The 57,671-nt window shown below is 49.5% G+C and carries 50 protein-coding genes, 1 pseudogene and 1 CRISPR repeat array (2 of these 52 cut by a window edge); of the genes and pseudogenes, 9 read left to right on the top strand and 42 right to left on the bottom strand.

The features are described from left to right. The 3 genes from ABID13_RS17560 to ABID13_RS17570 form a co-directional block, all read right to left on the bottom strand. On the bottom strand, window positions 1–331 hold the start of the coding sequence (locus ABID13_RS17560; RefSeq protein ID WP_048930973.1) for a suppressor of fused domain protein. It extends 443 nt beyond the left edge of the window; 331 of the gene's 774 nt are visible here — the first part of the coding sequence; its start codon is at window positions 329–331; the stop codon falls past the left edge of the window. Window positions 332–372: 41 nt separating this feature from the next. Then, window positions 373–1,518: a GGDEF domain-containing protein gene (locus tag ABID13_RS17565; RefSeq protein WP_007869020.1), complete on the bottom strand. Its 1,146-nt coding sequence runs from the start codon at window positions 1,516–1,518 to the stop codon at window positions 373–375. A gap of 121 nt (window positions 1,519–1,639) precedes the next feature. Then, window positions 1,640–2,467 (bottom strand): MerR family transcriptional regulator, encoded by an 828-nt coding sequence (locus tag ABID13_RS17570; protein WP_007869024.1) that lies wholly within the window; start codon window positions 2,465–2,467, stop codon window positions 1,640–1,642. A 118-nt stretch (window positions 2,468–2,585) separates the two neighbouring features. Between ABID13_RS17570 and ABID13_RS17575 the strand changes: the two genes are divergently transcribed. Then, on the top strand, window positions 2,586–3,914 hold the full coding sequence (locus ABID13_RS17575) for an MATE family efflux transporter (protein ID WP_048930974.1): 1,329 nt from the start codon (window positions 2,586–2,588) through the stop codon (window positions 3,912–3,914). 57 nt (window positions 3,915–3,971) lie between these two features. Here ABID13_RS17575 and ABID13_RS17580 read toward each other — a convergent pair whose 3' ends face one another. From ABID13_RS17580 to ABID13_RS17610, 7 genes are all read right to left on the bottom strand, one after another. After that, a complete protein-coding gene (locus ABID13_RS17580; RefSeq protein WP_007869029.1) occupies window positions 3,972–4,748 on the bottom strand; it encodes a response regulator transcription factor in 777 nt (258 codons plus the stop codon). Between the two features lie 62 nt (window positions 4,749–4,810). Beyond that, a complete protein-coding gene (locus ABID13_RS17585; RefSeq protein ID WP_007869031.1) occupies window positions 4,811–6,505 on the bottom strand; it encodes a sensor histidine kinase in 1,695 nt (564 codons plus the stop codon). Beyond that, window positions 6,502–7,548, bottom strand: coding sequence for an extracellular solute-binding protein (locus ABID13_RS17590; protein WP_048930975.1), 1,047 nt, complete (start codon window positions 7,546–7,548; stop codon window positions 6,502–6,504). The genes ABID13_RS17585 and ABID13_RS17590 overlap by 4 nt, the downstream gene beginning before the upstream one ends. Window positions 7,549–7,673: 125 nt before the next feature. After that, window positions 7,674–8,750: an ABC transporter ATP-binding protein gene (locus tag ABID13_RS17595; protein WP_007869034.1), complete on the bottom strand. Its 1,077-nt coding sequence runs from the start codon at window positions 8,748–8,750 to the stop codon at window positions 7,674–7,676. Window positions 8,751–8,765: 15 nt separating this feature from the next. Further along, window positions 8,766–10,478 carry an ABC transporter permease gene (locus tag ABID13_RS17600; protein ID WP_007869037.1) on the bottom strand — a complete coding sequence of 571 codons (1,713 nt, stop codon included), beginning with the start codon at window positions 10,476–10,478 and terminating at the stop codon, window positions 8,766–8,768. A 140-nt stretch (window positions 10,479–10,618) separates the two neighbouring features. Beyond that, the gene (locus ABID13_RS17605; RefSeq protein ID WP_048930976.1) at window positions 10,619–11,815 is read right to left on the bottom strand and encodes an ABC transporter substrate-binding protein; all 1,197 of its coding nucleotides are present in this window, start codon (window positions 11,813–11,815) and stop codon (window positions 10,619–10,621) included. Window positions 11,816–11,945: 130 nt separating this feature from the next. Continuing rightward, the gene (locus ABID13_RS17610; RefSeq protein ID WP_045091460.1) at window positions 11,946–13,253 is read right to left on the bottom strand and encodes an MATE family efflux transporter; all 1,308 of its coding nucleotides are present in this window, start codon (window positions 13,251–13,253) and stop codon (window positions 11,946–11,948) included. Between the two features lie 140 nt (window positions 13,254–13,393). Here ABID13_RS17610 and ABID13_RS17615 point away from each other — a divergent pair, with 140 nt between their 5' ends. The 3 genes from ABID13_RS17615 (at window position 13,394) to ABID13_RS17625 (ending at window position 17,855) form a co-directional block, all read left to right on the top strand. Next, window positions 13,394–14,185, top strand: a complete 792-nt coding sequence (locus ABID13_RS17615) for a MerR family transcriptional regulator (protein ID WP_082173993.1) — start codon at window positions 13,394–13,396, stop codon at window positions 14,183–14,185. A gap of 185 nt (window positions 14,186–14,370) precedes the next feature. Continuing rightward, on the top strand, window positions 14,371–16,101 hold the full coding sequence (locus tag ABID13_RS17620; RefSeq protein WP_007869046.1) for an ABC transporter ATP-binding protein: 1,731 nt from the start codon (window positions 14,371–14,373) through the stop codon (window positions 16,099–16,101). Then, window positions 16,098–17,855: an ABC transporter ATP-binding protein gene (locus tag ABID13_RS17625; protein ID WP_007869052.1), complete on the top strand. Its 1,758-nt coding sequence runs from the start codon at window positions 16,098–16,100 to the stop codon at window positions 17,853–17,855. The genes ABID13_RS17620 and ABID13_RS17625 overlap by 4 nt, the downstream gene beginning before the upstream one ends. An 11-nt stretch (window positions 17,856–17,866) precedes the next feature. On the opposite strand, the gene ABID13_RS17630 is transcribed toward ABID13_RS17625, so the two are convergent. The 12 genes and pseudogenes from ABID13_RS17630 to ABID13_RS17685 form a co-directional block, all read right to left on the bottom strand. Beyond that, entirely contained in the window at window positions 17,867–19,015 is a 1,149-nt protein-coding gene (locus ABID13_RS17630; protein WP_048930977.1) for a type I phosphomannose isomerase catalytic subunit, read from the bottom strand. A gap of 10 nt (window positions 19,016–19,025) precedes the next feature. Beyond that, window positions 19,026–20,408, bottom strand: a complete 1,383-nt coding sequence (locus ABID13_RS17635; RefSeq protein WP_007869057.1) for a glycoside hydrolase family 1 protein — start codon at window positions 20,406–20,408, stop codon at window positions 19,026–19,028. 18 nt (window positions 20,409–20,426) lie between these two features. Then, complete coding sequence (locus tag ABID13_RS17640) at window positions 20,427–21,332, bottom strand: ROK family protein (protein ID WP_048930978.1); 906 nt, start codon at window positions 21,330–21,332, stop codon at window positions 20,427–20,429. Then, complete coding sequence (locus ABID13_RS17645) at window positions 21,329–23,422, bottom strand: beta-galactosidase (protein ID WP_048930979.1); 2,094 nt, start codon at window positions 23,420–23,422, stop codon at window positions 21,329–21,331. Before ABID13_RS17645 ends, ABID13_RS17640 begins: the two co-directional genes overlap by 4 nt. A 93-nt stretch (window positions 23,423–23,515) precedes the next feature. Then, complete coding sequence (locus tag ABID13_RS17650; RefSeq protein WP_007869061.1) at window positions 23,516–25,117, bottom strand: response regulator; 1,602 nt, start codon at window positions 25,115–25,117, stop codon at window positions 23,516–23,518. 29 nt (window positions 25,118–25,146) lie between these two features. After that, complete coding sequence (locus tag ABID13_RS17655; protein WP_242849302.1) at window positions 25,147–26,907, bottom strand: cache domain-containing sensor histidine kinase; 1,761 nt, start codon at window positions 26,905–26,907, stop codon at window positions 25,147–25,149. 128 nt (window positions 26,908–27,035) lie between these two features. Continuing rightward, complete coding sequence (locus ABID13_RS17660; RefSeq protein ID WP_007869063.1) at window positions 27,036–27,869, bottom strand: carbohydrate ABC transporter permease; 834 nt, start codon at window positions 27,867–27,869, stop codon at window positions 27,036–27,038. Continuing rightward, on the bottom strand, window positions 27,866–28,753 hold the full coding sequence (locus tag ABID13_RS17665) for a carbohydrate ABC transporter permease (protein WP_007869064.1): 888 nt from the start codon (window positions 28,751–28,753) through the stop codon (window positions 27,866–27,868). Before ABID13_RS17665 ends, ABID13_RS17660 begins: the two co-directional genes overlap by 4 nt. Before the next feature lie 15 nt (window positions 28,754–28,768). Beyond that, on the bottom strand, window positions 28,769–30,073 hold the full coding sequence (locus ABID13_RS17670; RefSeq protein WP_048930980.1) for an extracellular solute-binding protein: 1,305 nt from the start codon (window positions 30,071–30,073) through the stop codon (window positions 28,769–28,771). Between the two features lie 324 nt (window positions 30,074–30,397). Beyond that, window positions 30,398–31,757: pseudogene (locus ABID13_RS17675) on the bottom strand (uracil-xanthine permease family protein). Between the two features lie 82 nt (window positions 31,758–31,839). After that, entirely contained in the window at window positions 31,840–33,198 is a 1,359-nt protein-coding gene (locus tag ABID13_RS17680; RefSeq protein WP_048930981.1) for an 8-oxoguanine deaminase, read from the bottom strand. 331 nt (window positions 33,199–33,529) lie between these two features. Then, window positions 33,530–34,102: a helix-turn-helix domain-containing protein gene (locus ABID13_RS17685; RefSeq protein WP_045091450.1), complete on the bottom strand. Its 573-nt coding sequence runs from the start codon at window positions 34,100–34,102 to the stop codon at window positions 33,530–33,532. Between the two features lie 226 nt (window positions 34,103–34,328). On the opposite strand from ABID13_RS17685, the gene ABID13_RS17690 reads away from it, so the two are divergent. The 3 genes from ABID13_RS17690 to ABID13_RS17700 are packed head-to-tail and all read left to right on the top strand — an operon-like array spanning window position 34,329 to window position 38,758. Then, window positions 34,329–35,399, top strand: a complete 1,071-nt coding sequence (locus ABID13_RS17690; RefSeq protein WP_007869079.1) for a mandelate racemase/muconate lactonizing enzyme family protein — start codon at window positions 34,329–34,331, stop codon at window positions 35,397–35,399. Between the two features lie 48 nt (window positions 35,400–35,447). Further along, complete coding sequence (locus ABID13_RS17695) at window positions 35,448–36,614, top strand: DUF819 family protein (protein ID WP_007869081.1); 1,167 nt, start codon at window positions 35,448–35,450, stop codon at window positions 36,612–36,614. 11 nt (window positions 36,615–36,625) lie between these two features. Next, window positions 36,626–38,758 (top strand): CocE/NonD family hydrolase, encoded by a 2,133-nt coding sequence (locus ABID13_RS17700; RefSeq protein WP_048930982.1) that lies wholly within the window; start codon window positions 36,626–36,628, stop codon window positions 38,756–38,758. Window positions 38,759–38,974: 216 nt separating this feature from the next. Beyond that, a CRISPR array of direct repeats spans window positions 38,975–40,288; the repeat unit is 33 nt; unit sequence ATTTCAATCCACACAGTCCTCGCAGACTGTGAC. Between the two features lie 279 nt (window positions 40,289–40,567). On the opposite strand, the gene ABID13_RS17705 is transcribed toward ABID13_RS17700, so the two are convergent. The 16 genes from ABID13_RS17705 to ABID13_RS17780 form a co-directional block, all read right to left on the bottom strand. Further along, complete coding sequence (locus ABID13_RS17705) at window positions 40,568–40,882, bottom strand: hypothetical protein (protein WP_007869085.1); 315 nt, start codon at window positions 40,880–40,882, stop codon at window positions 40,568–40,570. Window positions 40,883–40,987: 105 nt separating this feature from the next. Further along, window positions 40,988–41,608 carry an NUDIX hydrolase N-terminal domain-containing protein gene (locus ABID13_RS17710; protein ID WP_045091447.1) on the bottom strand — a complete coding sequence of 207 codons (621 nt, stop codon included), beginning with the start codon at window positions 41,606–41,608 and terminating at the stop codon, window positions 40,988–40,990. A 490-nt stretch (window positions 41,609–42,098) separates the two neighbouring features. Further along, window positions 42,099–43,091 (bottom strand): PspC-like choline-binding domain-containing protein, encoded by a 993-nt coding sequence (locus tag ABID13_RS17715; RefSeq protein WP_007869089.1) that lies wholly within the window; start codon window positions 43,089–43,091, stop codon window positions 42,099–42,101. A 247-nt stretch (window positions 43,092–43,338) separates the two neighbouring features. After that, on the bottom strand, window positions 43,339–43,644 hold the full coding sequence (locus ABID13_RS17720) for a phosphatidylglycerol lysyltransferase domain-containing protein (protein WP_007869090.1): 306 nt from the start codon (window positions 43,642–43,644) through the stop codon (window positions 43,339–43,341). Further along, window positions 43,644–43,931 (bottom strand): hypothetical protein, encoded by a 288-nt coding sequence (locus ABID13_RS17725; RefSeq protein WP_007869092.1) that lies wholly within the window; start codon window positions 43,929–43,931, stop codon window positions 43,644–43,646. The genes ABID13_RS17720 and ABID13_RS17725 overlap by 1 nt, the downstream gene beginning before the upstream one ends. Before the next feature lie 201 nt (window positions 43,932–44,132). After that, the gene (locus ABID13_RS17730) at window positions 44,133–44,471 is read right to left on the bottom strand and encodes a hypothetical protein (RefSeq protein ID WP_007869094.1); all 339 of its coding nucleotides are present in this window, start codon (window positions 44,469–44,471) and stop codon (window positions 44,133–44,135) included. 55 nt (window positions 44,472–44,526) lie between these two features. Continuing rightward, window positions 44,527–45,156, bottom strand: a complete 630-nt coding sequence (locus ABID13_RS17735; RefSeq protein ID WP_048930984.1) for a hypothetical protein — start codon at window positions 45,154–45,156, stop codon at window positions 44,527–44,529. A 27-nt stretch (window positions 45,157–45,183) separates the two neighbouring features. After that, a complete protein-coding gene (locus tag ABID13_RS17740) occupies window positions 45,184–45,816 on the bottom strand; it encodes an RNA polymerase sigma factor (RefSeq protein WP_242849303.1) in 633 nt (210 codons plus the stop codon). 20 nt (window positions 45,817–45,836) lie between these two features. Next, a complete protein-coding gene (locus ABID13_RS17745; protein ID WP_048930985.1) occupies window positions 45,837–46,181 on the bottom strand; it encodes a hypothetical protein in 345 nt (114 codons plus the stop codon). 157 nt (window positions 46,182–46,338) lie between these two features. Next, entirely contained in the window at window positions 46,339–47,295 is a 957-nt protein-coding gene (locus ABID13_RS17750; protein ID WP_045091444.1) for an NAD-dependent epimerase/dehydratase family protein, read from the bottom strand. Window positions 47,296–47,334: 39 nt separating this feature from the next. Next, the gene (locus ABID13_RS17755; protein WP_048930986.1) at window positions 47,335–47,661 is read right to left on the bottom strand and encodes a hypothetical protein; all 327 of its coding nucleotides are present in this window, start codon (window positions 47,659–47,661) and stop codon (window positions 47,335–47,337) included. Window positions 47,662–48,100: 439 nt separating this feature from the next. Further along, window positions 48,101–48,697: an HDIG domain-containing metalloprotein gene (locus ABID13_RS17760; RefSeq protein WP_007869101.1), complete on the bottom strand. Its 597-nt coding sequence runs from the start codon at window positions 48,695–48,697 to the stop codon at window positions 48,101–48,103. 39 nt (window positions 48,698–48,736) lie between these two features. After that, on the bottom strand, window positions 48,737–50,002 hold the full coding sequence (locus tag ABID13_RS17765; RefSeq protein WP_045091442.1) for a TRAP transporter large permease: 1,266 nt from the start codon (window positions 50,000–50,002) through the stop codon (window positions 48,737–48,739). 6 nt (window positions 50,003–50,008) lie between these two features. Beyond that, a complete protein-coding gene (locus ABID13_RS17770; RefSeq protein ID WP_007869107.1) occupies window positions 50,009–50,500 on the bottom strand; it encodes a TRAP transporter small permease in 492 nt (163 codons plus the stop codon). Between the two features lie 59 nt (window positions 50,501–50,559). Beyond that, entirely contained in the window at window positions 50,560–51,639 is a 1,080-nt protein-coding gene (locus tag ABID13_RS17775) for a sialic acid TRAP transporter substrate-binding protein SiaP (protein ID WP_045091441.1), read from the bottom strand. Window positions 51,640–51,736: 97 nt separating this feature from the next. Then, on the bottom strand, window positions 51,737–52,087 hold the full coding sequence (locus tag ABID13_RS17780; RefSeq protein ID WP_045091440.1) for a cupin domain-containing protein: 351 nt from the start codon (window positions 52,085–52,087) through the stop codon (window positions 51,737–51,739). Between the two features lie 289 nt (window positions 52,088–52,376). Here ABID13_RS17780 and ABID13_RS17785 point away from each other — a divergent pair, with 289 nt between their 5' ends. Continuing rightward, window positions 52,377–53,069: a GntR family transcriptional regulator gene (locus tag ABID13_RS17785; RefSeq protein WP_045091439.1), complete on the top strand. Its 693-nt coding sequence runs from the start codon at window positions 52,377–52,379 to the stop codon at window positions 53,067–53,069. Between the two features lie 9 nt (window positions 53,070–53,078). Next, window positions 53,079–54,305 (top strand): hypothetical protein, encoded by a 1,227-nt coding sequence (locus ABID13_RS17790; RefSeq protein WP_053095376.1) that lies wholly within the window; start codon window positions 53,079–53,081, stop codon window positions 54,303–54,305. Here the strand turns inward: ABID13_RS17790 and ABID13_RS17795 are convergent. The 4 genes in view from ABID13_RS17795 to ABID13_RS17810 are tightly spaced (at most 30 nt apart) and all read right to left on the bottom strand, a layout consistent with a single transcriptional unit that may run on beyond the window. Next, window positions 54,298–55,119 carry an SDR family NAD(P)-dependent oxidoreductase gene (locus ABID13_RS17795; RefSeq protein WP_007869128.1) on the bottom strand — a complete coding sequence of 274 codons (822 nt, stop codon included), beginning with the start codon at window positions 55,117–55,119 and terminating at the stop codon, window positions 54,298–54,300. The genes ABID13_RS17790 and ABID13_RS17795 overlap by 8 nt on opposite strands. Before the next feature lie 30 nt (window positions 55,120–55,149). Continuing rightward, window positions 55,150–56,082 carry a transketolase family protein gene (locus ABID13_RS17800; RefSeq protein ID WP_007866905.1) on the bottom strand — a complete coding sequence of 311 codons (933 nt, stop codon included), beginning with the start codon at window positions 56,080–56,082 and terminating at the stop codon, window positions 55,150–55,152. Then, window positions 56,075–56,911, bottom strand: coding sequence for a transketolase (locus tag ABID13_RS17805; RefSeq protein WP_007866906.1), 837 nt, complete (start codon window positions 56,909–56,911; stop codon window positions 56,075–56,077). Before ABID13_RS17805 ends, ABID13_RS17800 begins: the two co-directional genes overlap by 8 nt. After that, a protein-coding gene (locus ABID13_RS17810) for a transketolase family protein (RefSeq protein ID WP_048930987.1) crosses the window boundary here: on the bottom strand, window positions 56,896–57,671 show its 3' portion. The gene runs 187 nt beyond the window's last position; only the last 776 of its 963 coding nucleotides appear in the window; its start codon lies off the right edge, out of view; it ends in the stop codon at window positions 56,896–56,898. The genes ABID13_RS17805 and ABID13_RS17810 overlap by 16 nt, the downstream gene beginning before the upstream one ends.

The raw sequence follows: 57,671 nt of genomic DNA on the forward strand, positions 1-57,671 counted from the left end.
CTTCCCTGTGGGCGATCTCCTCAGGCAGGGTCATGGGCAGGTCGCTCATACCGGTGGTGTACATCACATAGTAGGGTTTGTCCTCTCTGGGACGCATGATATTCACGTCAATGTGGACCAGATCCGACAATATCTCATGAAACACAAATTCCTCCCGGCCCGGAAACAGGGCGCCAAAATGTCGGGTGATCTCCTCCCCGTACTCCCCGTAAGCCTGGGGGGGACGCCACTCCTTGTCTTTCTTTTCATCATAATGATAGATCGGGCTTCCTCCCTTTGATACCGAATCAGCCTTTGGTCCCTTTTTCAGAAGCTTGTCCAGCAGTCCCATTATTATCCTCCTATTCTTTTTCGTGTACTCCCGGGGTACACTTACGTCTTTTTGTCTTCATAATATTTCTGCTTTTTCATATACATGTTCTTATCCGCCCTGCGGCATGTACTGAACAGGTTGTCATCCGCCTCCTCATCAAAGATGGCCGAACCCCAGGAGAATGTAAACTCCGGCCGAAAGGCCAGCTTGTCAAACTCCTTTTTAAGACGCGCCACAAAATCCTCGATCCCGGCCTGGGTGGCTTTTGGCATCATCACCACAAACTCATCACCGCCTATACGGTACATGACCCCTTCCCCGGTATGCATGTTCAGATAGGCCTTGGATATACATGTGATGTACCGGTCTCCCACATCATGGCCCAGGGTGTCATTAATATGCTTTAAGCTGTTCAGATCGATCAGGATAAAACCGATCCCGGATTCCATCTTTTTGGCTTCCAGGTTATTCATATCCAGCTGATAAGCATTCCTGTTCTTAAGCTGGGTCAGATAGTCCATGTTGGACATGTCCCTGTAAAATGGGTTGGAAATACGCCGGAACAGGAACCTGGATACCAGGCAGGCGATCAGGCTGAACAGCAGGATAAACACGGGAAGGGCACGCCTTAAGTTCTGGTACGTCCTGTACTGATGGTCTGCCCTGAACTCAATCCCGATCACTCCGATCACTTCATCCCCCTCATAGATGGGCATATATGTAATGAAGATCTTTCCCCAGTCTGTTTTCTTGATCTCCTCCGGCATCACGATTTCACCCTGCATGGCGCGCTCCATGTCCGGATAAATCTCCCGCTCAATGGGGTCTCCGGGGTACCTGAAATCCTCTGCTCCCGGATCCAGACAGTCTATGACATACACAAATTCCCCGTTCTCGTCCATCTTAGCAGTGTAAAGGTACATGACCCCTGTGATCTCCCTGACCCGCTGGAACCTGTCATGCATCCTGGTATAGTTTTCCTTGAGCACATCCTCCCGTGCGGAAATATGCTTAAATGTATCCGGTTCAAAGCGCTCCCCGATATAGGTATAGATATGCTCCGCCTGGTCATTCAGGCTGCGCAGCATATCCCGGTAGGTAATCTTATACTGAACCATAAATATGGAATAAGATAAAAGAGCCACTATGACAGCGGTAAATACGGAAACCTGGATATCCACTCTTCTCCACATGGCTGATCTCATAATAACAGTTTCTCCTTTGCAGGCATCTGGCAGCATTCCCCTGCTTTTCCCAGTAATCTACTGTTATTATAACCTTCTGCTCCTGGTTTGTCCATGTGTGTCAGGAGACTTTTATATCTCTTTAACCTTCTGTTCCCTCCACCGGGACCATTACTTTCACAATATAATCCTCATAATCTGTCACGGTCAGCTCGTCCACCATCAGGTCCTCATACCACATCCGGCCGGTGGACAGCCCCCTATGCCTGGCAAAATCCGAGATCAGCCTGTATGGTATCTCCATATTCCAGTTATACCCCTTGTGGCACATTTCCACATAGTCTCCTCCCGGCCGCATCATGACCTTGGAGGACGAGGCTTTTTTCTCCAGCCTTGTATAAACTTTTACATACCGGTCATAGATCCCCTGCTCCAAATCCTCCCCCAGGCAGATGGAGCCCACGGCTCCCATGGCTCCGTGGTATTTCTCCTGCATCCTCACGTGTTCCGCTATGTCCACCGCCACCTTCCGCTCATCCTGGGCGCTGACATCGGATACCAGAAGGAAGTCCGCCCTGCGCTTCACCAGACTTGGGGTATCCAGGCTGGTGGTCAGCGCTTCCCTGATATTCTGCTTCTCATTGCGGATAAACCGCTTCATGTTCTTAAGGCGTTCAATCTCCTCATCGATCTGCGCCTCCTTATTATCCATCATGGCCATGAACCGCTCCGGGGAACGGTTCTCCATGTATTCCTTGATCTCCTCCAGGGGCATGCCCAGCTTCTGGAGGGCCTTGATCACCTCGAACACATCCATCTGCCAGACAAAATAATACCTGTATCCGTTTTCCCCCTTCAGGGCCGGGGACAGAAGGCCGATTTGGTCATAGTGGAACAAAGTGTGTTTTTTCACTCCCAGTATCCTTGCAAACTCTCCTGTTGTAAAATATAATTCTGAATGATTTTCCATATTCAATCTCCTCTTGACTATCGGGTAACCCTATACTATATGATAATACCTGCGGCTGAATTTAGCAACCTTTTAACGGCTCTCTTGTTGGGAGCCAGTTTACAAACAGGAGTTTATTATGAGTCATTCGTTATCTAAAAAATTCACATTCGGGTCGCTGCTTATGTTTGCCCTTCCCACTACCATTATGATGGTGGTCATGTCCCTGTATACCATTGTGGATGGTGTGTTCGTGTCCAGGCATGTCAGCACCAACGCCCTGTCATCCATCAATATCGTATACCCTGTGATCAACATTGTCCTGGGTATCAGCGTGATGCTGTCCACGGGAAGCAGCGCCATTGTAGCAAAAAAAATGGGCGAAGGACGGCCGGACAGCGCCCGACAGACCTTCACCACCATTATTTTATTAAATATCGGGCTGGGGCTGGTCATTGCCCTGTTTGGGAATCTGGCGGCCGTCCCCCTGTCCCGTCTCCTGGGTGCCAGCGAACTTTTACTGGAGGATTGCGTCACCTATCTCCGCTGGCAGCTGGCATTTGCGCCGGCCCTTATGCTCCAGATCCTGTTTCAGATGTATTTTGTCACCGAAGGCCGCCCCGGGATCGGGCTGTTCCTCACCCTGCTGGCAGGAGTCAGCAACGCGTTACTGGACTATCTGCTGATCGTGCCCCTTGGACTTGGGATCGCAGGAGCCGCCATTGCCACGGTGACCGGATATATGATACCGGCTGTCATCGGTCTTCTCTACTTTGCGTGTTCCAGAAGGTCCTTGTGGCTGGTACGTCCCCGCATGGAACGGGGGGAACTTAAAGACACCTGCATCAATGGTTCCTCCGAGATGGTGACCAATCTGTCGTCCGGCATCATTACCTTTCTCTTTAACCTGGCCATGATGCACTTTGCTGGGGAGGACGGTGTTGCGGCCATCACCATCATACAGTACTCCCAGTTCCTGTTAAACGCCCTGTTCATGGGATTTTCACAGGGTGTGTCACCGGTCATCAGCTTTAACTACGGAAGCAAAAACCACAATCAGCTCAAGCAGGTGTTCAGGACCTCCCTTATCTTTACAGCGGTGACCTCCCTGGCCACATTCCTGCTGGCCCAGGTCACAGGAAGCCTGGTGGTGGGAGTTTTTTCCAGGCCCGGCACAGCGGTCTACGCCCTGGCCCGCCACGGATTTACCATTTTCGCCTTCAGCTTCCTGTTCTCAGGCCTGACCATCTTTGCCTCGGCTCTGTTTACAGCCCTTTCAGACGGACGCATATCCGCTGTCATCTCCTTTGTGCGCACCTTTGGCCTTATTATCACAAGCCTTCTGGTGCTGCCGTTCCTGATCGGTATTGACGGAGTTTGGCTGGCCATCCCCATTGCGGAGTTTGGAGGAGTGATGCTGAGTATCTATTATATGAAGAAACTGAAGGACGTCTACCGCTATGCGTAAATCATCTGATGTCACCCTACCCCCATTGATCTGACTCCGTTGTTCAGACTCTCTGGTTCAGATTCCCTTGATAAACTTAGTGGGTGACTTCAGCGTATACTTCTTAAACACGGAGCAGAAATGCTTATAATCCGTAAAGCCGGTGGCTTCGGAGATCTCACTGATGCGGTACTGTCTTGTGTTCAGCAGCATGACCGCCTGCTGTACCCTGTATTTGTTGAGGAAGTCCAGAAATGTCTGTTCTGTGACTTCCTTAAATTTTCGGCTGAGATAGCTGGCGCTGACCCCCAGATCCTCTGAAATCCCCTCAATGCTGATCTTTTCGGCATAGTGCTCCTTGATGGTTCCGATGGCCTTTGACACATACTGATTCTCCGAAAGATCCAGCTGCATGTAATATTCCAGGTTCATGCTTCCCCCCTCCAGCTCCGCCTGTTCCAGCACATACTCCGCCTGCCTGGTACTGGCAATCTCCTCCCCCAGCCGTTTCATGATGTCTGCCAGCGCCTCCTCATCCACGGGCTTTAGCAGGTACTCACACACTCTGGCCTCAATAGCCCTTCTGGCATACTCGAAATCAGCATAACTGGTCAGAAGGATACTTTTAAAACGCACCTGTTCCGAAGCCTTTTTTATCATCTCTATCCCATCCATAAACGGCATACAGATATCTGTGATCACCACGTCCGGACGGCACTCCAGTATCTTCTCAAACCCTTCTTTTCCATCTCCTGCCTCCGCCACCACCACACAGCCCATGGAAAGCCAGTCCGTGGTATACACGAGCCCCTTCCTGATCATATCCTCATCTTCTGCAATTAAGACGCGCAGCATGCTTCCTCCTCCTGCTCATCCCACAGGGCCTAATATAGGACACCCGGGTACTGTATCTGATTCTACGTTTCCTCCCGGACCACGGGCAGGGTCACAACCAGGGTGGTCCCATGCCCCTCCGTGCTCCGGATCTCCACCCCATACGGCCTTCCGTACAGGATCGTAATCCTCCGGTGTATGTTGTAAAGGCCTGAATGCCGGCTGGTATTTTCCTTCTGCTCCAGCATGGCGTTCAGTTCACTAAGTGTCTCCTGGGGAATGCCCACCCCATCGTCACGGCAGATCATCATCAGCTTTCCCTCATGGATATACACCTTCATCTCCACCTTCAGGTTCAGCTGGTTCCCGAACCCGTATTTTACCGAGTTCTCGATCATGGGCTGAAGGACCAGCTTGGGGATCCTGCACTCCATGGCTTCCGGCTCGATCTCCGCCTGGAATCCAAGACGGGGGCCGAACCGGCGCTTTAGAATGGTCAGATAATTTTCCAGATGCTCCATATCTTCCTTCAGGGTCACCTGGTCCTTGCTGCCGTCCAGGCTGTAGCGCAGCAGGTTGGACAGGGAAAATACCATTCGCTCCGCTGTGGCCGGTTCCAGCTTACACATATAACGTATGTTCTCCAATGTGTTGTAAAGGAAATGGGGGTTGAACTGGGACTCCAGCTGCTTGTTCTGGGCCATTGCCACCAGTTCGGTCATCTTCCGGTTATTCTCCATCTGCAGCTTCAGGCTGCCGATGGTCTCGTTGAACGCATCTGCAATAATGCGGAACTCATTGTCGCTGTCGATCTGGATAGAACTTTCCAGGTCGCCGGACCTGGCATTTTCCATCACATCCAGGATCCGGTAAAAGTCCTCGGTCTTTGTCTCCGTCACCTTCCTGGCCCGGAACAGCATCCACAGGGTCATCATGGCCAGGGCCGTGATCACCAGCATGCTGCTGAGAGACAGGGAAATAACAATGTTCTGTATGTCCGAGATGGAGTAGACGTTGAACAGCCGGTGGTACACCTGGCTGCCGGACACCAGGTACATCTGCTTGTCATAGGACAGATAATGTCCGGCCCGCTCCAGAACCCCCAGGACCTGGTTGCTTTTGCTGATAAAGTTATAATTGCTGCCAGCAAACACCCACCCATAGGAGTCCGTAATAATGGTCTGGGTCTCCAGGCGGTCCAGTATCTGCTGTATCTGGCTGCCTGGAATGGCGCACACCACATATCCCACGGTCTGCCCCTCCCGCTCCACGCTCCGTCCCAGGGCAATGGTGCTCTGCTGGCTCCGCCATCCCTCCACCAGCTTTACCGCGGTCTGTCCCGGGCGGCTGTCCATATACCAGAAGATTCCCCACGACACCCCCTCCGGCACGTCCAGGTAAGCCGGCCTGTCCCCACGGCTGGACAAAAGGATATTCCGGTCCCGGTCCATGACAAACAGGTCTCCCTTCACATCCAGGCTGTTGGTGATCCCATAGAATTCCTCAAATATTCCGGCCCTGCTCCTGGTGTCCATGGTTTCCCCAAACATTTCCGGCCTGGCGGACAGCTGTTTGATCCCGTCCTCATACCGTTTAAGGATCTGCTCCAGCTGTGCGGCCGCATAGGCGTTGTTCTCTTCCGTGATGCTCTTTCTCCCGTGGAGAAGGGCCGCCATAAAGAACAGGCCGCACAGCAGAGTGAAGATCACAGCCGGCACAATGGCATAGGAGATGAACATGTGCTGGAGTTCATCCCTGAAATATTTCTCCTTCTTCATCCGGCCTGCCCTCCATCGGACACCCGCCGGAAAATCTCTGCAAACCGTTCCAGCCACTCCTTTTTCCTGCTGTTGACCAGGTCCAGGTCATCATAGATGATATGTACTTTATCCTTGTCCGGCAGATACTCCGGCTCCTCCACATCCTTTCTCACCGAACGGCGGACCAGTCGGTCCGCGATCACGGTCTGGGCATCCTTTCCCGTGACAAAATCCACAAAATCCTTTGCGTCCGCCATATGGCGGCTGCCCTTGACAATGCCCACCACATCCGGGGTGGAAATGACGCCCTCCTTCATATAAACCAACCGGACCGGTTCCCCCTGGGCCACATAGTGGGCCCCTCCCTCCTCAAAGGTAAGCCCCACCGCAAACTGTCCCTCTGCCACTCCCTGGTAAACCTGAGCCGAACCGCCAAGGAGGGTTCCGTCCAGGTTCCGGCAGAACTGCTCCACATAATCCCATCCCTTTTCCGGGTCCCCGTCCCCCATGGCATAAAGCATGTTGATCAAATGCTCATAGGCAGAGGATGAGGTGGAGGGATTGCACATGGCGATCTTTCCCCTGAGCTCCGGCTTCAGCAGGTCTTCATACCCCTCCACCACCGTGTCCCCGATCAGATTGGTATTCACCATGATCACGCTGGGCATGTCCGTAAAACGGGTCAGGCTGCCTCCCAGGTTCTTAAATTCTTCCCGCACCATGTCCTCATTTTTACTTACATAGGGTTCAAACAGCTCCTGCCTGGGGCTGGTGGTGGAAAGGGAACCTCCCCAGAAAATGTCGCAGGCCGGCTCCCGGTGCTCCTCCACCATCTGAAGCAGTTCCCCGGTGCCCCCGGTCTGTACATAGGTCCTCACCCCGGTCCTGTTCTCAAATTCCGACACAATGGGGTTTATAAACTCCAACGGATGAGGGCAGTATATCACCAGCACCTCATCCGTCTCACCTTCCGCGGCCGCGGATTGCCCTCTGCCTGCGCATCCCGCCAGGCAGAGGGCAATCCCTATGGCCGCCATATATATGTTCCAATTCTTTTTCATCGGTTTCACGATCCTCACTGGTATGATACGAACATGTGCCATAACGTAACTGTTCTGAAAGGCTTATCTTCTTGACCGGAAAAACCGGTCCTGAACTGTTCCATCATTTTATTGTATCAACCGGCTTAAAGAATGTAAACCCCCTTGGGGTCGAAATCCAGATACGCCTTCTCACCCACCTCGTAGATGCGCCGGTTCACCGGATTATAGTCCGTGATCTCCAGCAGCATGGCTCCCACCATAACCTCATAGTACTGATAAGAACCCATGAAGGTGGACAGACTGACCGTTGCCTCTAAAAGCCCCTGTTCCGCCAGGGTTGCTCCCTCAGGCCGGATCACCAAAGTGGCATCCGCCCCCGGCTCTGCGTGGGCAAAGTTGTTAACCTCCAGCTCCTGTCCCACCACATCGATCACAGCCTTTTCACCGTTCACGGTTTTCACCTTTGCATCCAGGAAATTGGCCTCTCCGATAAAGTCAGCCACAAACTTGGAGGAGGGATGATAATAGATTTCCCTGGGCGTGCCGATCTGCTCCACCTTGCCCTGGCTCATGATAATGATCTTATCGGAAATGCTCATGGCCTCGGACTGGTCGTGGGTTACATAGATGGCCGTGATCCCCACCTTTTGCTGGATCTTTCGGATCTCCGTTCTCATGGTCACGCGCAGTTTGGCATCCAGGTTGCTCAACGGCTCGTCAAACAGCAGAACGCTGGGTTCAATCACCAGGGCCCTGGCCAGGGCCACACGCTGCTGCTGGCCGCCGGACAGCTGGTTGGTCATACGCGATTCCATTCCGTCCATCTCCACCAGCTTAAGGATATTCATGACCCGCTCATGGATCTCCTCCTTGGGAAGCTTGCGTATCTTAAGGCCATAGGCCACATTGTCAAACACGTTGTAATGAGGCAGAAGGGCGTAGCTTTGGAACACCATGGCCGTATCCCTTTTGTTGGGCGTCAGGGCATTGATGTTCTCATCCCCCAGGAAGATATCCCCCTCGTCCGGGCTCTCAAACCCAGCGATCATACGAAGGGTGGTGGTCTTTCCGCAGCCGGACGGCCCTAACAAGGTGACAAAGGATCCCGGCTCTATGTCCAGCGTTGTGTCCTGCACTGCATAGAACTCTTTTCCTGTTTTTGGATCCGTATATATTTTGGAAATGTGGTCCAGACGGACGCCTTTTTTCTGTTTTTCCATGTTATCTTCCTCCCTCTATTCCTCTGCCTTAATTTTCCTGCTGACACCAAAGAACTTCATCAGCGTATCCATCAGCAGCACAGCGCCGTATGTAATGATGATCAGCACGGTTGCGTAAGCACAGGCCACGCCGTAATTGCCTTTTTCCGCCTGTTCATTGATCTGGCAGGTGATAAGCAGAAAGTCCGGTGTCACCAGCAGGATAATGGCGGAAATTGCCGTGATGCTGCGCACAAATGCAGTCACAAGCCCGCTGAAGAATGAATCCTTGATCAGCGGCAGGGTTACGGTCATAAACACCTTGGCGGAACCCGCTCCCATGTCATAGGCGGATTCCTCAATGGACTTGTCGATCTGGCGCAGGGCGGAGATACCGCTTCTGGTGCCGGTGGGAAGGCTTCGCACAATGAACACAATGATCAGGATCAGACCTGAGCCGTAGAGGCCGCTCATGATGCCTGTTCCGAACAGCCCCCTCGCATAGCCGCGGATATATCCGATGCCCAGGACCGTACCGGGAACCGCCATGGCCAGCATGGATACAAATTCAATGAATCCCTTGGCCTTGAATTTTTTCTTGACCACAAGGTAAGAGATCACCATGGATAAAAAGGCGGTCAGCGGGGCCGCAATGGCTGAGAGCACGAAGGAGTCCTTAAACGCCTTTAACCCGCTGGTCTTAAACATATACTGGAACCATTTAAGGCTCAGGCTGTAATCCCTACCCCACAGGGTGAACATGGCTCCAAAGGGAACCATGATGTACATCAGAAGGACAAAGGCCGCCACCAGTCCGCAGAATATGGTCAAAGGCACGGTCACGCTCCTGTCCTCGATCAGCATCCTCATGCGGGATGCCTTGCCGGTCAGGGTAGCCGCTGTCTTCTTTTCCAGATAATACTTCTGGATCAGGAACAGCACCACGGTCAGGGAAAGCAGCACCACGGCCATGGCAGCCGCTCCGGTGGAGTCATAGGCGCCTGTGACCTGGAGATAGATGGTGGTTGCCAATGTATCGTAGGAACCTCCGATAAGCATGGGGTTTGCAAAGTCGGCCACAGACTCGATGAAGGTGACCAGAAAAGCATTTCCCAGTCCGGGGAGCAGAAGGGGGAATGTCACGCTGGTGAACACTTTCCACCTGGTCGCTCCCATATCCCTGGTGGCTTCCTCCAGAGAGGGATCGATATTTTTCAAAAGGCCTTTTAACATCAGGTAGCACACCGGGAAAAAGGTCAGGGTCTGCACAATGGCGATCCCCTTTAACCCGTACACATTGGAATCATAGATTCCCAACAGGGACCGGGTGATGATGCCGCTGCGCCCGAACAGCATGATCATGGAAAGGGACAGCACAAAAGGCGGGGACACTACGGGCAGCATGGATACCAGGGAAAACAGCTTTTCCAGTATTTTTGTTTTCAGCTTTACATAAACCTCCACATAGGCGAATAAAAGTCCGATGGCAGTGGACGTAAACCCTGTGATCAGGCCCAGCACCACCGTATTCTTAAATGCCTTCTGAAACCGTTCCAGACTTAAGACCCGTTTGAACACATCCAGAGTGACACCGCCCTCCTCTGTACGGAAGCTGTCAACCAACAGCATAAAAAGAGGATACAGGATAAACAGCGCCAGGAAGATGAGCAGTACCACGATCATGCTCACCAGGATGGGGTCTGAGAAAAATTTCTTGCGCTCAAGCTCTGCGCTTTGCTTTCTGGCCACGATGAGGCCCCCCTTTCTGTCCGGGAACGCCTGTGCGCTCCCCATTTACATGTCTGTTAAAGCAGAGAATGCTGCGTAATGTACGTTTGGCGCATTACGCAGCACTCCCTCAATAACCTAAACTATCATTCTCGGATCGATTACTCAGTCAGGAAACGGCTGCTGTCTGCGCTGTCTGCAGAGCTTCCCAGTGCCTCAAAGAAATCTTCTACATATTTGGCGCTGTTCTGTTTTGCATCCTCGAAGTCATAATCGATGGTATTGTTCATGTCCAGACCAAACTTGGTTGCTTCCTCTGGCTGGGTCGCATTGCTCAGAACCAGGAACTGGTAGGAGCCATTTTCTTTTGCATGGTCCACACAGTCAGGAGACAGTGCGTATTCGATCCACAGCTTGGCTGCGTTTGGATGGGTGCATCCGTTAAAGATCGCAGTTGCGCCAACCTCAAAGGAGGTTCCGTCTTCGGGTACGATCAGCTGGATATTGTCATATCCCTGAAGGATCTGATAAATACCGTCATGGAGGAAACCGATACCGATGACACACTCACCTGGGCCTACCATCTTGGATGGGCCGGAGCCGGACTTGGTATACTGGGAAATGTTCTTGTCCAGTTTCTTAAAGTATTCCATTGCCTCGTCATGGCCCTTCATCTGAACCATGGTGTTGATCAGCAGCTTTGCTGTTCCTGCGGTATTGGGGTTGGACAGCATGATCAGGCCCTTGTACTCTTCCTTTGTAAGGTCATCCCATGTCTTGGGAGCTTCCAGGCCAAGGCGGTCCAGTTCTTCGGTGTTCACCATGAAGCCCAGGATTCCTTTGTAGATCCCATACCAGCAATTGGTAGGATCCTTGTAATTGTCATTGATCAGGTTCTTTGCATTGATGGCATCGTACTCCATCAAAAGCCCGTCTGCTACCGCCTCGTTATAGGGATCGGTTGTTCCGCCGAACCATACATCGGCAGAAGGTTTGCCGGCTTCCTCAGAGATCTTGGTGTAAACTTCTGAGGTGGAAAGCCTCTGGTACTTGGTTTTGATTCCATACAGGCTCTCAAAGTTCTTGCATGCCGCTGACAGATATTCCTCCTCACAGGAACCGTATACGGTCAACTCGCCCTCGGCCTTTGCAGCCTCGATCAGAGCGTCCATGTCACCGCCTGCCGCCTCCGCCGCTGTGGTATCTGCTGCCGCTTCCTTGGTCTCCTCCTTGGATGCCTCTGTTGCCGCAGTTGTTGCGGGAGCTGCTGTGGTTGGAGTCTCGGTCTTTCCGCCGCCGCATGCGGTAAGGCTCATTGCCATGGTGCATGCCAACAATAGTGCCAGTTTTTTCTTCATAATAAATACCCCTCCTATCTTTTCTGATGTTTTCATCATATCAGAAAAGATGGAGGGGAAAAACCGTGTTTCGAGTAATATTGTCGTGATTTCTGAACTTGTTCTGTATTTTTTTATCTATTATCCACAATCATTCCGCTACATAATTGCTGCAAAGGGATTGTTCCTTTCGCAAAAGCGCCATGCCGGCAGCTGCCAGCACCGCCTGGGTCAGTGGAACCGAGAGCCACACCCCATAAAGTTCCATGACGGGCGGCAGCCCAAAAAACAGAAGCAGGCATAAGACCACAGGTTCCCCATACACCATGACATAGGAGAACAGGTTCCGCTTGGTGGCATAAAAATAGGAGGTTGTTGTCCTGCAAAAGGCAATGAAGATAAACCCCAGGGAAAACACCGGCAGGCTTCCTGCCACTATGGATGAAACCAGGCCGGACGCTCCGAAAAACCCGGGTATCATTTCCCTTAGCAGGTACAGCGTTGCCGCGTTGGCCAATGCCACTGAGACGGCAAAAATATACGCCATGTTTCTGACCTTTCCGGCCAATTCCGGCTTTCCGATCCCAAGATAAAAGCTCATAAGGGGCTGGCTGCCGTCACCGATCCCCTGAAGGAGCAGCTGTACAATGGCCACCACATAGGAGACCACCGCATAGGCAGCCACAGCCGCCTCCCCGCCGTACACGGACGCGCTCCTGTTGATCAGCATGATCACAATAAATGGGGAAATAGTAAGCCCAAAGGGTGAAATACCCGTGCCTATGATTTTTGCAGCCTGGCTCCCCTTTAAGATAAAGTCCTTCTTTTTCAGCCCGCGGATCCTGGACCACATAAAGACCAGGCAGGGAACCACGGTCACCCCCTGTCCGATCACCGTGGCCGCGGCCGCTCCCGCAACTCCGTAATGGTACACGGCCACAAACAGGTAATCCAGCACAATATTGGTGACAAACCCGGCGATCATGGAGATCATGGCGGTCACCGCTCCGTCATAATTCCTGATCAGGGGCGCAAACCCGGTTGCAAAAAACTGCAGCAGGGAGCCGCCTGCCAGGATCTGAATGTAGATCATGGCCTCCTGGTATACCCGTCCCTCTGCCCCTGATATACGGAGCACTGGACCGCATACCCCAAACAGCAGCGCCATCACAAGAAGGCCGCCTGACAGCAGCAGGGTCATGGTATTTCCCAGGCACTCCATCTCCTGCCCTTCCTCCTGTTTTCCCCTGTGGAGCGTGATCCAGACAGCGCCTCCCATCCCGATCCCCGTGCCTGCCGCCTGAACCAGCGCGGCCATGGGATAAGCGATATTTACAGCCGCCAGCCCCAGGTCACCAATGTTCCTTCCTATAAAAAAGCCGTCCACAATGGTATATAGTCCTGAAAATGCAAATGCAAGCATGGACGGCAAAACCGCTTTAAAAAAACGTTTTAACATGACAAACCTCCATTTCTCTGATACACTTACACCAGTATAAACCTTAAAGTTACTTGAAAGTCAATTACATTTTTATGAGAATACCCTTTTATGAGAATACTTTTTATGAGAGTACACTGATACGAATTGGAGGCAAATGAATGAAACAAAACATGAAGCAGATCAACCGGATTAAGGAAGTATCCGAACTCTTCCACATCCCCTCCTCCGCCCTGCGGTATTGGGATGATGAGGGACTGGTCCGATTTGAGCGCACCGCTGATAACAATTACCGCCGTCCCACCTCCCAGACCATGGTGGATATCTGCGATGTAATGTTTTACCGGAGCCTTTCCCTGTCCATTAAGGAAATAAAGGCCATTCCCGGAATGAGCGTGGAAGAGGTGGGCAAAACCCTGGACGCCAATGCAAAGCACCTGGAGGAGCAGATCGTCCTGATCCGCCGGACCCTGGACAAGCTGCACACACGGCAGGCCATGGTCCGCCACATCCTGGAGATGGACCACTCTCACTATGAGACGGCCACGGACCGGCTCCCCGCCATGAAGCTGTTTGCATCAGATGATAAGCATGCCCTTGAGGTCTATGTAAACGATCCCTACCAGACCGCGATTCTGATCCGTCCGGAGACATCACAGGAGTCACAGTACGGGGTATTCCTGGACCCGGCACCATCCGGCATTTTACCTGACGGTCCGGATACGGCCATCACCGGCACCATCCTCCGCCCCGCAGACGCCGTTCCCTGCCTTTACCTGAAAGGTATCCTCAAGGTAAACGCAGCCCTCCCCTCTGCCCACAATGCCCGGGACTTTGTAAAGGCAGCCCGCGGGATGGGATACCAGACCGGGGCTCTGGCCGGCCGGTATCTTCTCACAGCCAGCGAGGGATACCGCTGCGACTACTATGAGGCATGGCTGGAACTGTTGTGAGTCGCGGCCGGAGCTGTTGTGGGTTGCGGCTGGAACTGTCATAAGCCATTGACGGAACTAAAATTCCAAATGGTAAAATTCCAAATATCCTATTGACTATCGGGTTACACTATACCTTACAATAGTACGGTTATCCGGAGCAGTAAAGCAGATCCGGCTGTTCCAACTGAAAGGAGAGTGTCCAGATGTATCTGATCCTACATTATCTGAAACGCTATAAAACTTATGTATTTTTTAATATCCTGGCCATCCTGGGCTTTGCCGCCGCGGAGCTTGGCATTCCCACCATTGTATCCAGGATGATCGACAACGGCATTGTGCTGAATGACCGCGCCTATATTTACAAAATGGGAGCCGCCATCCTGGCCGTGGCCATTGCCGGAGGGATCGGGAACGTCCTGTTGGCTTACTGCAGTTCCCAGGTGAGTACCAGGATCACCAGAGATATCCGCAATGACATCTTCAGAAAGGCCCAGGAATTTTCCCACACGGAATATAACAAGTTCGGAATATCCAGTATGATCACAAGGACCACCAATGATGCATTCATCCTGATGCAGTTCATTAATATCATACTGCGCACCGCACTGCTCACCCCTATTATGATCATCATCAGCATGTTCATGGTCATCCGCACCAGCGTGACCCTGTCCATGGTCATAGGGGGATGTGTTCCTGTCATCTGCCTGGGCGTGTATCTGGTTGCCAGGACCAGCAACCCCATCAGTACCAGACAGCAGAAAGGGCTGGACCGCCTGAACAGGATTACCAGGGAAAACCTTACCGGTGTCCGTGTGATCCGCGCATTCTGTAAGGATGAATATGAGACGGAGCGTTTTTCCGATGCCAATGAGGATTATGCCAAAAATGCCAGGAAGCTGTTTAAGCTGATGTCGGTGACCCAGCCATCCTTCTTTCTGCTGCTGAATCTGGCCGTATCCATAGTATTTATCCTCTCCAGCAGGCTCATTGACATGGGCAGCCTCCAGGTGGGCAATCTGGTGGCCTTCCAGGAATACATGTTCCATGCCATGTTTTCCATGATGCTGTTCTCCCTGGTGTTTGTCATGTATCCAAGGGCCGAGATCAGCGCCAGGAGGATCAAGGAACTTCTGGATGAACAGCCCCTGATCCAGAATCCTAAAAATCCCGTGCTCTCAGGGGATGAAAGCGGCACCCTTGTCTTTGACCATGTATCCTTCCAGTACCCGGACGGGGAAGCCCCTGTTCTCAGGGACATCACCTTTGAAGCCGGGCGTGGGGATACCGTTGCCTTTATCGGCAGCACGGGCAGCGGGAAAAGCACGCTGATCAACCTGATTCCCAGGTTCTATGACATCAGCTCAGGAAGCATCCGCATTGACAATGTGGATGTGCGCAAATATGATTTAAAGGCCCTGAGGGAAAAGATCGGGTTCATTCCCCAAAAGGCCCTGCTGTTTACAGGAAGCATCACGGAAAATATCCGCTACGGCAAACACGATGCAGTGCGGTCCGAGGTGGAGCACTCCGCAAAAGTGGCCCAGGCCTATGATTTTATCACGGAAAAACCTCACCAGTTTGATGAAATGATCGAGGAAGGCGGCGGCAATGTGTCCGGCGGCCAGCGCCAAAGGCTCAGCATTGCAAGAGCCGTGGTGCGTAAGCCCGATATCTATATATTTGATGATTCATTTTCCGCCCTGGATTTTAAAACAGACGCAAACCTGAGAAAAAAATTAAAAGAGGAGACAAAGGGTGCCATTACATTGATCGTGGCCCAGAGGGTCACATCCATTATGGACGCCACCAAGATCATTGTCCTCAACGAGGGGGTCGTGGTGGGCATGGGAACCCACAGGGAACTTCTTAAAAGCTGCAGTATTTACCATGAGATCGCCACCAGCCAGCTGTCAGAGGAGGAATTAGCACAATGAAACAAAACAATACAGGAATGAAACGCCTGATTCCATATTTGAAAGCATACCGTTTTAAAATAACAGGAGCCATCCTGCTGATCATTGCGGCCTCCTGCCTGATCGCCATCAGTCCAACCCTGGAGGGCATGATCACCACCCAGCTGTTTAACGATGTGACGGCCGGACACGGGGTCAACTTCGCTGTCATTTACAGGATCGTAGCCACTCTGCTGGTAGTTTACCTCACAGGAGCCCTGTGCAACTGCTCCTACCAGTTCCTGCTCACTGATGCCATCCAAAGCGCCATGGTGGACCTGAGGAATGATGTGGAGAGCAAGATCAGACGCCTGCCCATCTCCTATTTTGACCAGAATCCCCTGGGGGATACCATGAGCCGCGTATCCAATGACATGGAAACCATATCCAATGCGCTGCAGCAGAGCTTTGCCCAGATACTCAATGCCATCCTGGGGCTCACCCTGGCTGTCGCCATGATGTTTTCCATTCAATGGAAAATGGCCCTGGCCTCCATGCTGATCATCCTTGGCTCTGTTGTTATATCCAAGCTGATCGTAAAAAAATCCCAGCCCCTATTTGAGAAGCAGCAGAATGCCCTGGGTGCGCTGAGCGGAGTGGTGCAGGAAAGCTTTACGGGATTTAATGAGATCAAACTCTTTGGAAAGCAGGAGGATGCCCTCTCAGACTTCATGAAGGCCAACAACGAACTCTGCCGCAACGGCTTCCAGGCCCAGTTCATCAGCGGCCTGATGTCCCCGCTGGTATCCTTTATAACCTATGTGGGCATTGGATGTATCGCCATCATGGGCGCCCTGTATGCCCTGTCCGGAGTCATCGCGGTGGGACAGCTCCAGGCATTTATCCGTTACATCTGGCAGGTGAACCAGCCGCTTTCACAGATGACCCAGCTGTCCTCCGCCCTCCAGTCCTCCGCCGCGGCCGTACACCGTGTATTTGAATTCTTAAATGAGCAGGAGGAAACAGAGGATGACCATTGTATCCCGGCGCCGGAGCATGTTGAGGGAAATGTAGTCTTTGATGACGTACATTTCTCCTACACAGCAGAAAAGCCCCTGATCCAGGGGCTGAACGCCAATGTAAAAAGCGGGCAGATGGTTGCTATCGTGGGACCCACCGGTGTGGGAAAAACCACCCTCATCAATCTTCTCATGCGTTTTTATGATGTAACGTCAGGCGCCATTCTTATTGACGGCATTGACATCCGCCATATGAAGCGGAAGGACCTGCGCTCCAAATTCGGCATGGTGCTTCAGGACACCTGGCTCTTTAAGGGCACGATCCGTGAAAATATTGCCTACGGAAAGGACGATGCCACGGACGGGGAGATCATCCGGGCCGCAAAGATAGCCAATGTACACCATTTCATAACCACCCTTCCGGAGGGCTATGACATGATACTAAACGAGGAGTCCAGCAACATTTCCCAGGGTGAGAAACAGCTTCTTACCATTGCCAGGGCCGTGCTGTGCGACCCGCCCATCCTTATCCTGGACGAGGCCACCAGTTCGGTAGACACACGTCTGGAGCACATGCTCCAGGATGCCATGCAGAATATCATGAAGGGCCGCACCTCCTTTGTCATCGCACACCGTCTGTCCACCATCCGCAACGCCGACCTGATCCTTGTGATGCGGGACGGCAATATCGTGGAGCAGGGCACCCACCATGAGCTGCTGGAAAAGAAGGGTTATTATGAGCAGCTCTATCACGCGCAGTTTGCCGAGATCCTGTGACATATCCTAAGTCAGCCGGGGCCGAAAAACCGAATCAGTTTCAGAGTCTCTCCCCCTGTCCCGCTTAGGGTAAACCCATCCATGGCAGCGGGGAGAAAGAACTGCTCACCCTTATCCAGTGTCAGAACGTCTTCACCGATCCTTATGACGCCCTTTCCTTCCAGCACATACAGGCCGGAACAGTCCCCATTTTTGGGGATCCGTAAGCCGTCTTCCCGGAGGGGCAGGCCCTCTCCCTGTGGGGGGATGGTCAGGCAGTCCATGGAGAAAAAGGGCGTATCTTCATATCCCACCAGGGTATCCACCCTTCCCTCCCTGCAGTCTATCTTTTTTCTTCTCTTTAAAAACCAGCGCTTCTTTGTCTCTTTCCGGGACAGACCTTCATAATGAAAGCAGTCAAACATCCGCTCAAATCCCAGACCCTGATGGCACATCGCGTCCTCCACACTGTACCCGGAGGGTGTCACCCGCTCCACCCGTATGGTGTAGTCCGTTGGTTCCTGGATTTCTGTCAGGAAGCACCCTGCCCCAATGGCATGGGGAACGCCGCCCTCGATCAGTACCGTGTCCCCTGGCTCCACCTCAAACCGGTGCAGGCACTGAAGCATCCCGTCTATATCCTGCCGGTCAAACAGGCCCATCCACTGCTGTCTTGTGACGCCTTCCTTAAATCCCATGTATACACACGGTTTTTCTCCATTGACGGTCCGGCCGCCCAGAATATGCCAACACTCCGTCTTTCCGTATTCGGATCCGAACAGCTCCCTTGCCTTATCCCTGTCAGGGTGCACCTGGACAGCCAGCCGCTCCGCGGAATCAATGAGTTTTACCAGCACGCCCATGGTAGTTCCCAGGCGTTTCACATGGTCTGTACCAAGGAACGAAGACGGATCAGACTGGATCACTGATCTCAGCGTGATATCCGTTCCCTGTACATGGCTCATGCCCTCCTCTTTTACAGACTCCCGACCCGGGTTTCTGGCAGCGACCAGGGAAACGATCCATTCCTCGGGGAAATGTCCGTCCGTTCCAACCGCGCATCCGTGGAACTCATCCAGCATTTTGCCTCCCAGATACGTCCTCCAGGCCCTTGCATGGTCCAGCCTGACCGGCAATCTGCTGCTAACCTGCAATCCACTGCTAACCTGCGTTTGATCCATGTACTCCTCCCTAAAATCCATTGTGATCGGACAGTTCCTTAAACCAGTGTCCGGATCTTTTCATGGTGATTTTGCATCCGTCATGGATATCCACCCGCAAAAGCCCATACCGGTTCTTGTAAGCATTGATCCAGGACCAGCAGTCAAATGGCGCCCACAGATGATACCCAAAACAATTGCATCCCTCTGATATGGCTTTGTGAAGGTACTTTAAATGCTCCTTGATGAACTCAATGCGGTAATCATCCTCCACCATGCCTGATTCCCCTATGTATTGCTCCTCGTCCTGGATTCCCATCCCATTTTCAGAGATATACCATGGGATATTTCCATAATTTTCCTTAATGTTCATTGCAATATCATAGATCGCAGGCTCATAGATCTCCCATCCCCTGGAGCGGTTCATCTTCTGCCCCTCAAACTCATAGGATTCATAGTATTTCTCCGGCATCAGCGGTCCCTCATAGGCAGTGGTCCTGGCCTTTGCCCTTCTGGGATGATAATAATTCACCCCCAGATAGTCCACCGTGTTCTCCCGGATGATATCCATGTCCCCTTCCCTGGTCTTAGGAAGGATCCCCTCCGCCTCTAAAAGGGCTGTCAATTCCTGGGGATACGTTCCCTTTACCGAGGGATCCAGGAAGGAGCGGTTAAAGATCAGATCCAGGGTGTCCGCCGCTTTCCGGTCTTCCTCCCGGTCCGGATCCTGGCAGTAGGTGGGGGTGAGGTTAATAATGATGCCGATTTTTCCGTCACACCTGCTTTTTCTGAATTCCGCAACCGCCAGACTGCTGGCCAGCTGCACATGGTAGCCCACCTGGGCTGCCTTTGCAGCATCACAAACAGCCGGATAGTGCCGCTGGTACAGGTATCCGGTTTCCGGGATGATAACCGGCTCATTAAAGGTTGTCCAGTACTTCACCCGGTCCCCGAAACGCTCAAAGCAGACTGCTGCAAATGCCGCAAAGGCGTATGCTGTCTCCCTGTTTTCAAAACCGCCTTTTTCCACCCAATACAGCGGAAGATCAAAATGGTGAAGGCACATCATGGGCTCAATTCCGTTTTCTATGAGGGCATTGATCACCTGGTCATAGAAACGGATCCCCTCCTCATTCACCTTGCCGTCACAGCCGCAGATGATCCTGCTCCACTGAATGGAGGTGCGGTAGGATTTGATCCCTGCCTGCTTCATCTTCTCTATGTACTCAGGGTACTTGTGGTAAAAATCAGAGGTCACTGACGGCCCCACCTGGCCGAAAAAGCGTTCCGGCTCCTTGTCAAACCAGTAATCCCACTCAGAGGCCACCCTGTGCCCTTCCCTGCTTCCTCCTTCCGACTGGGGACCGGAACTGGCTCCTCCCCATAAAAAACCTTCTGGAAAATGATATGTCATAACCTTACTCTCCTTCATTTATATTGTATGTTCCAATTGATCATGATATAGATAATAATAGAGCGCTCCGTACAGGTTTGCCTGGTTCCCGTTGGTACATGCACAGATATTGGGCCTCAGATAGCCCGGTCTCTGCCCGTCCAGCAGTTCCTCTGTCTTAAGGCGGATCCCCCGGATGATATCCGCATTGGCGCTGATCCCTCCGCCAATGGCGATCATTTCCGGGTCAAAGGAAAACTCCAGGGTAATGCATCCCACAGCCATCCAATAGTAAAATTCTTCCAAAAGTTCTGTGGCCAGCCCGTCTCCATCCATGGAACGGCAAACCAGTTCCTTTCCCGTGACAATTTCTTCAATGCCTTTGCGCTTCCTGTATTTCCTTGCCTGCTTTTCCAATGTGTAATCGCTCCAGGTGAGAAGTACCCCGTCCTTAAATCCCCCCATAGGGAAATTTCCAAACTCCCCGCGGTTCATGGTAACTCCCTTGTAGAGCTGTCCATGTTCCACCACAGCTCCTCCGATCCCTGTGCCGCAGATAACAAATACCACGTTTTTACAGTTCCTGGCCACACCCTTCCACAGTTCCCCCATGGCGGCACATTTTGCATCATTGGCCATGGTTACCGTAAGACCGCCCAGGCGCTGTGACAGCAGGTTTTTTAATTCTACATCATGTATGTAGGGGACTGCACTGATCCCCCTGATGATTCCTTCCCGGCTGTGGACTTCCCCGGGAAAGCTGAAAGCCGCGCCTTGTATGTCCCACTGCTTTGAGGTTTTGAGGAAAATCTCCCGGATCTTATTTAAAAATGTTTCCAGGCCGGCTGCCGGTGTCTCAAATGAATCCCTCAGGCAGAATCTCCCCTGTTCATCCGACACCCCATACTTGACACCGGTCCCTCCCACATCAAAGACCAGTATCACAGCTCATCCTCCTGCCACCGGTAAATATATGCTGTATTTTCAGGAACTGTGAACTCCGCGGCCGGACCTGCAGCGGTCACGGCCCCTGTCATTACATTTTCAATGGAAACACCTTCCGGAAGCCCCTGGATACAAACCGGCTGCTTTACGGTATCAAAGTTGATCACCAATGCCGCGGACCACTCTCCGGCCCTGATAAAACTCACATGGACCCGTTCTCCCTTTTGCACAGTCACCATATCCGGGCAGCGCTCCTTTACAAGGGGCATCACCGTGTCCTCCACTTCCCTGATGCTGTTTTTCTTCAGCTCCACACCCAGGAAGGAATTAAAATACAGGGTCTTTCCCTTACCGAATCCATGGAGCACCACGGCCGGGCTTCCGTCCTCCATGGTTCCCAGTACCTGGGCATCCTCCCGGACTTCCAGCTTCTGCTCCATGAAATTACAGGGGATCCTTTCACCTCCCAGGCAGAAGGAATGACCTGAATCCACGTCCGTCTCCACCAGACCAAAGAGGCTGCTCAGCTTCCTTCCCGGAATCCCTTCACAGGGCACCTCCCCGTACTCATTAACGCTTGCCAGCCTTGCGTCCGCGATCAGGAGGCCGCCCTGCTCCACAAACCGGGTGAGTCTGTCAGCCATATCACTGCTGATGCTCAGGATGGAGGGAAGCACGATGACCCCTGTATCCTCCTCATTCAGGTCCTCAAGATCTGTAAATTCCGGCAGCACCCCGTGATTCCAGAACAGGCGGTACCATCCTTCCACATCCTCGCTCCAGAAACTGTTATTCCACTTTAAAAACGCATCAAAATACAGCCTGGAGGAATAGGAGACAGCTATTTTCACCATGGGCTTTGCAATGGAGAAATCACCAAACAGATCCTCCTGTGCGCGGATCAGGGAGACCAGCTCCTTCACTTTCTCCGCCTTTTCATTGGGCGTCCCGTCCATTCTTGTAAGTCCCCGTCCCGTGGACTGGTATCCATGGAGGAAGGGACGCCATCTCCACAGCTGCATGCCCTGGGCTCCGGTGAACATGCACATCAGGATCCAGTCATACAGCTCCTGCCCGGTAACCTCGGATCCCGGTGTGAGCACAGACTGGGTATGGGTCTGCAGCTCATTGACCAGGTAGGGCTTGCCCGCCTTTCTGGCCGCCCCGGCCGGAATGCTGTAGTACATGGACATGGTCCACGGCGTATTCCTGTAGTTGCGCCCCCAGCTCTTGGGATAAAAGGTGGAGCCATAGATATCCGGTATTTTTGCTGTTGCAAACTCATCATTATTGCGAAGGGTCACATCCCCTGACAGGATCTGGGCGCTGGTCCCGTCTATGATAATGGGATGGCTGGTATCGTATTTCCTGGCCGTATCATATAGGAATCTGCAGATTTCCGTCAAAGTCACACTGCGGAACCGCTCATACTCCAGATCCGGCATGATGCTGCTCCATATGCTGTAGGCGGACCGTCTTTTTTCAGGGAAAATCTGTGAGAATCCCTCATACCTGCGGTACCATACCCGGTTCAGGTGTTCAATGGTCCCATAGGTTTCCTTCAGCCACTCCTGGTATTTCCCAATGGTATACCTGTCATCGCTTCTGAAATGTGCCTCGTTAAACACATCATATCCGTATACTGCACTGTGGTCCTTAAAGGCATTGATGGCTTCCCGGAAAAATACATCAATGTATTCCCTTACCACAGGGTGATTCAGGTTGGCCCAAAAACAATTCTCGTTAAAATGTTCTCCCCGCTCATCATGGATCATCATCTCGCTGGTCAGGGCACTGTCAGGCATGAACTCCTGGGCCTGATTCTGGCCAAAGAGCTGAAGGATGGCCTTCATACCCAGCTTTTCACACTCATCCAGTACCATTCTGGTCTGATCAAATACCCACTCATGAGAATCCTTTGCCAGCCATGGGTTTCCCACCGGCCACAGCGTGATCAGATTACATCCGTATTCCTGCATCTGAGACAGATCCCTGCGGATCTCCTCCTGTGTGTAATCCTGTTCAATGATATAAACCGCGCCGAATAAAAACTGTTTCTTATCTTCCTGCTTCCTGTTTTCCTGCTTCATGTCTTCCTCCTTGATCCCACTGATAATCCCATTATAATGATCCAAAGGAAAACAAAAACCATAGATTCTACACTACTGTCCAATATTCTACACTTAACGGTTGCGGTAGGAAGTGGGAGTAAATCCTGTGTATTTCTTAAAGATAAAAGCAAAATATTTGTAATCGCTAAATCCTGTCTCCTCAGCAATGGCGTAAACCTTTGTCTCAGGCTCCGCGTCCATCCGCTTTTTGGCCTGTTCGATCCTGTATTTATTCAGCCAGTCCGTGAAATTCTCACCTGTCTCCTCCTTGAACACGCGGCTGAAATAATTGGGGGTCACATACACGGCCTGGGCCACATCCCCCACCTGGATGCTCTCGGAAAAGTGTTCCATGGCATAGGCAAGTCCTCCTGCCACAATCCCCTTGTACTTGCCGTTGCTCTGCCGGTCCACGGCTGCCAGGGACTCACTGTATATGTCCTTCATCCACATTTCCAGATCTTGTGCCGTTTCATACTTTGATATCTCATTGTAGTAATAATAATTTTTTCCCAGCGCCTGTTCCGGCGACACGGAAAAATGCTCCAGCTGGCGCATGGCGATCAGCACCAGATACATACAAAACTGCTCCGTTCCCCTGCGCCCCAGGTCCTGCTCCATCACATATTTCTGGAACACCATTTCCAGCGCATCATAAACCCTGTTTTTATCCAGCAGTCTCACCGCATCGCTGATCTCCTGCTCCTCCTCAGGGGTAAGGAACAGCCTGGCATGTTCAGACCCGTTTCTGGGATCGCCCTCCCTTACAATGATCTGACTGCTCCCCTGTTTGATCCTCTCCTCCACAGCCTCGTCCGCTGACCGGTAGGAAATCTTAAGATCCTGTATGGCCTTTACCTTTTTTCCAATGCCCACGGATATGGAGACCCCGTAGTACTTGCGCATACAGAACTGGACTTCCTTGCAGCACCTGGTAATCTTTTTTGTCTCCTGGTCCGTGCCCAGGATCACCATCACCCTGGCCTCGCCCTCATCGCAGATAACAGCGCTGCCGCAGGCTCCCAGCACTTCCTCGGCAATGTTGGACATGGCATATTTTAAAAGCCCGGCCTCCCGTTCCCCGCTTGCGATCAGCTGATAATAATAGTCAATACAGAAAATAATGATCTGATGCTCCTGCCCTGAAAAGTCCATGCCCAGGGCCCCTGCCTGCTCTGTAAAGGCAGTTTCACCAATCTCTCCCTGGAAATAGCGTTTCACACAGCGGTTGCGCATCATGGGAAGGTTTTCCTTTAAAAGCACGGTCTTCTGGGTCCTGCTGACAACAGTGGCATTTTCCTGACGGACCTGATCAGCCAGCTTCCTGACCAGTTTTGTCAGATCCTCTGTGTTAATGGGCTTTAACAGATAATCCGCCGCTCCCAGGCGTATGGCTTCCCTGGCATACTCAAATTCGCTGTAACCCGTAAGGAACACCACCCTTACCTTGGGAAGCTTTTCCTTTAATTCCTTTGCAAAACGGATCCCGTCCACAATGGGCATTCTGATATCCGTGATCACAATATCCGGCTTTTCCGTCAGGGCTTTTGCCATACCGTCCCTTCCGTTCCCCGCAGTCCCCACCACCTGCACATCCAGGCTCTCCCAATCCACTGCCCTTACGATTCCCTCCCGGATCACCGGTTCATCATCAACCACCATCATTCTAATCATTTGATATTCCCCCTTTACGTATCGCCTCTCTATACAGCAGTCCTATCCCCTTCCAGGATAAAAGGCTGCACCACCCGCACGATCAACCCCTTTGGTATGCGTTTTTCAAACCGAAGACCGTATTCTTCCCCATAGCAGAGCCTGATCCGATCATTCACATTGGAAAGCCCCATGCCCTTAAGCCCTTCCCTGTACTGATCCATCAATGCCTTCAGTTCCTCCGTATCCGCATCCATACCGTCATTTTCCACGGTCATGATAAGATCATTCTCTTCCCTGTAAATCCTGATCCATATGGTACCCGGTTCCCCTGTGGGCTCCAGGCCGTGCACAATGGCATTTTCCACCAGGGGCTGAAGCACGAACCGCACGGTTTCGCAGCCCATTACCCCCTCGTCCGCTTCCACCGCAAACTCAATGGAATCCGTGTGACGGCATTCCTGGATCATGATATAGTTTCGGATGTGCTCCAGTTCCCCTGCTACCGTGGTAGTCTTACCCGTATCCTTTACAGATGCCCGAAATAGTTTGGAAAGGGCTTCTATGAGACGGCAGGTCTCTCCCGCCTGTTCCATGCGGCTCATCCAGCAGATGGTATCCAGCGTGTTGTACAGGAAATGAGGATTGATATATGCCTGCATGGCCCGTATCTGTGCATCCTTTTCTCTGATCTTGGCCAGATACACCTGATTTACCAGCTCATCCAGCCTGGCGCTCATCCTGTTAAATGCCTTTGCCAGCAGGGACAGTTCCTCATACCCCGTCTCCGGCAGCTTCCGTTTAAAATGATCTTCCTCAATATGCTTCATGGAAGACTCCAGCCGCTTTAACGGCCGGATCACAAACCGGGAAAGGAAAAATCCCGCCAGGGCGCACAGGACAACGGCCAATATGCCGGACGTGATCAAAAGCTGCCGGACCACAGCCGTCTCCCCGGATATCTGGCTTAAGGAAATCTGCTTCACCACATACCAGCCCGGATACTTTACCCTGGCGCAGGCTGTCATCACCGGAGTTCCGTCCACCTTCATCTGCTGGCTGCTGTACTCCTCATCCAGCTTCAGGTTGGGCAGTATTTCAGACACAGCCTTTCCCTCCTGGTCAGGGTCTGTGGAGATGATGATCCTGCCGTCCTCCACAATGTAATATGCTTCCCCGTCAGCGCGGTAATCATTTAACAGCCGTTTCAGGTTCTGCTTCTTGAAATAGATCTGCTGGAAACCAATGGGAATCCCAATATCATTGATGTCATGGATGCATCTGGCATATCCGTACAGCTCATCACTTCTCAAGTCCCCGTAATCCGCCACATGGATATCTGTCCGGAACAGAGGACCCCCGCTCTTTTCCATCAGCAGCTCTTTAACCGGTCCGCTGATCCCTTCCGTGACCGAACTGGAGCTGTAGCGCCTGCCGTCCAAGCGCACAAAATCCACGGCATAGATGTATTCCTCATATGCAATCTGGTTTAAAACATACTGGTTCAGGCTGTACCAGGCCTGTTCCACCTCATCCGGATCCCTGGCCAGCAGGTACTCGCGCACCATCTCATTCTGATAGAATGACAGGGAGCTGTTCTGCAGGTTTTTCATGATCCCTTCAATATTAGAAGCGATCTGGGATGTATTGCTTTGATTCAGGACCCTGACATTTTCCGTTATGATCTTACGGTACTGTCTGTAGGAGATAACTCCCAGTATGGCGGTAGGTACAATGATCAGCACCAGGATCACTGCAAATATGGTCTTTTGAAGACTTCCAAACATCCTTTTCCACAACATTTTCATCATTTCCTCCGATTGAGACTCCTGCCTCACAGGTGGGTGAATCCGCCTCTGAATGTTTTACGGTTCCCCTGAAAACGCATATAAGACAAGCTGTAAACAGCCTGTCTGACATGCAAAACGAATGATCGGTCTTAACCCTTAACCGCTCCCGCGGTCATGCCTTTCATAATCTGATTATAGAACAAAAGATACATAATCACCACAGGAAGTGTGGAAACCACAAGGGCTGCCAGCATCAACGGATAATTTACCGTATAGCTTCCCACAAAATTGGTAAGTCCAATGGGCATTGTCTTAAGAGAATTACTTCTGATCAATACCAGCGCCAGCGGAAATTCATTCCAGGTGTTCAGGAAGGTGAGGATGGCACTGGTGGATAACACCGGCCTGCACATGGGCATTACAATGGCAAACATGGTATGTAGAAAGGAGCTTCCGTCTATACATGCCGCCTCCTCGATCTCAATGGGCACGCTGGCCACAGAGCTTTCCACCAGAAACACTGCCACCGGAAGGGCGAATGCGATATAGGGCAATATCAATGTGTATCTTTTATTCAGGAGTCCCAATGACTTAAATTCCACAAAGATGGGAATCAAAAGAGCGTAAATGGGGATCAGCATTCCGGACAAAAACATATAGTACACAAATGTCCTTCCCCTGAATTTAAACCTGGACAGACAGTAGCCTGTCACAAAAGCGATCACGATCACAACGGCAACAGTGATCAGGGTGTTAAACATACTGTTCATAAAGTAGGAGCCGATGTTCCCCTCCTCAATGGCCCGGGCGTAATTGTCAAATATCAGCTTCTTTGGAAGGCTCAAAATATCCAGTGAAAACTCCTGATCTGTTTTCAGGGATGAGTAGATCATCCATATGATGGGGAAAATGCAGGTTACGGAAAACAATGTCACAAATCCGTTGGCAATCACTGTCTCCACGGCTTTTACCGCTTTTTTCATGCTTCCTCCTCCTTCTTTCTTCCAACCAGCTTACTGATAACGATCAGGCCCAGGCTCAGGATCAGGATCCCAATGGCCGCCGTACTTCCGTATCCGTAACGCATCCGGTTCATGGACACATTGTAGGCATAGAGGGCCACCACCTCAGAGCTGGTTCCCGGTCCTCCGCCGGTCATGACAAAGATCTGGTCAAATGTCTTCATATTTCCGGATATACACAGCATCACGGTCACCATCAGAGTGCTCTTAATAAGGGGCATTACAATGTAAAAGGACTTCTTCCACCCCGTGGCCCCGTCCAGCTCCGCCACTTCCAGGACGCTCTGGTCAATTCCCTGGATAGCTGCCAGCAGTATGATCAGGTAATATCCAATAAACTGCCACACCTTTGGGATGGCCAGGGAGCCGATTACAATGTCCGGGTTATCCAGCCACAGCTGGATATAGCGCTCCAGCCCCAGGCTCCGCATCAGTGTGTTCACAATTCCATACTCGGAATTATACATGATCCTCCACAAAAATCCTACCACCACTGCGGACAGCACCACCGGAAAGAAGATAACGGTTCTGTGCAGATTCTTAAACTTCAATATTCTGGACTGTAACAGCATGGCAATGATAAAGGCAATTCCGATCTGACCGATCACAGTCCAGAATATGAAGGTCAGGTTATTCATAAACGCACTCCAGAACGCCTTGTCGTGTATCAATTCCACATAGTTCCGGAATCCGATAAATGTCCTCTCAGGCCCGCCGTTCCACTCAAAGAAGCTGTTGTACACTGCCACGAACAGGGGCATGATGCAGCATATGGCGAAAATCACAAGCCCGGGGGCCAGCAATCCATAGATGACTGCGTTTTTGGGCCTCAATGCCTTACTCATATTCTTCACTCACTTTCAGTTATTTTCATACTCAGTCTGGATCCTCTGAGCCAGTTCCTCCGGTGTCACCCTGCCGATAAGCAGTTCCTGAAGTCCTCCCTGCATCACATCAATCACGCCTGAACTCAGCTGATGGTCATATACCGGGATAAAGGGCCTGCCTTCTGCAAATGCATCAAACTTAGCTGCCACGGTTTCAGTGATCTCCACATCTTCCCCTGGTTTTACCGCTGACAGAGTTCCCTCCTCAATGGCAGCCGTGCCATATTCAGGACCTGTCATAGCCTTCAACATATCCTTTACCACTTCCAGCTTCTCAGGGCTTAACTTAGAGCTGACCGCAATTGCCCATCCTGCGCCTCCTGTGATCGCTTCCGGATTGCCCTTTCCGCCTTCCACCATGGGAAGAGCTGCCATTTCCGTCACATTTTTCACATTATCAGGGCAGTTCTCATCAAAATTGGCAATGGCCCAGCTTCCGTCAATGGTAATAGCCGCCTTGCCGTTCATATACATCTGTCTCTGCTGTGCTCCGTCAATACTGTTCACGTCCTCGTTAAAAGCGCCTGCCGCCGCCAGGTCGCTGAGGGCCTGAAGGGAAGCTACAAACTCCGGATCCGTGAATTTTGCACCGCTGTTATCACGGATGCTCTGATACCACTCATCACCGGTGAGACGGTTTCCAAGAGTGCTCATGATTACGGATTCCGCATTCCATTTCTCCTTGTTACCCAACACGATGGGTGTAACTCCAATGGACTTCAGGTCTGGAATGATATCGATCAGTTCATCCCAGGTCTTGGGAAATTCCTTGATCCCCGCCTGAGCAAACAGGTCTGTATTGTAGAATACACATGTATTTGTCACCTGGAATGGAATAGCGTATATCTTTTCATCAATGGTGAAATTGGAGAACACGCCCTCCTTAAAGTTATCTCTCCACTGTGGATCCTCTGCCAGGATATCATCCAGCGCGTACATTTTCCCGTTTTCCACAAATGTCTGAGCCATCTGTCCCTTTACCATAAACACATCAGGCAGTTCATCCCCTGCCGCCAGGGTCTGTACCTTGGTAGCCAGATCCGCATTGGATACGGACTCTTCATCCAGCACCACATTGGGATGTTCCTCCAGATACTTGTCTAACAATGGCTTCATAGCCTTGGTAACACCCTCTCCCGGTATAAAGAAGTCCAGCATGGATATTTCCACCTTTTCCTCCTTTTTTGTATCTCCACTCTGCCCGCAGCCTGCCATGGATACAGCCACAGCCCCCGCACATAAGATACTAAGTAAGCGCTTTAATGCATGTTTTCTCATGATGAAATCCTCCTCTGATTCAAATCCGCCACAGCGGTTTCTGTTAACGGAATTATAGCAAAATCCCCTGACACTTATAATACAGCATATCCATTAAAATATCAGAAATTCTATACACCCTTTCTCTTTTCTGCCTTTTATATGGGGAAATGCCGTTGGTGCGGGAGGGGATGGCTGAGACGGGAGGGAATGAAGGATGGCTGAGTGGGTGACGGCGTGGGGCAAACAAGCAAGATGAGGGATGCCGTCCATTGACGACATCCCTCAAACTGTAGATTTTATTATCTTGGACTGTGTTTGCTCCACTGCCCCGGTTATACTGCCTTAAGCCATGTTCCCTTGGGCATGCTTCTCCTGCTTTTTCTCCCCTGCTGCTTCCTGTACTTCCTCCTCAGGCAGGATCAGATTCAGCGTCACTGCCGTAATGGTGGCGATCACCACTGCGGATTCTCCAAAGATCGTCTTGGCCCAGTCAGGGAACAGGGCAAGGCATCCCCCTGCCTGGATCACACCGATTCCAAGGGCCACAGCCAGCCCCACCACGGAAGTATTCCTTGCTGTCAGCTTTTCCTTTGTGATCAGCTTGATCCCCGTCATGGTGATCATTGCAAACACGGAAACCGTAGCTCCCCCCAGAACACAGGAGGGGATGGTCGTGAGAAGGGAGGCAAACTTGGGGATGAATCCCGCAATGAGGATGATCACTGCTGCCAGTCCCAATACGCAGCGGTTCACCACTCTTGTCATGATCACAATACCCACGTTCTGACTAAAGGTTGCCGTGGGAAGCCCGCCCACAAAGGCGCCGATGATACTGGCCACTCCATTTCCAATAATGCCGCCGCACATCTCCCGGTCCGTAGGCTCCCGGTCAAGTCCGCCTCCTGCAGTGGATGTAAAATCCCCGATTGCCTCCACGGAGCTGACAATGTACATAATGATCATGGAAATAATGGAGGTGAGTTCAAACTTCATGCCAAAATGAAGAGGCATGGTGAACTGGAACCACCCGGCTGCTCCCACATTATCAAAGGAAACCATACCCATGGCCAATGCCACCAGATATCCCAGGAACATTCCCATGAGAATGGATGCCAGCTTGCAGATTCCCTTAGTAAAATAGTTAAAAAACAGTACAATTGCCAGTGTGGCCACAGCCACCAGCCAGTTTCTGGGACTTCCAAAATCCTCAGCCTCCACACCGCCTGCCATGTAGTTCACCGCCGTAGGGTACAGGGACAGGCCGATGGTGAATACCACAGTACCTGTCACCAGGGGCGGAAACAGCCTTGTAAGCTTTTTGTAGAACAGCCCCACCGCAACAGCTGCCAGTCCTCCCACCAGCTGGGCCCCAAATATGGTGGGAAGGTCAAATCTGCTTCCCAGGGAGATCAGCAGCGGTATGTAGGCAAAGCTGGCTCCCATGATAACCGGAAGGCCGGAACCGCAGAACCGCCCTAATGGAAACAGCTGGAGCAATGTGGCGATTCCCGATATGAGAAGCGCGGATTGGATCAGGATGATCTGCTGGGCCGAATCCACCCCGGTCACTCCTGCCAGGAGCCGGTGTAACACAGCCCACGATCATGGCGACCACGTGCTGGACAGCCAGGGGAAGGGCTTGGATAAAACGGGGAATCCCGTTCAACTCAGTTACCTCTGCATATGCTTTTGTTTTATTCATATCTATCGTCTTACCTCTCTATTCTAAGATTCACAGAGCGGCAGCTTTTCCTGCCACTCCAGGTGGTGATACAGGAAAATGCTTAGCGACTGATATATTCCTCTACAACTGCATTTGCTTTTTCTACAATCTTCTCCTCATCCACACCGGCCAGTCTACCATCCCTGACCACGATTTTTCCATTTACAACCGTATAATCCACACAGCCCTTTAATCCCACTGTGCACAGCACGGATTTGGGATCAAACTGGGCTCCTACCATCTCAATGCGGTTCAAATTCACCAGGAAGAAATCAGCCGCCATTCCCACCTCAATACGTCCCAGTTCCTCCCTGCCAAGGATGCGCGCGCTTCCCCTGGTGGCCATCTTAAGGATATCATATCCGTCAGGAGCTTCCTGGCTCCAGCTTAGACGGTGCAGCAGGTAAGCCACTCTCATCTCCTCCAGAAGATTGGACCCATCATTGCTGGCCGATCCGTCCACGGCCAGCCCAACAGGAACTCCCAGCTTAAGCATCTGTGGAATCAGCGCAACGCCAGAGGACAGCTTCATGTTGGACACAGGACAGTGGGCAACGCCGGTCCCCGTGTCAGCCAGGCGTTTTAACTCTCCCTCTGTAAAATGTATGCCGTGGGCATACCACACGTCCGGCCCCACCCATCCAAGGCTCTCCATATACTCTAAGGGGCGCATACCAAAGCGGGACAGGGTATACTGCTCCTCATCCTTTGTCTCCGCCAAATGGGTATGAAGCCTGACCTTGAGCTTCCTGGCCAGCACGGCGGATTCCCGCAAAAGTTCCCCTGTGACACTGAAAGGGGAACAGGGGGCCAGGGCTACCTGATGCATGGAATACCTGCTGCCGTCATGATGCCTGGCCACGGCTTCCTCCGAGTCCTTCAGTATCTCATCCACGGACTGGACCACGCTGTCCGGAGGCAGTCCCCCATCCTTTACACTCAGGTCCATACTGCCCCTGGTTGCATGGAAACGCATCCCCAGTTCATCTGCAGCATGGAACTGGGCGTCCAAAAGCCCGCCTCCCACCGTACCGGGGAACACGTAGTGGTGATCCAGGCAGGTGGTGCAGCCGGTCTTTAGCAGTTCTCCCATACCAGTTAGGGAACTGTAATAAACCACGTCCTCATCCACGTGCTTCCAGATCTCATATAAAGTTTTCAGCCATGGAAATAATTCCATGTTCTGTACCTGTGGTAAATTCCGGCTGAATGTCTGATATAAATGATGGTGTGTATTAATAAGTCCCGGATACATCACCATATTAGATGCGTCAATCACATCCGCTGCTGTTTCTTCATTCTGTCCAATACTTTCAATTACTCCATCCCGTATAAATACGTTAACACCGTCAAGCAGCCTGTCATCAGCGTCACATGTCACAAGATGCTTAACGTTCTTTACGAGCAGGGTTCCTTTCATGATTACCTCCTGATGTAAATTCCTAAACATTCTTTGCTTCATAGACTATATGACTGGTATACTGCCGGCGGCACGGGTGTCCACGATGCACCCTCATACCAGAGTATGATCCATACCCTCTGTCCGGTATATATGATACCGGCCGTATGCCGCGTGGTCCCAGCTATGTTTTAAACAGCTATATAGATATGATTTTTCAAAGAGCAATAGATACTTAACCAATATATCAATGATTGGATATAAAATCAATATCCAATATATCAAATAATTTTTGCATATTTTTGTGAAAATCTAACAATTTTTGTATTTCATCTTCCCGGGAAGTGCAATGTTATCCCGGGAAATGCAGCGTCCCCCACACCGGCGGCGTGATCGTGGAAAGCACCTCCACATAATCCTCCGTTTCATTAATACATGTATGGGGTAAATCCTCCTCTATGATAGTGGTGTCCCCCTGATGCAGCACAATGGGCTTATCCCCCACTAAAACCGTCAGCATTCCCTTTAAAACAAGAAGCGTCTCCTCGGAATGATGAACAATGGGGATTTCCGAATCCCTGGACCTTGGTTCCAGAGTGGCTTTAATCATCAGCGTTTTCGGAGAAAAATTCTGGGAAGGGAGAGGAGTAAGGAATTCATATTCCACACTGCTTTTCTTAATGCGCACAGATAAGCGCTCCTCCCGGCGTATGGTAAGATTGTGATCATTTTTATGGTCATCCATCAAAACATAGAGAGGAACATCAAACTCCCTGGCAATCTTCCTCAAAGAGGAAAGAGATGGTTCCGCCTCCTCCCGCTCCACCTGGGAGATATATCCAATTGAAAGTCCGGTCCTCTCTGCCAAATCCTTGATGGTAAGATTCTGTTTCTTGCGGTATTCCCTGATATTTGTGCCTAACATACGAAACTCCTTCTTTGGTAGTATCCCTATTTTAACGTCTTATGCCCGCTTGCGCAAGATTTTTATGCAGAAACTTTTCTGGAATCCCCCAGAAACTCTCCTGGTGTCTCCCCAGGGATTTCTACAATAATAGACAGAAGTAGTTGACCGATATTTTAACCTATAGTAAAATTAGAAGATAATATTATGCATTAATTAAGATATATACATAATTCAGGAGGATGAAATGAAAATTACAGGGATGAACATTGAAAAAGTACAGATTCCGCTGAAGGAACCGTTCAAGGTGGCTTTTACAACTGTCAGCTATCTGGAAAGTGTACTAATCCAGGTGTCCACGGATAATGGCTGTATAGGGTTTGGGGAAGCAGCTCCCTTTGCCCCTGTGACCGGTGAAACCGTGGACGGAGTTATTGCTGTGCTGGAACTGTTCAAAACAGGGCTGCTGGGCATGGACCCCATGGATATCGAGGCAGTCCACGCCATGATGGACGGCGTTATTGTAGGAAACGGCGCTGCCAAATGTGCCGTGGACCTGGCAATGTACGATCTTATGGGAAAATCCATGGGGCTGCCGGTCTACAAACTGTTAGGCGGCTACAGCAATGTGGTGCACAATGATATCACCATTGGCATCAGCAGTCCTCAGTCCATGGCAGCGGAGGCCAAGCGCCTGGTGGAAACAGAAGGTTACCATATACTGAAGATTAAGGCAGGTATCAATTACAAAGACGACATCCTTGCCATGAAATTGATCCGGGAGGCAGTGGGACCGGACATCCGCCTTCGGGCCGATGCCAACCAGGGCTACAGCGTATCCGATGCGGTCTGTGCCCTGGAAGGTTTTAAGGAGTACGGCATAGAGGCCGTGGAACAGTGCCTGCCTCATTGGGATATGGAGGGATCTGCATTTATCCGCAGCAAAGTGAACGGGATCCAGATCATGCTGGACGAGTCCATCCATGGCCCAATGGATGCGGCCAGGGCCTGCCGTCTGGGAGCGGCCGATATCCTCAATATTAAACTGATGAAATGCGGCGGCCTGTATCCCGCCTCCAAGATCAACGCGGTCGCGGAAGCCAACGGCGTTACCTGCATGGTAGGCTGTATGCTGGAAACCAAACTGGCTATCACTGCAGGGCTGAGCCTGGTGGCAGCCAAGAAAAATGTGACCGAAGCAGACTGTGACAGCTTCCTGTATTACAAAGAAAACCCAATTGAAGGCGGATTCACTCAGGAACGGGATATATTTACCCTTCTGGACGAACCGGGATTCGGAGTGTATTTTAACATGTAATTCCCCGCATATCCGGAGGAATACAAAAACAACGAAAGAGGTGCATATATGCAATTCCCGATTTTTCAGACCACGGACGAACTGCTGACCGTTATTTTGGTTATGGTGGCATTTTCCCTGTGGGTACAGAGATTCAAAGCTTTTAAGTATGTAGGGCCCGCCCTCACGGTTATTGTGATCGGACTAGTCCTGGTAAACCTCCACATAGTGCCTGGGTACCAGGACGTATACGGTGTGGTGATCACCTACTGTGTTCCTATGTCTATTTCCATTTACCTGCTGAATATCAACCTGAAGGAGCTGGCAAAGCTTTCCGGCAAGGCCCTGGTCGGCCTGGTTTCAGCCGTGTTCAGCGTCTGCCTGGTGGCAACTTTGTTTGGAGTAGTCTTCAGCGGACAAATGTTTGAGGGCTGGAAAATAGCCGGTATGTTTGTGGGAACCTACACGGGAGGAAGTTCCAACCTCACTGCGATCGCAGTGGGCCTGGATGCAGCCAATGAGACCATTGCCGCCGCCAATGCCGCAGACTACGTGGTAGGCATGCCCACCCTGTTTTTAATGTTTGCGGCACCTGCTCTGTTCCAGAACGTACATTTTTTAAAAAGGATCTGGCCCTTCCGTCTGTCAGATGAAGATCGCATCGGCGATGGGGAGGAACCGGTTCTGATGGCTGAACAGAAATGGAGCATCCAGGACATTGCCTGGCTTTTGGCCATTGCAGTTACCATTGTGACCATTGCCACAAAGCTGTCCGCCTTCCTTCCCTCTGATTTTGCCAGCGCGGGAAGGATCCTCCTTATTTCCACACTCTCCATTGCCGCAGCCCAGATTCCGTCTGTGGGCAGGCTGAGAGGAAACTTAAACCTTGGTCTGTTCTTTGGAATGATGTACCTGTCCATCATTGGATTCAGCGTGGACCTGGCATCTTTCTTTGGCTCCACCATGACAATCACCCTGTTCTGCTTCTGCGTGATCATCGGAAGCATCAGTCTTCACCTGTTCCTTTCCAGAATGTTTAAGGTCCCGTATGAATATGTGATCCTGGGTATCACGGGAGCGATCGCAGACGGAACCACCGCATCCCTGGTGGCTTCCAGCGCCAAATGGAACCGCCTGGTCAGCGTAGGACTGCTCATGGGAGTGATTGGCGGCGTGTGCGGAAATTATGTGGGTATCATGGTGGCTTACCTGATCAAATTCATCATTGGCGCATAAGGAGGGATTGAATGGAACAATGGAATTTTTACCTGTCCGGTATTTTATATGGAATCTTCGAGCGGAGGGATGACCGGATCTTCCACCGTCCTCTGGACGTATACACCGGAATGCCGGGCGAATGGAAGGAACTTGCTGAGGATGACACCTGGTATCTGGAACTGGGAAAAATGAATGTCCGAAAAGCTCTGATGGAACTGGAGGCATACGAGGCAGGGATAAGGAATACTGAGACAAGAAACACCGCGGCAGAAAACACTGGGGCAAGAAATGCTGGGACATGGAATGAATTTAAGCGATTTGAAACTCCCGGCGGGGAGATATTTGAAAAAAGAGATGATAAGTCTTTTGTTCAGAGAAATATTAAATTCCCAAAAAATCTCATAACGGACAATGGTCAGGTAGCTGCTTTTGTCACCCCTTACCGCGACCAGTGCGCCGTACTTGTGAGAAACGGCCTGGAGGATAGGACCATTCTAAGCCAGTGGGCCGAAGTTAACCGGAATCCCCTCTGCACAGTGGAACATCCAGTAACGGAAATGGTGCCCATGCGTGACCAGGTCCGCCTGGCAACCGATATCTATCTTCCGTCAGGAGCCAAGAAGGTTCCCACCGTGCTGGTCCGCACCCCATATGGAAAAACCATGGGCATTTCCTGTTATTTTCGTTTTGTCCAAAGGGGCTATGCCGTGGTGATCCAGGATGTACGGGGCAGGGAGGACAGCGAAGGCGAATGGCTGCCCATGTACTACGAAGTGGAGGACGGGGACGATACCCTTTCCTGGATTGCCCGGCAGCCCTGGAGTGACGGCAATGTGGGTATGACCGGGGGCTCCTATCTGGGATATGTGCAGTGGGCCGCGGCGGCCAGTGAAAACCCGCATTTGAAGGCAATACTCAGCAGTGTCTGTGCTGGCAGCCCCTTTGTGGATGTTCCCAGACGAGGCGGATGTTTTAATTCCGGCATGCTTGCCTGGGCTTTCCTGGTATCGGGACAGCATTCTGATCCCTCACTGATGGCGCGGGACGACTGGGAGGAAGTGCTGGATATCCGTCCCCTGGAAGAACTGGCTCCCAAAGCCCTGGGATATGATATCCCATTTCTGAGAAAATGGTTTTCCCATATGGATTATGACAAACTGTGGCAGCAGGGAAACTGGAAAGACAGAACCAACGCCCACCGCGTGCCTGCCCTGATCATGTCCGGCTGGTTTGACGATAACGGGATGGGCACCACGGAAGCCTTGGAACTTTACCACGATTATCAGGAGAAAAAGGTGATCCTTGGCCCCTGGATGCACGCCGGCAATGCGGATTACGATATCCATGGTTTCGCCCTTGGGACAAATGCCCTTCGCTATGATATGGACCTGATCTGTTTGGCATGGCTGGAACATTATCTCAAAGGAGTGGATAATGGCATAGACCGCACGCCGAAGGTGGAGTATTACACTATGGGAAGCAACCAATGGAAGACCGCAGACAACTGGCCGATTCCCGGCACCAGTGCACTGACCTTTTATCTGGACGGAGACCAGGAAGACGCAGCAGCGGTGAACAGAGGAATCCTGTCCGTAAGCGCTCCTGCGTCCCCTTCCTGGGATTCCTATGAATATGATCCGGAACATCCGGCCCTCCACCTTGTGGATATGTCGGAAAATGAACTGGAAGTGCCTGCGGATTACTCCCTTGAGGAAAAACGCCCTGATATCTTATGTTATTCCACCCAGGCATTATCCTCAGACCTGACCATTACCGGGGATGTGACAGCAGAGCTTTATCTCTCTTCCGACTGTGAGGATACGGATCTGGTCGTGCGCATCACGGATGTGGATAGGGAGGGACGTTCCATGAAACTGGCAGACGGTGTCCTCAGCGTACGGTACCGTAACCAGTTTGAACACCCGGACTTTATGGAACCGGGACAGATCTACCCTGTTAAAATCCGTACTACCAAACTGTCCCACACCTTTTGCAAAGGTCATTGCCTGAGAGTCACAATAACCTCCAGTGCAAAAAATTTTATCTTTCCAAACCGGAACACCAGAGATGGCTTTAACAGTGTGACGATCAAAACAGCCCACAACAGGATCCACCGGGGCGGAGCCCACGCTTCGCGGGTGATGTTTAGACAGGAAGTGTGATGGAGCGTTCTGAGGGGATTTCGATTTTTGTGACTTTCAAATTGATAAGATGATTCTATAATAAATGTCGAGGTATATGAAATTAATTCATACACCCCGACATTTTTCCTTTGGTATGATCGTAATTGAAAAATTACCAAGTTCAAATCTGCTACATGCACACAGTCTTCGCAGACTGTGACAGGCATGGGTGGACTTATAACCGCCATGCGCAGAATTTCAATCCACACAGTCCTCGCAGACTGTGACTAATTACTTGTTTCTCTCCGCTCATATATGCGGAATTTCAATCCACACAGTCCTCGCAGACTGTGACATCCGAGGGATAACATACCTGAAAATAGAACCATACATTTCAATCCACACAGTCCTCGCAGACTGTGACTCTAAATCTTAATTCTATAAAATAGGACAGCTCAATTTCAATCCACACAGTCCTCGCAGACTGTGACAATGGACGAAGAGAACGAGGCCGAGAAAAAGGTTATTTCAATCCACACAGTCCTCGCAGACTGTGACCAAGACCAGTTCTCAGATTATCCATAACATCCCTATTTCAATCCACACAGTCCTCGCAGACTGTGACAGCAGAAAGGCGCCGTTTGGAGCGTCAGAACAATTTCAATCCACACAGTCCTCGCAGACTGTGACCCAAGGCAGTAGATACATCCACACCGATCAACTTTATTTCAATCCACACAGTCCTCGCAGACTGTGACCTGCCGCACAGTGTTCTGGAACCTGCCGGCTGCAGTATTTCAATCCACACAGTCCTCGCAGACTGTGACACAGCTACACTTGACACCAGATGCACTTTAACGCACATTTCAATCCACACAGTCCTCGCAGACTGTGACGCCACCAATGTCTCCCAAGGCAAAAATGCCCTGGGAATTTCAATCCACACAGTCCTCGCAGACTGTGACGGGCGTGATCTAAAGTCTTGATATAATTTCTGGATTTCAATCCACACAGTCCTCGCAGACTGTGACCATACTGCTGGTGGTTCGCCTTATATGGCGTCTTATTTCAATCCACACAGTCCTCGCAGACTGTGACGGTACTCGCTGACGGTCGTATCAATTGTGACCTTATTTCAATCCACACAGTCCTCGCAGACTGTGACCACTCCATGCCGACCCGGAACAGCCGGATACGCCGATTTCAATCCACACAGTCCTCGCAGACTGTGACCTTTTGAAAAATGGACTTAGAACATAAGGCAATCATTTCAATCCACACAGTCCTCGCAGACTGTGACTAAATGCTAACTTATATGATATAATCGGCACTGCGATTTCAATCCACACAGTCCTCGCAGACTGTGACTCTTTCAACTCTTTCATAGCGTTATGCCAGATAGATTTCAATCCACACAGTCCTCGCAGACTGTGACCGGTCTTAGTATTCCAGGTCGCCCCGTTGTCAGTTATTTCAATCCACACAGTCCTCGCAGACTGTGACCCTACACTCATAGGACCCCGGTTCGTCCATAAAATTTCAATCCACACAGTCCTCGCAGACTGTGACTGCAATTATGCATGATATTTACTATTAAATACAACTTACCCTCATACACAATGCACAAATCTCTTTTCATATTATACTACATCTTCTCTCGAAATCAAATATTATGTGCTTTATTTTGGTGCGAATCTCCTAGACATTTTATGTTTGCTTGGGATTCGCACCATAATACTTGTATTCCCTTTTTCTGATAATATTTAATCCAAACTTTCAGTTTTGTACCCCAAAGCAATATTTATTCCAATCCCATAATATGTAAACATACACTTAACAATTGAACCGCTAAGGAGAGCAAAGAGATTTTTTTAAATTTCTGATATCAAGATCACTTAAATGATAATTCTCCAGCTTATCGTTTTCCACAATTTTGATTTCTTCACTATCTTTATGTTTTAATGTTCTTCTCGTTTCCGTAATGATAGATAAGGTCCAAATTAAAGTTTCAGAAAACAAGTCTTTCAAGGAATTGATATAAGCATTAACCTTCCCTACAGAATATGGACACTTGAGAAAAAGTAACATAAATAACACCGCGCCGAATGATTGTTTCTGTACAAGCAAAGGGCAAGAATGTAAAAAATTTGCAGCAACAAGCATAGGAAAAAATATCCTTTCAAAAAAAACGATCATTTGTGTCTACGACAGTAAAGGTGATTTTTACTAGTTGGGAACATCCCCAACCTTAGGCAAATTAAAATTTGTTTAATCAAATATTGTTTCCCAGCTTTCACTTTTGTATGCTTTAAAACACATTTTCACCTGCTCAATTGTGTTTTTTTCTTCTGCAAGCTTTGGTATTTCATCTTCATTAAAATATTTAAATTCTGTTGTTTCAATATTTTCTTGAAACTGACCGCCAAGAACAGAGCAAAGAACAAATACTTTACATACACCATAGGCATATACTGGCAAATTGTGTTTAGTTCTATCTTGAACTGCAATTATTTTATCAGCAGAAACATCTAAGCCCGCCTCTTCTTTAACTTCTTTAATAGTGTTCTCTTTTACGGATACATTTACATCAACCCAACCACCAGGTAAAGACCATTTTCCATTGTTTTCTTTTACAAGAAGAATCTTACCATTTTCAAATATAGCTGCCCTTGTATCTAGTTTAGGTGTCTGATAGCCAATTTCATTACAAAATAAATCTTTTACTTTTTCAATGGATATATCTGTTTTATGTGATAATATTTCAGCTGATATATCTCTAATTCTCTCATATCTCTCTTTATCATAAATATCTTTACCATATGTCAATCCAGCTTGAGCAAGACTTTGTAATTCTATTGCCCACTCTAACCATTTTTCAATATTGTTCATATAATATCCCTCTAATATAAATTTATATTTATAGGCCCTTTTAACATATACATCATAGCTTTCGCATATGAATTTTACTAATATAATCCTGCTCTATGCGTTATAGCAATGTCAGAAACCCTCAACACGCGCTTTCGCCATTGCATGATATTTCCTTATATCTGCCCCATGGTTTTATATCATCATAAGAAATTCAGGCGCTATTTGGGCATCAAAGCATTAAAAATCATTTCTTTTTTAAGTGTTTTAGACTGATAAAAGGCCAAAAATGTTTTGATATAACATGCTTGTCTCTTTGAAAAGGATCCGCCATTTGTGCTGTCCACAACCAAACTTTATCATGCTCAAAAGTCACACTTTCTTTGGGTACCCCTGTCTTATATATGATTAACCCTGACAGGTGGCCATTTATTATAATGGAAAATATATTAAAAGAAACGGTATAAAGATCTGAGCTTACACCGTTTCTTATTGAACAAATTTAGATAAATTACTGCACCCAGCCCCCGTCACTTCCTACATAATACCCATCCGGTGTCGTGGTATTATGATACATTGCGCCGTCATCCCCGCAGTAATACCACACTCCGTTCCAGGGGATCCAGCCGGTTACCATATAGCCTGCAGCATTGAAAAAATACCACTGGCCGTCAATAAGCTGCCAATTGTTTACAGTATAGCTCTTATCCGCATTGCAGTACCACCAGCCCACATTATCCCTGAGCCAGGCACCGCTGTAGTTATTGCCTTCGCTGTCATATGAGCCATATCCGCTGTGCCCTGCGTTGATCTCATCCGCATCCTCAGAAGAGACATACCAGGTATCTGATTCCTCCCAGGAGCCCTTGTCTGAAGAGCTATAGACGCCCCTCACCTTAAACATATAATCGCCGCTTCGGGTGATATACTTGGAAAAGTCGTAACTGGTATCCGAGGTGGTGATGACAGAGGTAACAGAATTGTCATTACGGTACAGGCGCACCTCGTATTTTCTGGCATCACCGTCATCCTCCCAGTTGGCTATGCCGGATGACTCGTCCCATTCCAGTTCATAGACATCCAGGTCCCGGTCACTGCTTCCCTCCAGAGAATCCAGTGTGATATAGACAAACAATGTGCTGCTTTTTCTTGTCACGGAAGTAACCCTGCCATCCGCACCGCTCAGGTCCACATCGCTTTTGGAAAATCCGGAAGGGAAATAGTAATCATCCTCCGCATCTACCGTAACCTTCAGTTTGGGCTTGTCATTGTCATCCCATTCATCCTTTGGTTCGTTGGTCACTTCCACATCACTGACACTGTACCTGCCGGAATCAGAATATACATCCACATTGCTGGAACTGTCCCCGGCTTCGATCTCTGATTCCACCTCCAGAGATACGCTGTTGATCTCTGTTCTTGAGGCAGCCATAGCAGTGCTGCACATCAGAGTTAACAGTCCTCCGGCTATCCATATCATTGTCAGCTGCTTCACTCTCTTCATATTCCCCACTCCCTTTTTTGCTTTATAATGGGCTTCCTTTTTATCCCATTATATACGAAAACAGGATAAAAAGGAAGGGATGGAGGCCCAGATTCCCTCTGTTAATTTTCTCTGTTATCTCCCTTTACGATTTCCCTATATTATTCTCCTGCGTTATTTTCCTGTGTTTTTTCACTGTTTTTCCTCCATTGGCTGCCTTTGGCGGTTTCCTACCGCTTGTGGAACCGGGCCTTTACAAAAAGTGGATCTAATCCCAGATTTCCTGTGGATTCTGTATCCTTACCACGGCATAGAACATCTCTGGTGTAGGAATCATTGGAAGGTATACATAGTAGGAGGGAAGCCACTGTGTGGGACTGTACTTTTCCTTTGCCCGGGATAGATCCCGGAAACCATAACACTCATTCAGATGTTCATACACAAAACACAGCAGCCGTTCCACCAGATTGGCGCTGTTCTCCTCCAGACCAGCCAAAGGCGCTACGCCCAGGCTGCCAAACTCCACGCCCTCTTTCTTAAACACCTGAAACGCTTTATGGATGATCGTTTCCATCACACCTCCCGGCGCATCCTGCCCGTGCCTTGTGACATCGGCCATATACCCTTTTTTCCCAAGAAGGGAACAAACACGATAAAGGCGGTCGATGCATAGAAATAACGCTTATCCATAGGTTGTTCCAGCCCTACTGAGCCCAGTGTGAATTTTAGCAGTCCACTCTTCTTCTGAAGCCATTCCTGGGTAATCCTGTCAAATCCCTTTTCTATCTCTGTATCCCTCTGCTCCATCACCTTATATTCCCGTACCGTAACCCCGGCCTTGGCGGCATGGTTTATGTTCATAATGCTGAATATCCGGCCCTCTGCTTGTGCGGGGCTGGATCCAGGGTTTGACCGCATACAAAAAGGCGTCAAGAATACCCCCACCCTCCCCAGCTGAACCAGAAAATAACCAACTCAAATCCAGGACCCCCCTTGGCTCGGGATATCCCTTCCCCATTCCGAAAATCCTCCCTAAAATAGACAAATGCAACGGCCGGGGCTCTATCCCCGGCCATGATAACTAAGTGGGCCGGATGGTGAAACCCAGAAAAACAACGGACAAAATTCATGCATAAGATAAGGACCGCAATACACCATTCCACCCTTTTTGCGCTTCATCTGCTGAAGGGACGCGGCCAGGAGCACAATGGAAAATGCCCTCTGGACCATCTTTCCCATTTCCAGTGAAACCTGCACCTTCTCGGATACGGGCAGGGACGGAAGGAAGCTGAGGATCAGCAGCGCCAGGGAGGCCAGCGCAATGATACTAATAATAGTATTTTCAAATCTGATACGGCGGTTCCGGCTCATGGTTACCTCTTTTCTTCCTATGCCTTCCATCAGGTACTCCTTTATACTCTGACAGCCTGGTACCGGGAATTTTACTTTTAGAATATCACCTGACGGATATCATTTCAAGGATTTTATCCTCCGGCACCTCCAGAGACAGTTTAAGGGAATAGGAATATGTTCCGTCTGTCCATAGTGCAAAGCTGTATCCTCCCTCATTCCCTTTCAGGGTGGCCCTGCCTATATCAAGTACTGCCTCTGTTTCATTTTCAAAAAGATTATAATCCCCTGATCGGTCCTCTGTACCAGCCCACATCCGGTATAAAGCGCTTTGGCCTTCACCACTGTAATCGATCTGGGCAACTTCTTTCCAGAATGCGGTATAAGTCTTATCAGTCACATCAAAGGGAAGGGAGGACAACTCAATGACCTCAAATCCCACTGCCTCGGAAAGACTCTGGAGGGAGGCGCATTCCTGGATATCCGGCACCACCTGGACTGCAGGATCCTTAGGTTCCATGGGAGCCTGTCTGAGAAGTCCTCCCGGATAAAGAGCCGTACCTGCCAATATCACAACAAGGCAGACCGCTGCTGCCAGTGTTTTTACATAAGAGGGCAATCCCTTCCTGGGAGGAGCCGGTACCAGGTTCATGTCCCGGATATTCCCCAGGATACGCCGGCTCATCTCATCCGTCACACTGGCTCTATCCATAATCTGTTCATACCGTTTCCTCAAAATCATACACCTCCTTTAAGATTTCCCTCAGTTTTCCCCGCCCCGGCTCAGGCTGGAACGCACGGTCGCCTCCTTCATTTTAAGGATTGTTCCAATCTGAGCCGTGGAGTATCCCTCGTAATAAAACAGATGGATCACTTCCCTGTACCGGACAGGCAGTTCCCTTACTGCCTCCCACACAAAAGACAGATCCTCCCGCTGTTCCGCAGCCAGCGTATCCCTCAGTTCATCCGTATATCGTATCTTATTATATTCAATCCGGTTCTTACTAAGGTTTGCCGCCACACGCAGCGGCCACGCCTTTTCATGATCCTCATTTTCAAATTCCGGGGCATTTTTCAGAAATCGGACCAGTGTATCCTGAAGGATCTCCTCCGCATCACTCATATTATGAAGATATGAGTAGGTAAGGCGTATAATACTGTTCCCGTAAATCCTCATGATCCGCTCCGCCCGTTCATTGAACCGTTCATTGAATCGTTCATTGATCCGTTCATTTAGCTTTCCATTAAATCTTTTATCCTGTATCCCACGGACCCGTTCCCTGCTTCCGGCTACCCTGGTAAAGCGCTCTCTTCCCACTGCTGCCATCCGTAAGATCCTGATTCCTATTTCCCGGATCCGCTGTGCAAACACATGTTCCAAACATACACATATCATGTCTGTCCCCTGCCTCCTGACTATCTGACGTTCTTAACCAGCTGCTTCATTTCCCCGCTGCCCACAGCCTTGCGTACCCTGATTTCTCTGTCATGCGCTGCATCCCGAAAGATCAGTTCGATCATTCTCTCCTCTGACACACGTATCACTGGTTTTCCCCAGTCTTCCGGCATTTTCATGACCTGGATCTCAAAACCGGCTCTACGGCCGGCCTCATTAAGGCTCCCGCATTCCGTAAAGGGATTTACCATCCCCGCCATACTGCCTGCCAAGGCAGGCTCACCGGCAGCATCCAAGCCGCTGCCCACAGCCGGATCACATAACATCATGGCACAAAGTGTTAATACAGCTATTTCTTTCATCATAATTATTTCCTTCTTTCCTGATTCAATTAGACTGCCTTTTGGCGGTTCTGTTATAAATACAGTTAAGGAGATAAAAATGTTGCAAAAAATTATTAAATTCAAAAAAGGCTGCCGCCTGCAGTTGAAATTCAACTGTCTGCGATAGCCTCTTCCTATATCAGTTCAACTTAATAACACCTCTGTCCACATAGCTTTGGACCGCTGCCTTTATGGTTTCTACATTTGTGTACCTGGGTTCATACCCCAACAGGTTCCTGGCATTTTCTATACTGTAAAAGCCGCTTCTGGCAATGTGGAAATAAGTGTCGCTGGTTTCCGTTTCATCACCTATATACTCACACCAGTCTTTCCATGGGAGAAAACCGATCTTAGGCTCCTTTCCAAAAAATCCATACATGAGTTTTGCATAGCCGTACAGTGTGATGGACTGGCTGCCCACTGCATGGAAGGTTTCCCCTAACGCCTGATTCCGATGGGTGATCGCTTTAAAGAACATCTGCGCCACATCCTCGCCATGTACATGATGTAAGGTCTCCATTCCGAAATTAGGAAGGAAGATCTCCTCCCCTTTAGCTATTTTTTCAAACACAACCGGTGTTTTATTGGCCCAGGGATTCATGATGGTCCAGCCCGGACCGGAGATCTGTCCCGGCATAATGATCGTTGCAGGAAAACCGGCTGTGTGATACTGCTCCCTCAGGTAAATCTCACTTTGGAATTTATTAAAACCGTAATCATCCAATGGTGCTTTCTGCAGATCAGCAGGATCAGCAGGCAGTATTTCGGCCCTGCCATGGGCCCATACGGAAGAACAGAACAGGTAGTGGGAAAGCTTTGTACCCTTTAGAGCTTCTGCCGTTGCCTTTGTATCTTCTATATGGAAATTGATCAGATCGACCACAATGTCCGGCTCCATGCCTGCAATCTTATGAGCAAATCCTTTGTCATTTTCCCTGTCCATGATCACAGGAGTCACATAATCCCATGCCTCATCCTCCACATACGGCCTGCTTATTCCACGGGTAATATTGATAACCTCATAGCCGGCACGGACAAGCATTGGAATAAGATATGTACCAATGTGGCCGCATCCGCCTGTCACAACAACATTCATTGAATTCCTCCTTTTCCGATAGAACACATTATAGTCTTTCTAACAATTATACACCCCGTCATCCGTGGCCAGCAAGTCAAATCCCCCCATCAGTTCTCTCTTCACCCGATCATCCAGGCGTCCAGTGATCAGGATATTTCCTTCCGGCCCATTAAATGAAATACCGTTCCAGAGAGGTCCCTCCCATATCCGGATGCCATATATCTCTCCTGCTGTTCCCCCTACCAGGCTCCGGGCTTTTTGATCCAGAAGTTGTCTCTGCTGTTCCGGTATAAGGAATTCCGCCTTGGAAAATATCTGTTCCCATCCGTCACTGTACTTTGCATGTTCTGTAAACAATACATAGTGCCCGGTGCAGCCATTCATTCCTCTACATCATTAAATGCCAGCCGGAGTGCATGTATGAAACGATCATAAGAATAATCCTCCAGTCCATTGCAGAGAATGCAGTCCTCCATGGTATCCGTGGATATTCCAAACAGGGCTACATCCACATCACCTGCAGGGTAGAGGATGGTTTTAGCGTTTCAGGTTTTCAATAATAATTTCCCCTTGATCCCCAAATGGCGGAGTCAGTGAATATGCTATATATGACATTTACTATCAATTATTGTATACATTTCATTATAACAGCCGGAATTAAGCTATATCAGTTTCCATTAAATATAGAGGGGGGATTATATCTATTACACAATGGAAAAAGGGATACCTGGGAAAAATATTTTAACCTTTTCTTTTTGCCGTAGCTCAATGCAAAAAGCCGCAATCTCATAATAGAAGATTGCGGCTCTTTAACACTTTTTTTCTACAGCTTCGGAATATTCAAATCAAACATGCTTGCCAGCGAAAACCAGGAACCGTCATCCGCATAGTGAACAAGGGTGGCATACGCACTTCTTGTCACAAAACGACCTTCAGGGGAATGGTTCGCACACACATGCACCACTTCTTCCGGCAATTCACATGTGATTGCGATGTAAGTTCCATAAGCCGGGTGCCGCACATTGGGGGCTCCTGTTGTCTTATGGTTTTCTCCCCAGCGCTTTCTGTTCTCAGGACTATACTCATAAGGCTTGCCTACATCGTGCAGGAGTGCGCTGGCTATTAATATGTCTTTGTCCAGTCCTAAATCCATTTCATAAGCCCTGGATAGATTTTCATACAGACTTAGCGTATTGTATCCAACCGCGCGGATGTGCATACTCTGGTCTCCCAGCGCACTGGCCTCGGGCATACCGGAGCCTGGCATTTCTTCAATTTGTTTAAAGCCGTTGATCTGTAACGCATACGTCCATGCATCCGCAGTCTTGTTTCGCAGTTCCTCATTCTGAATATCCATAATCTGAGGAAGTGTTTTAAAAACACCCTCCCGTATTTCCTGATCAAGTTCAATCGGTATCATATCACAACTTCCTTTCCTTTTATAAATATTTTATTCTATTTACATAATTAAATTAGGTAACCATGTGGTAAGCGGAGGACAATAGGTCACTATCAGCAGCGCAATAAAATTAACTGCCAGCAGCGGAAGCATTGCCTTTGTAATCCTTTCAAATGAAAGACTGCTCACATTTGACAGAGCAAACAACACCATACCTACGGGCGGAGTCAGCATACCTATTGTAATATTCAGGATGCAGACAATTCCAAAATGCAGCGGATCAATACCAAAGGATGCGATCACCGGCATCAGAATCGGCACCAGGATTACAAGAGCGGCCAGGCTCTCCATAACCATTCCCACCAAAAGTAAAAAGATATTGATAACCAGAAGGGCGATGAATTTATTTGTAACCACGCTCAGGAACACCGCTGCCAGCTTGCCCGGGATTTGCTGTGCAGTAATAATGTATCCAAATGCATTGGCACAGCTCACGATAAAGAGTACACTCATGGCGCTGGTAAGGGTATCGTCCATGATTCCAGGCATATCCTTCCACTTCAGATCCCGTGTCAGAAAGCCTTGGACAAGCGCGTATAACACAGCTACCACCGAAGCCTCTGTAGGAGTACAGATACCTGTTATGATCCCTCCCAAAATAATAACTGGCGTCAACAATGCAGGGAAAGATGTGACGAAAGATCTGCTCAAATCCCGGAATCCACCAAAGGGTGTACGGGGATATTCCCGCTTCTTAGCCACTATATACACATATATCATTTGCACCACCGCCAGACAACATCCTGGCAAAATACCTGCAATAAACATTTTTCCTACAGATACACCACTGGCCACACAGTAGACCACCCCCGATATGGTAGGAGGAATAATCGGCCCAATGCAGGAAGATGCTCCAGTAATAGCTACTGCAAACTCCTCATCATAGCCATTATCCTTCATAGCTTTAATTTCGATGGCTCCCAGACCTCCGGCATCAGCCACCGCCGAACCGGACATTCCTGCAAAAACCACAGACGCCAGTACATTGGCATGCCCCAGACCTCCAGGAATCCATCCTATCGTCTTCTTACAGAAGTTAAAAATCCGATCCGTCACCCCGCCCCGGTTCATAATATTACCTGCCAATATAAAGAAACTCAAGGCCAGCAATGTGAAGCCGCTGGAGCCCTGTACAGCTCGGGAAACGATCATGTTCAGGCTCTCCCCATACACCATGGAATAGATAATAGAGCTGCACAGCATGCAGTAGGCAACGGGCATGCGTATGACCATAAATCCAAAAAAACATAAAAATAATAGTGCCATCCCCCATTATCCCCTTTCTCTCAATTCCTTGTTGATACAGCGGAACACCTCAATCAGACGCAGCAGGATGTAACAGGCCGCCAGTATAAACCCCACTGTAATAAAACAGTAAATCCAGCTTTGTTTCATCCACGGAATTGTATTCATCTGAATATTCTTTTTAAGAGTAAATTTCCAACTATATTTAATCATGTAACAAGTACAAAACAGCATGATGCCGTTAGATGCCAGATCAAACAGCCATTGTACGGGACGCGGGACCTTGTCGTAGACCAGGGATAATTCCGTATGCTGCTTCTTATGAAAACAATAGCCAATCCCTGCAAAAGCCAGCGTGCCCTGCATCATAGTAATTACCTCATCTGTCCAGATGATTGGATTATTGAACGCAAAGCGCATGATCACATGCAGGGACAGCACTAACAGCATGAATGTCATCACAGCTATAAAAAACGTCCTCTGAACATGATAAACTATGCTTTCTAACTTCTTTACCATACCGCACTCCTTTTTTGTGAAATTGAAAGCCGGACAGGGCCGGCTTTCTCCTGCAGAGCTTACATTGCCTGAATCGCCTCATACATACCATCAACCCACTGATCTTTAAACTGGTCGTACATAGGCGCAATCTTTTCACGGAAGGATTCAATATCAGGCTCTACGATTTCACTATATTTTCCAATCTCTTCAATATAGCCCTGTTCCTGCTCGATCGCCTTGGTATTATGCTCCTTGGCAACTTCCTTGGCGCAGTCGTACATAATATCAATCTGCTCCTGAGTCAGCTTCTGCATAGCCGTATCGCTCATGAAAATACTCAGCATCTGAAACTGGTGGTAGGTCAAGTTCAAATAATCCTGAACCTCATAGAACTTCATTGCAGAAATGGAAGCAGGAGGATTCTCCTGTCCGTCCACAGTGTGCTGCTGAAGCGCCAAATAGGTCTCGTTATACGCAATTGGTGTAGGAGAAGCACCCAACTGGGTAAATGCAGCAATTGGAAGAGGTTCATTGGCCGCGCGCATCTTTAATCCGGCCATGTCATCGGCGGTTTTCAGCGCCTTTCCCGAAGTGGTCATCTGGCGGGCCCCATAATACAAATCTGCAAGTATATTTACGTTACATGCCTCTGCCAGACCGTCAACCAAAGTCTGATGGGAATCACTGTCGTAAAATTTCATCATATGATCCAAATCCCTGAACATGTAAAAGGCTTCTACAATCGTAAATGGTGTATAACGTGACGTATACTGGCCCGTGGCAGAAATATATAAATCCACATCTCCCTCTGAGCAGGCCTCTGCAAGTTCTGTATTAGTTCCAAGTGTCTCGCTGGGATATACGTCAATATGGATTGCGCCTCCTGACCGTTCTTCCACCAATGCGGCAAAGTTCTCCGCAGAAGTGTTGATCAGATGCTCGGTAGACTGTGTATGGCCCAGGCGGAGGGTAACTGTTTCTGCGCTGGCCGCTGCCCCTGAATCAATAGTTTGCGCTGCTGCCTCTGTCTGTGCCGCAGCTGAAGCTCCAGTTGTATCATTCTTGTTGTCTGAAGAAGTACCACAGGCTGTCAATGACATGGCTAAAACAAGTGACATTGTAACTCCCATAACTTTTTTTAACTGTAATTTTTTCATAATGTCTCTTCCTTTCCTATTTATCCTTTTATTATATCTTTTATTCATTCCCCAATAGCTGGCCGCCTGTTTTTATGCAGACCTTTCTCCATCCCGGCTATTGGTATAAAATCAAAGCTATCATCTCAAGTGGAACATCGCCCGCATTTTCTATTGCATGTCCTTCTCCGGCTCCGGTAAAAGTAACATTCCCCGCTGTTACGGTCCGGATGACGCCGTTATCATTAAATTTACCGACTCCACTTAAAATATAGTATGTTTCAGATTCATTTTCGTGGATATGATAGCCAATTCCCGCCCCCTGGTTCACAGTAGTATGTGCAAAAATCCTCCCTTTACCATACATATCCTCCTCTCCATTTAACAGGGAACGCACTGTTATCTCCCCTAACCCATGGAAAGGAGCCGGTTTGCTTTCATATGGAATTTCCTCTTTTTTTCTGACCATTGTATCTCCTCCCGTTTTTTATAAGCATAATATATTCTTATTGCATGCTTAAAGTATACAACATGGTTTTTAGTATTTCAATAGCATATTTGCTTAGATTTTAAATATATTTTTATGCATTTCTACCTAAATAGATCCAGGACCATGTAGATACTTTTCACAAATCCCCCCCTCTTTTTATGGTGATTTTCAATCTTGTATAATAGTAAGAATCAGCTTATAATAATCATGTTGTATACTTTTTGTTTCTTATATTAAAACCATATTTTGAGAAAAGAAGGGGTTACTTATGCCGAAAACCGGAAATCGTGATTTGAAAAATCATGCCTATCAGATAATAAAAGAGCGTTTGATCAACTGTATTTATGAGCCCGGTTCTTTCATAAATGAAAGCCAGCTGGCAACGGACCTTGGTTTAAGCCGTACGCCTGTCCGTGAAGCCATCAACCGACTGGAATCGGAAGGGCTTGTAAAGGTCATGCCTAAAAAGGGGATTTTCGTGTCAGATATCCAGCTCAGTGATGTCCTGCAGATTTTTCAGGCAAGGATTGAGATCGAGCCGGTAGCGCTCGGCATGGCAGCCCCTCATTTACCGACAGAGGAACTGTTGCATTTCCGCAATACTTTTACCCAGGATTTTCCTGACATTCAAAATGCCTTCCGTCTGGATACGGCCATGCATCTTTTTATCATTGAGTATTGTGGAAACCGATATATTATTGATATGATGCATAAACTGTTTGATGATAACACAAAAGTGGTCATTGCAAGTAAACAGAACAGGGTACAGATCCATGATGCCCGTTTAGAACATCTGGATATCATCAACACTTTGATTGACAAAAATTATGAAAAAGCCGCCATATTAATGAAAACGCATATCGAAACCTGCCGCCGTGCCGCGCTGGACTATTTTTATTCGATGGAATCCTACAATACCATTTCACCGGAAACATATAAAAATCATCTGAAAATATTGTAAGGAGATTTTATGCTGCCAGATCATACTTTCTATCCGCCAATGGAATTGCTTATCCTTGAAAGTTTCGCGGACCGCTGTGCCAAAACCACCGGACAGACCAAATTTTTTTATACCCTGCTTCAAGATAAAGTTCCTGCTAAAATAATCGTGGAAAAGCTTACGGGGCGGACAAATACCCTGGTGTATGATGATGCCGGCCTTCCATCCCTGATGGTAAGGATTCCTTGTTTTGATCTGGAACAGGTGATCCCCCATGCTGGAAATGCCGTTCATCCCATGTTTCAGACATCCCGAGGCCAAGTACAATATGTCTGGCTCTCTAAATACCAGAATATCACAAAAAGGGGACGTGCTTACAGTCTTCCGGACCAGTGTCCCAGAAATTTTATCAGCTATGATGAAGCATTAGAATGTTGCCAGGCCAAGGGACCAGGCTGGCACCTGATGACGAATTACGAGTGGGCTGGGATTGCCCTGTGGAGCCGCGCCCGTGGAATTGTCCCCCGTGGAAATAATTCCAATGGAAGCGACTGTGGGCACCCGGAAGATACCTGCACCCTTATGTCTCCCCTGCCGAACGGCTCCGGCGGACCGGCCCTGACCGGAAGCGGTCCCATTTCCTGGGCTCACGACCATACGATAAACGGTATCTTCGACTGCAATGGTAATGTGGCTGAATGGGTTGGCGGTCTTAGGATGCTGGATGGAAAGCTTCTGTGGCTGAGACCGGAGTATTCTGCCATCAACGAAGCCCAACGGCGAAACAGCTCCTTTTGGAATTCCATGCTGCCTGATGGCCGGTTCATGCCCGCTGATTTCCCCAATACCCTTCATTTTGACTATACATGTCCGCCGCCTCCTGCCGGAGGAACTCCTGATTTCGCCCTGTCGCTCTCCCGTACATATCCGCAGCATATATACGAACAACTGGTTCCTGGTATGGATTCCACATATGGTCACATGCCCTTTTCCGATTTTTCCTGTTTTACAGAATTGTCTGCTCAGGCCTTACTTTTCCTCCGCGCGGCCTGTGTTTTTCCTATGGAAGATGCCTGCGCTCCCGGTGATCTGTATTTTCGCAATCATGGGGAAACAGCTGCTCTCCGGGGCGGGCATTGGTATCACGAGAAAAGCGCGGGTATGTTTTGGCTGAATCTGGCGCACACTCCGTCCTATACAGCCAGGCGCATTGGCTTTCGCTGCGCCTGGATCCCGGATGAGGATGTTGTTATCTGAAACGTTCTGTCTCCATTACAAACGTATCCCCGGCCGTGCAGCCTCCGTCCACAAATACAGTCTGTCCCGTCATGTGGACGGAGCCAGGTGAGAGCAGCATAATCACAGGCGCCACCAGCCATTCTGTTCTCCCTGCGCACCCCCGCGGTATACTCTCAATCCGCTTTTCATATGATCTTGGATTCTCTTCAATCTGTTTCCTGTTAATATCCGTGACTATCATTCCGGGTGCCACTGAATTGACATTAATACCCTGTTGGGCCCATTCAATTGCCAATGCCCTGGTAAAGCTGTCCACTGCAGCCTTGCTGGAGGCGTAGGCTGTGTAGTATGCCTTCCCTTTCACAGTACTGAGGGAGGAAATGTTAACAATACGGCCTTTCTTTGCTCTTAGCATATAGCCTCCCGCATATTTACAGCAGATTGCCACTGATGTAAAGTTTGTGTCCATAACCTTCTGGAAATCACTGAGCGTCATCTTCTCCAGGCTTTCAATTATATTCATTCCTGCTGCATTTACCAGTCCGTCAATTCTTCCAAAGTGCCGGTCAATCTGTTCCATTGCCGCTTTTACAGCCTCCTCATGGGTCAGATCCGCAATAACACAGAGTACATCCTTTTCTGTGGATAAATTCGGGCAATGAAGCGCCTCCAGAACTTTTTCCCGGCTTTTTGAGTTTCTTACAACAGCCGCCACCCTGCCGCCCAAATCCCGGATCGCCCGGCACAGCTCCAAACCGATACCTCCTGCGGCGCCTGTAACCACGATCACTTGGTCTCTTATGCCATACAACTGATCCAATGTGTAACTCATCTGTCAATTCCTCCTTATTCTATCTGCCATCTATTGAAGGCTTTGGACACTCTCCACAATACCTTTGGAATCCAGGCCAAAAAAGCCCAACAGTTCAGGAAGGCTTCCTGCTGTCCCAAATGTTGTCATTCCTAACCTTTTAAAATGCTTCGGATGTACATTATGTTCCACCAGCGCCTCAGCCACAGCGCTTCCCAAACCACAGACCGTACCATCCTCCACTGTTATGACGCTCCCGGCCCCTTCACAGCAGCCCGCTAGGGTATCTACATCCAGCGGTTTTATCGTATACATATCCAGAACCGTAACCATAATCCCATCTTCTTTCAGCTGGTCAGCTGCCCTAGCAGCTTCAGCCACACAAGGACCACAGGCCACGATCACCGCCTCCCTGCCATAGCAACGGACATGTATTGCCTTTCCAAACTCAAACCTCTGATTTTCTTTATAAACTACAGGTGTTGCCCCCCTCCCGAGGCGCAGATAAACCGGCCCCTGAAGATCTGCTGCCATTTTCACAAATGCCTTTGCAGCAACCGCATCCGCAGGACAAAGCAGCGCCATATTGGGGATAGTCCTGACAATTCCGATATCCTCTGTGCCCTGATGTGTTACCCCGTCCGTATCCCCTGACAGTCCAGACAGACCCGCGGCCACCTTTACATTGAGGTTGGGATATGCGGCAAATGTACGTATCTGCTCCAGCCCGCGCATAGAGAGGAAGGGGCTGTAACCCACGGAAAAGACACAGCAGCCTTCTGCCGCCATGGCGGCGGAAGCTGTCAACATCCCCTGTTCGGCAATTCCAAACTCAAAATACCGGTCCGGGTACTTCTCTACAAATTTATTCAGGGCAAACGAACGATAGGTGTCTGCCGAAGTAGTTACTACATCATCCCGCATTCCTGCCAGCTCTACCAGTCCCGTACCAAAGCCTGTCCGTGTAGAAACCATCTTATTCATATTTCCCTGCCTCCTCTGCCAGCTCCTCAACTGCAATTTTATATTCCTCATCATTGGGTGCTTTCATATGCCATAGATACTGGTCTTCCATATAGGATACGCCCTTTCCCTTTACTGTTTTGGCTATGATCACAGAAGGGGTTCCTTTAGCAGCTTTAGCTGTAGTAACTGCGTCCAGGATCTCCTCCATGTTATGGCCGTCAATGGTTTGAGTATCCCATCCAAAACTTTTGAATTTCATCTCCAGATTCCCCAAATCCTGAATATCGGCAACCCTTCCCCCTGACTGCAGGCCATTGCAATCCACAATCCATATCAGATGATCAAGATGCGCATTTCCGGCATACATAGCGCTTTCCCATGCAATTCCTTCCTGGAGCTCCCCATCGCCGCAGATAACATAGACATAATGACTGCTCCTGTTCTTCTTCCCAATCAGGGCCATCCCCAGTGAGGCCGCCAATCCATTTCCAAGAGAGCCTGTGGTCATATCCACCCCCGGGCACTTGCGCATATCGGGATGTCCCTGCAGACTGCTGTTTAACTTCCTGTATTCCATCAGATCCTTCTCAGGAAAGAATCCCCGTTTAGCCAAAGCCGCATAGTAGATGGGGCATGCGTGCCCTTTGGATAAGACAAACCTGTCCCTGTCCTTTAAGCCCGGATCGGCCGGATCAAGCTTCAAAATGTAAAAGTACATTGCCGTAATCAAATCTGCCATGGATAGACTGGGAGCCGCATGGCCTGTTTTGGCATGATAAACCATTTTAACAGCATCCAGCCGCAATTCATAGCTCTTTTTATATAAATCCCTTATCTCCTCCCGCATTCCATATCCTCCTTTCTGGAAACCACACTGCGGACCTCATTAACAATCGAATCGGTTCCAAGGCCAAATATCTCCACAAGTTCCTCATAGCTCCCGCTCTCTGTGTAGCAGTCACGTATTCCGAGTCTGGATATCTCTGCCTGGATCTTCTCCTCTGCCAGGACTTCCAGTACCGCGGTTCCAAGCCCGCCAATAATTGAATGTTCCTCCACAATAACCACTGCTCCCGTTTCACCCGCTGCACGGATCACAGTCTCTCTGTCCAGCGGTTTTATTGTAAACATATCAAACAGTCTGGCCCTGATTCCCTGAGCCGCAAGAATTTCCACCGCCTTACCGGCCCTGTAAACAGATAGTCCTACGGCAAAGATAGCCGCATCCTTTCCTTCCGAAAGCTGCTTTGCTTTTCCAATTTTAAAGTTTTCTCCTGTATCATAGATGTTTTCATATCCGTTTCTGGGTATGCTGACATAGGCTGGTCCTTTATAATCCTCCACCAGCATTTTCACCATCCAATCCAGCATAATGCCATCGGAGGGCAACATGACCAGCATTCCGGGAATTCCCCGCATCACGTTAATATCCTCGATCGCATGGTGTGTGGCTCCATCATATCCTCCTCCCAGGCCATTGTTAGAACCTACGATACGCACATTCAATCCAGAATATCCAATCAGTGCCTTAGCGGATAATGCACACATGGAAGACGCCAGTGTGGCAAAGGTATTGACAAATGGAATGAATCCGCTGCAAGCAAATC

Origin of the sequence: Enterocloster citroniae (assembly GCF_040545455.1) — a bacterium.
GTDB lineage: Bacteria > Bacillota > Clostridia > Lachnospirales > Lachnospiraceae > Enterocloster > Enterocloster citroniae.

What these genes read in the sequence shown, in the direction of transcription:
- ABID13_RS17725 (WP_007869092.1), bottom strand. Translation starts at nt 43,931, where the DNA reads ATGAACATAAACCATGCCGCCAAGGCCGGGGTTACGGTACGGGAATAT.
- ABID13_RS17690 (WP_007869079.1), top strand. Translation starts at nt 34,329, where the DNA reads ATGAAAATTACAGGGATGAACATTGAAAAAGTACAGATTCCGCTGAAG.
- ABID13_RS17590 (WP_048930975.1), bottom strand. Translation starts at nt 7,548, where the DNA reads ATGAAAAAGAATTGGAACATATATATGGCGGCCATAGGGATTGCCCTC.
- ABID13_RS17635 (WP_007869057.1), bottom strand. Translation starts at nt 20,408, where the DNA reads ATGACATATCATTTTCCAGAAGGTTTTTTATGGGGAGGAGCCAGTTCC.
- ABID13_RS17670 (WP_048930980.1), bottom strand. Translation starts at nt 30,073, where the DNA reads ATGAGAAAACATGCATTAAAGCGCTTACTTAGTATCTTATGTGCGGGG.
- ABID13_RS17770 (WP_007869107.1), bottom strand. Translation starts at nt 50,500, where the DNA reads ATGGTAAAGAAGTTAGAAAGCATAGTTTATCATGTTCAGAGGACGTTT.
- ABID13_RS17710 (WP_045091447.1), bottom strand. Translation starts at nt 41,608, where the DNA reads ATGAACAATATTGAAAAATGGTTAGAGTGGGCAATAGAATTACAAAGT.
- ABID13_RS17765 (WP_045091442.1), bottom strand. Translation starts at nt 50,002, where the DNA reads ATGGCACTATTATTTTTATGTTTTTTTGGATTTATGGTCATACGCATG.
- ABID13_RS17585 (WP_007869031.1), bottom strand. Translation starts at nt 6,505, where the DNA reads ATGAAGAAGGAGAAATATTTCAGGGATGAACTCCAGCACATGTTCATC.
- ABID13_RS17595 (WP_007869034.1), bottom strand. Translation starts at nt 8,750, where the DNA reads ATGGAAAAACAGAAAAAAGGCGTCCGTCTGGACCACATTTCCAAAATA.
- ABID13_RS17625 (WP_007869052.1), top strand. Translation starts at nt 16,098, where the DNA reads ATGAAACAAAACAATACAGGAATGAAACGCCTGATTCCATATTTGAAA.
- ABID13_RS17615 (WP_082173993.1), top strand. Translation starts at nt 13,394, where the DNA reads ATGAAACAAAACATGAAGCAGATCAACCGGATTAAGGAAGTATCCGAA.
- ABID13_RS17680 (WP_048930981.1), bottom strand. Translation starts at nt 33,198, where the DNA reads ATGAAAGGAACCCTGCTCGTAAAGAACGTTAAGCATCTTGTGACATGT.
- ABID13_RS17800 (WP_007866905.1), bottom strand. Translation starts at nt 56,082, where the DNA reads ATGAATAAGATGGTTTCTACACGGACAGGCTTTGGTACGGGACTGGTA.
- ABID13_RS17650 (WP_007869061.1), bottom strand. Translation starts at nt 25,117, where the DNA reads ATGATTAGAATGATGGTGGTTGATGATGAACCGGTGATCCGGGAGGGA.
- ABID13_RS17730 (WP_007869094.1), bottom strand. Translation starts at nt 44,471, where the DNA reads ATGGAAGGCATAGGAAGAAAAGAGGTAACCATGAGCCGGAACCGCCGT.
- ABID13_RS17740 (WP_242849303.1), bottom strand. Translation starts at nt 45,816, where the DNA reads ATGATATGTGTATGTTTGGAACATGTGTTTGCACAGCGGATCCGGGAA.
- ABID13_RS17805 (WP_007866906.1), bottom strand. Translation starts at nt 56,911, where the DNA reads ATGCGGGAGGAGATAAGGGATTTATATAAAAAGAGCTATGAATTGCGG.
- ABID13_RS17745 (WP_048930985.1), bottom strand. Translation starts at nt 46,181, where the DNA reads ATGATGAAAGAAATAGCTGTATTAACACTTTGTGCCATGATGTTATGT.
- ABID13_RS17790 (WP_053095376.1), top strand. Translation starts at nt 53,079, where the DNA reads ATGCTGCCAGATCATACTTTCTATCCGCCAATGGAATTGCTTATCCTT.
- ABID13_RS17795 (WP_007869128.1), bottom strand. Translation starts at nt 55,119, where the DNA reads ATGAGTTACACATTGGATCAGTTGTATGGCATAAGAGACCAAGTGATC.
- ABID13_RS17685 (WP_045091450.1), bottom strand. Translation starts at nt 34,102, where the DNA reads ATGTTAGGCACAAATATCAGGGAATACCGCAAGAAACAGAATCTTACC.
- ABID13_RS17580 (WP_007869029.1), bottom strand. Translation starts at nt 4,748, where the DNA reads ATGCTGCGCGTCTTAATTGCAGAAGATGAGGATATGATCAGGAAGGGG.
- ABID13_RS17645 (WP_048930979.1), bottom strand. Translation starts at nt 23,422, where the DNA reads ATGAAGCAGGAAAACAGGAAGCAGGAAGATAAGAAACAGTTTTTATTC.
- ABID13_RS17665 (WP_007869064.1), bottom strand. Translation starts at nt 28,753, where the DNA reads ATGAGTAAGGCATTGAGGCCCAAAAACGCAGTCATCTATGGATTGCTG.
- ABID13_RS17760 (WP_007869101.1), bottom strand. Translation starts at nt 48,697, where the DNA reads ATGATACCGATTGAACTTGATCAGGAAATACGGGAGGGTGTTTTTAAA.
- ABID13_RS17705 (WP_007869085.1), bottom strand. Translation starts at nt 40,882, where the DNA reads ATGCTTGTTGCTGCAAATTTTTTACATTCTTGCCCTTTGCTTGTACAG.
- ABID13_RS17775 (WP_045091441.1), bottom strand. Translation starts at nt 51,639, where the DNA reads ATGAAAAAATTACAGTTAAAAAAAGTTATGGGAGTTACAATGTCACTT.
- ABID13_RS17565 (WP_007869020.1), bottom strand. Translation starts at nt 1,518, where the DNA reads ATGAGATCAGCCATGTGGAGAAGAGTGGATATCCAGGTTTCCGTATTT.
- ABID13_RS17630 (WP_048930977.1), bottom strand. Translation starts at nt 19,015, where the DNA reads ATGGATCAAACGCAGGTTAGCAGTGGATTGCAGGTTAGCAGCAGATTG.
- ABID13_RS17575 (WP_048930974.1), top strand. Translation starts at nt 2,586, where the DNA reads ATGAGTCATTCGTTATCTAAAAAATTCACATTCGGGTCGCTGCTTATG.
- ABID13_RS17570 (WP_007869024.1), bottom strand. Translation starts at nt 2,467, where the DNA reads ATGGAAAATCATTCAGAATTATATTTTACAACAGGAGAGTTTGCAAGG.
- ABID13_RS17715 (WP_007869089.1), bottom strand. Translation starts at nt 43,091, where the DNA reads ATGAAGAGAGTGAAGCAGCTGACAATGATATGGATAGCCGGAGGACTG.
- ABID13_RS17660 (WP_007869063.1), bottom strand. Translation starts at nt 27,869, where the DNA reads ATGAAAAAAGCGGTAAAAGCCGTGGAGACAGTGATTGCCAACGGATTT.
- ABID13_RS17700 (WP_048930982.1), top strand. Translation starts at nt 36,626, where the DNA reads ATGGAACAATGGAATTTTTACCTGTCCGGTATTTTATATGGAATCTTC.
- ABID13_RS17655 (WP_242849302.1), bottom strand. Translation starts at nt 26,907, where the DNA reads ATGATGAAAATGTTGTGGAAAAGGATGTTTGGAAGTCTTCAAAAGACC.
- ABID13_RS17620 (WP_007869046.1), top strand. Translation starts at nt 14,371, where the DNA reads ATGTATCTGATCCTACATTATCTGAAACGCTATAAAACTTATGTATTT.
- ABID13_RS17785 (WP_045091439.1), top strand. Translation starts at nt 52,377, where the DNA reads ATGCCGAAAACCGGAAATCGTGATTTGAAAAATCATGCCTATCAGATA.
- ABID13_RS17780 (WP_045091440.1), bottom strand. Translation starts at nt 52,087, where the DNA reads ATGGTCAGAAAAAAAGAGGAAATTCCATATGAAAGCAAACCGGCTCCT.
- ABID13_RS17755 (WP_048930986.1), bottom strand. Translation starts at nt 47,661, where the DNA reads ATGAATGGCTGCACCGGGCACTATGTATTGTTTACAGAACATGCAAAG.
- ABID13_RS17720 (WP_007869090.1), bottom strand. Translation starts at nt 43,644, where the DNA reads ATGGAAACGATCATCCATAAAGCGTTTCAGGTGTTTAAGAAAGAGGGC.
- ABID13_RS17605 (WP_048930976.1), bottom strand. Translation starts at nt 11,815, where the DNA reads ATGAAGAAAAAACTGGCACTATTGTTGGCATGCACCATGGCAATGAGC.
- ABID13_RS17610 (WP_045091460.1), bottom strand. Translation starts at nt 13,253, where the DNA reads ATGTTAAAACGTTTTTTTAAAGCGGTTTTGCCGTCCATGCTTGCATTT.
- ABID13_RS17695 (WP_007869081.1), top strand. Translation starts at nt 35,448, where the DNA reads ATGCAATTCCCGATTTTTCAGACCACGGACGAACTGCTGACCGTTATT.
- ABID13_RS17750 (WP_045091444.1), bottom strand. Translation starts at nt 47,295, where the DNA reads ATGAATGTTGTTGTGACAGGCGGATGCGGCCACATTGGTACATATCTT.